Annotated in this window: 54 protein-coding genes and 2 pseudogenes (1 of these 56 running past the window's edge); 24 read left to right on the forward strand and 32 right to left on the reverse strand. The window is 63.7% G+C overall.

Annotated features, from left to right (window positions below):
• Positions 1–27 precede the first annotated feature (27 nt).
• On the reverse strand, positions 28–1,317 hold the full coding sequence (locus LB519_RS27650) for an RsmB/NOP family class I SAM-dependent RNA methyltransferase (RefSeq protein ID WP_063170136.1): 1,290 nt from the start codon (positions 1,315–1,317) through the stop codon (positions 28–30).
• A 181-nt stretch (positions 1,318–1,498) separates the two neighbouring features.
• Here LB519_RS27650 and LB519_RS27655 point away from each other — a divergent pair, with 181 nt between their 5' ends.
• Entirely contained in the window at positions 1,499–2,176 is a 678-nt protein-coding gene (locus tag LB519_RS27655; protein WP_013530368.1) for an MIP family channel protein, read from the forward strand.
• Between the two features lie 86 nt (positions 2,177–2,262).
• On the opposite strand, the gene LB519_RS27660 is transcribed toward LB519_RS27655, so the two are convergent.
• From LB519_RS27660 to LB519_RS27675, 4 genes are all read right to left on the reverse strand, one after another.
• The gene (locus tag LB519_RS27660) at positions 2,263–3,015 is read right to left on the reverse strand and encodes an amino acid ABC transporter ATP-binding protein (protein WP_164745975.1); all 753 of its coding nucleotides are present in this window, start codon (positions 3,013–3,015) and stop codon (positions 2,263–2,265) included.
• Between the two features lie 50 nt (positions 3,016–3,065).
• On the reverse strand, positions 3,066–4,007 hold the full coding sequence (locus LB519_RS27665; RefSeq protein WP_013530366.1) for an amino acid ABC transporter permease: 942 nt from the start codon (positions 4,005–4,007) through the stop codon (positions 3,066–3,068).
• A 143-nt stretch (positions 4,008–4,150) separates the two neighbouring features.
• Complete coding sequence (locus LB519_RS27670) at positions 4,151–5,008, reverse strand: ABC transporter substrate-binding protein (RefSeq protein WP_013530365.1); 858 nt, start codon at positions 5,006–5,008, stop codon at positions 4,151–4,153.
• Between the two features lie 93 nt (positions 5,009–5,101).
• A complete protein-coding gene (locus LB519_RS27675; RefSeq protein ID WP_013530364.1) occupies positions 5,102–6,109 on the reverse strand; it encodes an isopenicillin N synthase family dioxygenase in 1,008 nt (335 codons plus the stop codon).
• 101 nt (positions 6,110–6,210) lie between these two features.
• Between LB519_RS27675 and LB519_RS27680 the strand changes: the two genes are divergently transcribed.
• The 4 genes from LB519_RS27680 (at position 6,211) to LB519_RS27695 (ending at position 8,562) form a co-directional block, all read left to right on the forward strand.
• Positions 6,211–7,155, forward strand: coding sequence for a nucleoside hydrolase (locus tag LB519_RS27680; RefSeq protein ID WP_013530363.1), 945 nt, complete (start codon positions 6,211–6,213; stop codon positions 7,153–7,155).
• Positions 7,156–7,269: 114 nt separating this feature from the next.
• Positions 7,270–7,944 (forward strand): TetR/AcrR family transcriptional regulator, encoded by a 675-nt coding sequence (locus LB519_RS27685; protein ID WP_013530362.1) that lies wholly within the window; start codon positions 7,270–7,272, stop codon positions 7,942–7,944.
• A 180-nt stretch (positions 7,945–8,124) separates the two neighbouring features.
• Positions 8,125–8,292 carry a LysR family transcriptional regulator gene (locus LB519_RS27690; protein WP_224621640.1) on the forward strand — a complete coding sequence of 56 codons (168 nt, stop codon included), beginning with the start codon at positions 8,125–8,127 and terminating at the stop codon, positions 8,290–8,292.
• Between the two features lie 36 nt (positions 8,293–8,328).
• Positions 8,329–8,562: a LysR substrate-binding domain-containing protein gene (locus tag LB519_RS27695; RefSeq protein WP_224621641.1), complete on the forward strand. Its 234-nt coding sequence runs from the start codon at positions 8,329–8,331 to the stop codon at positions 8,560–8,562.
• Positions 8,563–8,805: 243 nt separating this feature from the next.
• Here LB519_RS27695 and LB519_RS27700 read toward each other — a convergent pair whose 3' ends face one another.
• The 5 genes from LB519_RS27700 to hisS all read right to left on the reverse strand — a co-directional run bounded on the left by LB519_RS27700 (position 8,806) and on the right by hisS (position 15,463).
• A complete protein-coding gene (locus LB519_RS27700; RefSeq protein ID WP_064994664.1) occupies positions 8,806–9,909 on the reverse strand; it encodes a calcium:proton antiporter in 1,104 nt (367 codons plus the stop codon).
• A gap of 69 nt (positions 9,910–9,978) precedes the next feature.
• A complete protein-coding gene (locus LB519_RS27705) occupies positions 9,979–11,751 on the reverse strand; it encodes an AMP-binding protein (RefSeq protein ID WP_063172762.1) in 1,773 nt (590 codons plus the stop codon).
• A 332-nt stretch (positions 11,752–12,083) separates the two neighbouring features.
• Entirely contained in the window at positions 12,084–12,782 is a 699-nt protein-coding gene (hisG, locus tag LB519_RS27710) for an ATP phosphoribosyltransferase (RefSeq protein WP_064994662.1), read from the reverse strand.
• The gene (locus LB519_RS27715; RefSeq protein ID WP_224621642.1) at positions 12,779–13,900 is read right to left on the reverse strand and encodes an ATP phosphoribosyltransferase regulatory subunit; all 1,122 of its coding nucleotides are present in this window, start codon (positions 13,898–13,900) and stop codon (positions 12,779–12,781) included. The genes hisG and LB519_RS27715 overlap by 4 nt, the downstream gene beginning before the upstream one ends.
• A 60-nt stretch (positions 13,901–13,960) precedes the next feature.
• Entirely contained in the window at positions 13,961–15,463 is a 1,503-nt protein-coding gene (gene hisS / locus LB519_RS27720; protein ID WP_064994660.1) for a histidine--tRNA ligase, read from the reverse strand.
• A gap of 247 nt (positions 15,464–15,710) precedes the next feature.
• On the opposite strand from hisS, the gene LB519_RS27725 reads away from it, so the two are divergent.
• The gene (locus tag LB519_RS27725) at positions 15,711–15,962 is read left to right on the forward strand and encodes a hypothetical protein (protein WP_224621643.1); all 252 of its coding nucleotides are present in this window, start codon (positions 15,711–15,713) and stop codon (positions 15,960–15,962) included.
• Positions 15,963–15,964: 2 nt separating this feature from the next.
• Here the strand turns inward: LB519_RS27725 and LB519_RS27730 are convergent, their stop codons facing one another.
• Positions 15,965–16,603, reverse strand: coding sequence for a DNA-3-methyladenine glycosylase I (locus LB519_RS27730; protein ID WP_013530355.1), 639 nt, complete (start codon positions 16,601–16,603; stop codon positions 15,965–15,967).
• Positions 16,604–16,817: 214 nt separating this feature from the next.
• Here LB519_RS27730 and LB519_RS27735 point away from each other — a divergent pair, with 214 nt between their 5' ends.
• A complete protein-coding gene (locus tag LB519_RS27735) occupies positions 16,818–17,555 on the forward strand; it encodes a L,D-transpeptidase (RefSeq protein ID WP_032808011.1) in 738 nt (245 codons plus the stop codon).
• A 260-nt stretch (positions 17,556–17,815) separates the two neighbouring features.
• Positions 17,816–18,736, forward strand: a complete 921-nt coding sequence (locus tag LB519_RS27740) for a bifunctional 5,10-methylenetetrahydrofolate dehydrogenase/5,10-methenyltetrahydrofolate cyclohydrolase (protein WP_013530353.1) — start codon at positions 17,816–17,818, stop codon at positions 18,734–18,736.
• Between the two features lie 12 nt (positions 18,737–18,748).
• Here LB519_RS27740 and glcF read toward each other — a convergent pair whose 3' ends face one another.
• From glcF to LB519_RS27760, 4 genes are all read right to left on the reverse strand, one after another.
• Entirely contained in the window at positions 18,749–20,074 is a 1,326-nt protein-coding gene (glcF, locus tag LB519_RS27745) for a glycolate oxidase subunit GlcF (protein ID WP_224621644.1), read from the reverse strand.
• A gap of 10 nt (positions 20,075–20,084) precedes the next feature.
• On the reverse strand, positions 20,085–21,290 hold the full coding sequence (locus LB519_RS27750; protein ID WP_024502329.1) for an FAD-binding protein: 1,206 nt from the start codon (positions 21,288–21,290) through the stop codon (positions 20,085–20,087).
• Between the two features lie 223 nt (positions 21,291–21,513).
• Positions 21,514–23,010 (reverse strand): FAD-linked oxidase C-terminal domain-containing protein, encoded by a 1,497-nt coding sequence (locus LB519_RS27755; protein ID WP_224621645.1) that lies wholly within the window; start codon positions 23,008–23,010, stop codon positions 21,514–21,516.
• 128 nt (positions 23,011–23,138) lie between these two features.
• Positions 23,139–24,461 (reverse strand): DUF3422 family protein, encoded by a 1,323-nt coding sequence (locus tag LB519_RS27760; RefSeq protein ID WP_013530349.1) that lies wholly within the window; start codon positions 24,459–24,461, stop codon positions 23,139–23,141.
• Between the two features lie 206 nt (positions 24,462–24,667).
• On the opposite strand from LB519_RS27760, the gene LB519_RS27765 reads away from it, so the two are divergent.
• The 3 genes from LB519_RS27765 to LB519_RS27775 are packed head-to-tail and all read left to right on the forward strand — an operon-like array spanning position 24,668 to position 27,437.
• Positions 24,668–25,471 (forward strand): FCD domain-containing protein, encoded by an 804-nt coding sequence (locus LB519_RS27765; RefSeq protein WP_032808722.1) that lies wholly within the window; start codon positions 24,668–24,670, stop codon positions 25,469–25,471.
• Positions 25,472–25,490: 19 nt separating this feature from the next.
• Positions 25,491–26,636, forward strand: coding sequence for an alpha-hydroxy acid oxidase (locus tag LB519_RS27770; protein ID WP_064994655.1), 1,146 nt, complete (start codon positions 25,491–25,493; stop codon positions 26,634–26,636).
• Positions 26,637–26,663: 27 nt separating this feature from the next.
• Positions 26,664–27,437, forward strand: coding sequence for a metallophosphoesterase (locus LB519_RS27775; RefSeq protein ID WP_064994654.1), 774 nt, complete (start codon positions 26,664–26,666; stop codon positions 27,435–27,437).
• A 38-nt stretch (positions 27,438–27,475) separates the two neighbouring features.
• Here the strand turns inward: LB519_RS27775 and LB519_RS31275 are convergent, their stop codons facing one another.
• A complete protein-coding gene (locus LB519_RS31275) occupies positions 27,476–27,607 on the reverse strand; it encodes a hypothetical protein (protein ID WP_013893872.1) in 132 nt (43 codons plus the stop codon).
• A 293-nt stretch (positions 27,608–27,900) separates the two neighbouring features.
• Positions 27,901–28,599, reverse strand: coding sequence for a type 1 glutamine amidotransferase (locus LB519_RS27780; RefSeq protein WP_027162214.1), 699 nt, complete (start codon positions 28,597–28,599; stop codon positions 27,901–27,903).
• A gap of 88 nt (positions 28,600–28,687) precedes the next feature.
• Between LB519_RS27780 and LB519_RS27785 the strand changes: the two genes are divergently transcribed.
• From LB519_RS27785 to LB519_RS27800, 4 genes are all read left to right on the forward strand, one after another.
• Positions 28,688–29,335 carry a hypothetical protein gene (locus LB519_RS27785; RefSeq protein ID WP_064994653.1) on the forward strand — a complete coding sequence of 216 codons (648 nt, stop codon included), beginning with the start codon at positions 28,688–28,690 and terminating at the stop codon, positions 29,333–29,335.
• A 31-nt stretch (positions 29,336–29,366) separates the two neighbouring features.
• Positions 29,367–30,101 (forward strand): 16S rRNA (uracil(1498)-N(3))-methyltransferase, encoded by a 735-nt coding sequence (locus LB519_RS27790; RefSeq protein WP_024502322.1) that lies wholly within the window; start codon positions 29,367–29,369, stop codon positions 30,099–30,101.
• A 144-nt stretch (positions 30,102–30,245) separates the two neighbouring features.
• The gene (locus tag LB519_RS27795; RefSeq protein ID WP_013530341.1) at positions 30,246–31,619 is read left to right on the forward strand and encodes a glutamate--cysteine ligase; all 1,374 of its coding nucleotides are present in this window, start codon (positions 30,246–30,248) and stop codon (positions 31,617–31,619) included.
• Between the two features lie 100 nt (positions 31,620–31,719).
• Positions 31,720–32,766 (forward strand): DUF937 domain-containing protein, encoded by a 1,047-nt coding sequence (locus LB519_RS27800; protein WP_064994652.1) that lies wholly within the window; start codon positions 31,720–31,722, stop codon positions 32,764–32,766.
• A 160-nt stretch (positions 32,767–32,926) separates the two neighbouring features.
• On the opposite strand, the gene LB519_RS27805 is transcribed toward LB519_RS27800, so the two are convergent.
• Positions 32,927–33,214 (reverse strand): DUF1127 domain-containing protein, encoded by a 288-nt coding sequence (locus tag LB519_RS27805; RefSeq protein WP_224621646.1) that lies wholly within the window; start codon positions 33,212–33,214, stop codon positions 32,927–32,929.
• Between the two features lie 178 nt (positions 33,215–33,392).
• On the opposite strand from LB519_RS27805, the gene LB519_RS27810 reads away from it, so the two are divergent.
• The 3 genes from LB519_RS27810 (at position 33,393) to LB519_RS27820 (ending at position 37,187) form a co-directional block, all read left to right on the forward strand.
• Positions 33,393–34,349 carry a LysR substrate-binding domain-containing protein gene (locus tag LB519_RS27810; protein WP_013530338.1) on the forward strand — a complete coding sequence of 319 codons (957 nt, stop codon included), beginning with the start codon at positions 33,393–33,395 and terminating at the stop codon, positions 34,347–34,349.
• Between the two features lie 83 nt (positions 34,350–34,432).
• On the forward strand, positions 34,433–36,064 hold the full coding sequence (gene xseA, locus LB519_RS27815; protein WP_224621647.1) for an exodeoxyribonuclease VII large subunit: 1,632 nt from the start codon (positions 34,433–34,435) through the stop codon (positions 36,062–36,064).
• Positions 36,065–36,068: 4 nt separating this feature from the next.
• Positions 36,069–37,187, forward strand: coding sequence for a P1 family peptidase (locus tag LB519_RS27820; RefSeq protein ID WP_224621648.1), 1,119 nt, complete (start codon positions 36,069–36,071; stop codon positions 37,185–37,187).
• 70 nt (positions 37,188–37,257) lie between these two features.
• On the opposite strand, the gene LB519_RS27825 is transcribed toward LB519_RS27820, so the two are convergent.
• The 11 genes from LB519_RS27825 to LB519_RS27875 all read right to left on the reverse strand — a co-directional run bounded on the left by LB519_RS27825 (position 37,258) and on the right by LB519_RS27875 (position 47,818).
• The gene (locus tag LB519_RS27825) at positions 37,258–37,512 is read right to left on the reverse strand and encodes a DUF768 domain-containing protein (protein ID WP_064994650.1); all 255 of its coding nucleotides are present in this window, start codon (positions 37,510–37,512) and stop codon (positions 37,258–37,260) included.
• Between the two features lie 470 nt (positions 37,513–37,982).
• Positions 37,983–38,981 carry a N(2)-acetyl-L-2,4-diaminobutanoate deacetylase DoeB gene (gene doeB, locus LB519_RS27830; protein WP_024502317.1) on the reverse strand — a complete coding sequence of 333 codons (999 nt, stop codon included), beginning with the start codon at positions 38,979–38,981 and terminating at the stop codon, positions 37,983–37,985.
• Positions 38,982–38,986: 5 nt separating this feature from the next.
• Positions 38,987–40,165, reverse strand: coding sequence for an ectoine hydrolase DoeA (gene doeA / locus LB519_RS27835; protein ID WP_224621651.1), 1,179 nt, complete (start codon positions 40,163–40,165; stop codon positions 38,987–38,989).
• Positions 40,166–40,294: 129 nt separating this feature from the next.
• Entirely contained in the window at positions 40,295–41,287 is a 993-nt protein-coding gene (gene eutC, locus LB519_RS27840) for an ectoine utilization protein EutC (protein ID WP_064994649.1), read from the reverse strand.
• Complete coding sequence (gene eutB / locus LB519_RS27845; protein ID WP_198327590.1) at positions 41,284–42,276, reverse strand: hydroxyectoine utilization dehydratase EutB; 993 nt, start codon at positions 42,274–42,276, stop codon at positions 41,284–41,286. Before eutB ends, eutC begins: the two co-directional genes overlap by 4 nt.
• A 9-nt stretch (positions 42,277–42,285) precedes the next feature.
• Positions 42,286–43,062 (reverse strand): ectoine utilization protein EutA, encoded by a 777-nt coding sequence (gene eutA, locus LB519_RS27850; protein ID WP_064994648.1) that lies wholly within the window; start codon positions 43,060–43,062, stop codon positions 42,286–42,288.
• Positions 43,063–43,065: 3 nt separating this feature from the next.
• Positions 43,066–43,725, reverse strand: a complete 660-nt coding sequence (ehuD, locus tag LB519_RS27855) for an ectoine/hydroxyectoine ABC transporter permease subunit EhuD (protein WP_024502312.1) — start codon at positions 43,723–43,725, stop codon at positions 43,066–43,068.
• Positions 43,726–43,759: 34 nt separating this feature from the next.
• On the reverse strand, positions 43,760–44,419 hold the full coding sequence (gene ehuC / locus LB519_RS27860; RefSeq protein WP_013530328.1) for an ectoine/hydroxyectoine ABC transporter permease subunit EhuC: 660 nt from the start codon (positions 44,417–44,419) through the stop codon (positions 43,760–43,762).
• A 157-nt stretch (positions 44,420–44,576) separates the two neighbouring features.
• Positions 44,577–45,428, reverse strand: coding sequence for an ectoine/hydroxyectoine ABC transporter substrate-binding protein EhuB (gene ehuB / locus LB519_RS27865; protein ID WP_013530327.1), 852 nt, complete (start codon positions 45,426–45,428; stop codon positions 44,577–44,579).
• Between the two features lie 87 nt (positions 45,429–45,515).
• Positions 45,516–46,307, reverse strand: a complete 792-nt coding sequence (gene ehuA / locus LB519_RS27870) for an ectoine/hydroxyectoine ABC transporter ATP-binding protein EhuA (protein ID WP_064994647.1) — start codon at positions 46,305–46,307, stop codon at positions 45,516–45,518.
• 125 nt (positions 46,308–46,432) lie between these two features.
• A complete protein-coding gene (locus LB519_RS27875; RefSeq protein WP_224621652.1) occupies positions 46,433–47,818 on the reverse strand; it encodes a PLP-dependent aminotransferase family protein in 1,386 nt (461 codons plus the stop codon).
• 82 nt (positions 47,819–47,900) lie between these two features.
• Here LB519_RS27875 and LB519_RS27880 point away from each other — a divergent pair, with 82 nt between their 5' ends.
• From LB519_RS27880 to LB519_RS27895, 4 genes are all read left to right on the forward strand, one after another.
• The gene (locus LB519_RS27880) at positions 47,901–48,392 is read left to right on the forward strand and encodes an Lrp/AsnC family transcriptional regulator (RefSeq protein ID WP_224621653.1); all 492 of its coding nucleotides are present in this window, start codon (positions 47,901–47,903) and stop codon (positions 48,390–48,392) included.
• A 130-nt stretch (positions 48,393–48,522) separates the two neighbouring features.
• Entirely contained in the window at positions 48,523–50,016 is a 1,494-nt protein-coding gene (locus LB519_RS27885; protein ID WP_064994645.1) for an NAD-dependent succinate-semialdehyde dehydrogenase, read from the forward strand.
• Positions 50,017–50,048: 32 nt separating this feature from the next.
• Positions 50,049–51,428 carry an aspartate aminotransferase family protein gene (locus tag LB519_RS27890; protein ID WP_063170117.1) on the forward strand — a complete coding sequence of 460 codons (1,380 nt, stop codon included), beginning with the start codon at positions 50,049–50,051 and terminating at the stop codon, positions 51,426–51,428.
• A gap of 8 nt (positions 51,429–51,436) precedes the next feature.
• Positions 51,437–52,540, forward strand: coding sequence for an alcohol dehydrogenase family protein (locus tag LB519_RS27895; protein WP_013530321.1), 1,104 nt, complete (start codon positions 51,437–51,439; stop codon positions 52,538–52,540).
• Positions 52,541–52,552: 12 nt separating this feature from the next.
• Here the strand turns inward: LB519_RS27895 and LB519_RS27900 are convergent.
• The 3 genes and pseudogenes from LB519_RS27900 to LB519_RS27910 form a co-directional block, all read right to left on the reverse strand.
• A pseudogene (locus LB519_RS27900) lies at positions 52,553–53,598 on the reverse strand (ornithine cyclodeaminase).
• A 28-nt stretch (positions 53,599–53,626) separates the two neighbouring features.
• A complete protein-coding gene (locus LB519_RS27905; RefSeq protein ID WP_224621654.1) occupies positions 53,627–54,031 on the reverse strand; it encodes an FMN-binding negative transcriptional regulator in 405 nt (134 codons plus the stop codon).
• Between the two features lies 1 nt (position 54,032).
• A pseudogene (locus LB519_RS27910) lies at positions 54,033–54,401 on the reverse strand (FAD-dependent oxidoreductase); the annotation flags it as partial.
• Between the two features lie 145 nt (positions 54,402–54,546).
• On the opposite strand from LB519_RS27910, the gene LB519_RS27915 reads away from it, so the two are divergent.
• Positions 54,547–55,485, forward strand: coding sequence for a MurR/RpiR family transcriptional regulator (locus tag LB519_RS27915; RefSeq protein WP_064994642.1), 939 nt, complete (start codon positions 54,547–54,549; stop codon positions 55,483–55,485).
• Positions 55,482–56,047, forward strand: partial view of a cysteine hydrolase family protein gene (locus LB519_RS27920; protein ID WP_064994641.1) — the 5' portion only. 82 nt of this gene lie beyond the right edge of the window; only the first 566 of its 648 coding nucleotides appear in the window; it begins with the start codon at positions 55,482–55,484; the stop codon falls past the right edge of the window. The genes LB519_RS27915 and LB519_RS27920 overlap by 4 nt, the downstream gene beginning before the upstream one ends.

Below are 56,047 nucleotides of genomic sequence, written 5' to 3' on the forward strand. Positions count from 1 at the left end.
TCAGGAATTGGCGACATCCGATCGGATTCAGGCCGACCTGCGCAACGCACAGAAGTAAAACCCGTCGGTGCCGCTCAGCGCCGGCGACAGCGAGATGTCGCCTTTGGCGCCGATGCGCGCGGCTGCCGGATGGCCGGGAAAACGGCTGTCCCAGAGCTGGCGGTGGTCGACGGGAACAAAGCCGCTGTTACGGTCCCGAAAGGCTGCGATCTGCTCGCCATTCTCCTCATCAAACACCGAGCAGGTGATGTAGACCAGCAGGCCGCCCGGTTTGACATAGGCTTTGGCCGCATCGAGGATCGCCGACTGTTCGCCCTTGCGGGTATCGAGCTGCCTCTGCGTCAGCCGCCACTTGGCGTCGGGGCGGCGCCGCCACGTGCCGCTGCCGGTGCAGGGCGCGTCGACCAGCACGATGTCCATGTGGTTGCCGAGCGGCGCGAGTTCCGTGGGCTTGGTGACCACCTGCACATTGCGGTTTTCCGAACGACGGATGCGGTCGAAGATCGGCGCCAGCCGTGCTTTCTCCGCATCATGGGCAAAGATCTGGCCACGATTTTCCATCGAAGCCGACAGTGCCAGCGTCTTGCCACCGGCGCCGGCGCAGAAATCCAGCACCTGCATGCCGGCTTCGGCCCCGGCAAGGGCGGCCGCGATCTGCGAGCCTTCGTCCTGGACCTCGAACCAGCCCTTCTGGAAGGCCGGTTCGGCCTGCACATTCGGGTGCCGGCCATCGCCGTCGATCGGTGGAATGCGGATGCCGTGCGGGGCGATTGCCGCGGGTTTGGCGCCGGTTCCCGTCAGTTCGGCCAGCACCTTGTCGCGGTTGGCCTGCAAGGTGTTGACCCTGAGGTCGAGCGGCGGGCGCGTTGCCAGCGCGGCGCCCTCGTCGGCCCAGCTCGGGCCGAAGGCTCGCTCGAAAAGCGGCGCGCACCAGTCGGGAACATCCGCCCGCACCGCGTCCGGCGCATCGGCGAGCCGACCGTCGGCGATGGCCTGAAGCTCGGCGGCGGTCAGCAGCGGCGGTGCGAACTTGTCACCATCCAGCGCCTCGTTGAGCGACTGGGCCGTCTGCCCCCATTCGAGCAGCAGGGCGCCGAAGCCAATGGCGCGCGGCGTGTCCTGCCCCAGCAGCCAGCCCGCGGAACGCTTGTGGCGCAAGGCGTCATAGACGATGTTGCCGATGGCCGCACGGTCGCCGCCGCCGGCGAAGCGATGCGACAGGCCCCAATCCTTCAGCGCGTCCGCCACCGGCCGGTGGCGCCGGCCGATGTCTTCCAGCACTTCGATGGCCGCAGCCAGCCTTCCGCCCAGTCGCATTGTCTTGTTCCGTCACGCAGAAAATTATTCCGGCCCTGCTCTAGAGCGCGCAACCGGCGCGCACAAGCAGGTCGGCCGGCACAACCGCTCTGCTTTCCAACTTTTCTGGTTGCGAATACTCTTCCGATTGTGATTCGCGGCGCGAAAAGGTGAACCGGCGGATCGACACGAGGAGAGGGCAATGAAGACTTATCTGGCGGAAGTTCTAGGCACATTTCTATTGGTGTTCATCGGTACGGCTTCTGTGGTGACGGGCGGCTTCGGCGGCGCGCTGCCGCTTGGCCAGGAAGGCATCGGTCTGGCGTTCGGCATCGGCCTCATCGCCGCGGCCTATGCGATCGGCCCCATTTCGGGCGCGCATCTCAACCCGGCGGTGACGCTCGGCGTCTTCCTTGCCGGCCGCCTGCCGGCCAAGGACGTCATCCCCTACTGGATCGCGCAGGTCATCGGCGGCGTCCTTGCTTCACTGGCGTTGTGGATCATCGTCTCCGGCCAGGTTGGCGGACACACCACCGGCTTCGGCGCCAATGGCTGGGATGTGACGAAATGGGGTGTCAGTTCGGCCTTCCTGTGGGAAGTGATCGGCACCTTCACCTTCGTCACCGTGATCCTTGGCGTCACGGCCGAAAAGCACTCGACGGCGTTCGCCGGACTGGTCATCGGCCTGACGCTGGCAGGGCTGCACTTCGCCATCATCCCGGTGACCGGCACGTCGCTCAACCCGGCCCGCTCGATCGGTCCGGCGCTGTTTTCGGGAACTGCGGCGATCGGCCAGCTCTGGCTGTTCATCGTGGCACCGTTGATCGGCGGCGCCATTGCCGGCGTCGTCGCCAAGGCGCGCATCTTCGAGAAGGACTGAGCTCTTTGGAAGGCTGAATATGCGAAGGCGCGGGCCATGGCCCGCGCTTTTTTTGTGGATCTTCTCTTGGGTGGATTCTCTTGCCGTCAAAGCACCCGCGACAGGAACTCGCGGGTTCGGGGCGATACCGGATTGGCAATCATCTCGCGCGGAGCGCCGCGTTCGATGATCACACCGCCATCCATGAAAACCAGCTGATCGCCGATCTCGCGGGCGAAGCCTACCTCGTGGGTGACCACGACCATCGTCATGCCGCTTTCGGCCAGATCGCGCATGACCTGCAGCACCTCGCCAACGAGTTCGGGGTCGAGCGCCGATGTCGGCTCATCGAAGAGCAGGACTTTCGGCTTCATCGCCATCGCGCGCGCGATGGCGACACGCTGCTGCTGGCCGCCGGACAGTTCCCTCGGATACCGGTCGACCTTGTCCAGGAGACCGACGCGCCGAAGCAGAATCTCCGCTTCGGCCTTTGCCTCGTCCGGGGGGATGCGCCGAACCTGCGTCGGCGCCTCAATCAAATTCTCCATCACGGTCATGTGGGAGAACAGGTTGAACGACTGAAACAGCATGCCGGTCTCGGCGCGCCGCCGGCAAAGCAGGTCGTCCTTGACCTCGTAGAGCTTGTCGTCCCTAAGGTCGTAGCCGACGAACTGACTGTCGACGAGCAGGATGCCGGCGCTGAGCTTCTCGAGATGGTTGATGCAGCGCAGGAATGTGCTCTTGCCGGAACCCGAAGGGCCGATGATGCAGGCGACCGATCCGACGGGTACGTCGAGATCGACACCCTTGAGAACCTCGAGCGGACCATAGGATTTGCGCACGCCGCGCGCGAAAACCATGGAGTCGGCTGGGACGCCGAAGCGGGCGCGATTTTCGTCCTTCACGTCACTCATCGGGAAATGCCACGCAGGCTGATGATGTTGCGCAGGAAGCGCATCGTCACGGCATCGCGGCGCGTATCGCTGCGACCGAAATGTCGCTCGAGGAAATGCTGTCCCACCGACATGATGCTGACTACCGCGAGATACCAGAAGGCGACCACGATCAGAAGCGGGATCGTCTCGAAGGTGCGCGCATAGATGCTCTGCGCCGAATAGAACAGGTCGTCGACGGCGATGAATGTCACCAGCGACGTCATCTTCAGGAGGTTAATGGCCTCATTGCCGGTTGGCGGCAGTACGAAGCGCATCGCCTGCGGCAGCGTGATGCGCTTCAGGATCATGCGGTACGGCATGCCAAGCGCGCTCGCCGCCTCAGCCTGGCCCGACGGCACCGACTTGATGCCGGCCCGGATGATCTCGGCCATGTAGCCCGCCTCGCACAGGGAAAGGGCGACGACGGCAGAGAAGAACGGAGTCATGAAATCATTGGTGCGCACGGAAAACAGCGTGCCGACAAAGGGGATGGTCAACGAGACTTCGCGCACCAGCAGCGACAGGTTGAACCAGAAGATCAGCTGTATCAGGGCCGGTACGCCACGGAAAAACCAGACGTACAGACCCGCGAAGGCACGCAGCACCGGGCTTGGCGACACGCGCATGATGGCGATGACCGTGCCGACAACGATCGCCAATATCATGATCACCGCGGTGAGCATCAAGGTGTTGCCAAGGCCGCGCATGACAGAGGGATGCAGGAGGTAACTCACCACCGTAGGCCAGGCAAAGGCAGGGTTGCTGGCGAAGGCCCGGATGATCAGGAATGCCACCAGCAGGGCCAGCGCCGTGCCGACCCAGATGCCGTAGCGGCGCTGCGGCATGACGGTCAGGCGCGAAACCGCCTCGGCGACGCCCGGCTCGATGCGTATCTCGTTTGGGTGGGCCGCGCCCATCGCTGCTTCTCCTGGTCTTGATCCGGAAGCGGCGCCCGGCACGAGACCGGACGCCGACAACCGCTATCGCATCAGCCCCAAATGATTTCGGAAAGCATGATCAAAGTTTTAGAACAAAGTGCGTCCGACTGGACAAAACTTTGTCAGTCGGCGCGCAACGCCTCCATGCTGCCGACGAAATAGGGCTCCTTGATCGCGTAGGCGCCCATGCCGTATTTGTCGAGAATAGCCTTGTAGGTGCCGTTCTTGAACAGCTCGGAGAGTGCGCCCACCATCATATCGGCGGTCTCCTTGTCGTCCTTGGCGATCGCCATGCCGAGCGGCGCGACTTCATAGAGGGTCGGCAGCACCACGAGCTGGCCCTTGCTGGTGACCTCGAAATAGCTCGAGGCGGTCGCATCGTCCATGCGGGCGTCGACGCGGTCGGACAGCACCGCCTGGACGATATCCGTCGACGAGTTGAAGACCGATTTTTCGATGGCTGCCTGGCCCTTGCCGGTGCAATCCGTGCTCAGCTTGTCGACCAGGAAATCCGATGCGCTGCCTGCCGAAACGCCGATCCGCTTGCCGCAGAGCGGGGTGTCGCCGCTGAAACTCGCCTTCTTGTCCGGTGACGTCGAAACAGCCAGGCCGGCCTTCAGGAACATGACGAAATCGACCTGCTTGAGCCGCTCCGGCGTGGCGGAGAAAGTCTCCCAAGCGACCTTGAAACGGCCGGCCGCCAGGCCCGGTATCATCGAGGGGAAAGGTGTGCGCGCCACGTCCAGCTTGGCGCCGACCAGCTTGGCCACCTCACCGGCCAGTTCTATGATAATCCCGGTCTGTTTGCCGTCGGCGTCGAGATACTCGAAAGGCGCATAGTCCAGCGTGTTGGCGACGGTCAGCATGCCGGTCTGCTGAACCTCGGCCGATTTCGTCACCTTGGCGGCGCCTGAAGGTCCGCTCCAGGCTATGGCAAGTGCGGCCAGCGCCAAACCTGCCATCTGTAAATGTGCTCTCATTTTCGTTCCCCTTTTTTGATTACAACGGTTCCTGCAGTCTGCTCTCCAATCAGGGCCTCGCGTCCTCATCGCCGCAGCCAAGCATTGATCCGTCTATGTACCGGCTGCTTCCGCAGCCTTTTTCTTGCGGTAATGGTAGTTCTTGTCGATGCGCTCCATCAGATAGTCGCCGTAGAGCACCGGCTCATATTTCGGCTGGCTACCGGCCGGCACGCAGACCGGCAGCGCCTCGATCGTTTCATCCATGGACGGGTCGAAGAAGAAGGGCTGGGAATAGCGCTCGCGCCCCGACCGGTTGATGACGCGATGCGGCGTCGAGACGAACTGGTCGTTCGACCAGCGCGCCAGGATGTCGCCGACATTCATCACGAAGGAGTCCGGGACCGGAGGCGCGGGAACCCATTCGCCCGCCTTGTTCTTGACTTCCAGGCCGCCGACATTGTCCTGCGCCAGCAGTGTAATGAAGCCGTAATCGGTGTGAGGGGCCGAACCGAATAGCCCCTCCTCATGCGGCTGCGTCGGGTAGTGCAGCAACCGCAGGAAGGTTGTCGGCTGATCGAAATAACGGTCGAGACTGTCGGTCGGAAGTCCAAGCGAAAGAGCGATGGCGCCGACCATTTTGCGGGCCAGTGTGCTCATCTCATCGACATAGCGTTCAATCGTTGGCCTGAAGCCAGCAAGCGTTGCCTCGTCCGGCCACTGGTTGGGACCCTGCAGCGGCTTGTCGGCCAATGTCCTGGGGTCGTCGGCCTCGACCTCGTGCATGAAGAAGATCGATTCGCTCTGGTTCGGCTTGCTTACTGTCGCCACCGACGACGTCACGATCGTCGAGCCGGCAAAGGGCAGGTAGCCGCGGAAATTCCTGTCGATCTTCAGCGCCAGTTTCTGCTCCTCGGGCAGAGCGAAGAAGCGCTTGCTGGCTTCGCGAACCGCTTCGACGTCGGCACGCGGGATCGGATGCCCGACGACATAGAGGAAGCCGATCGTCTCGAGATGGCGGCGCAGTGTCGCCGCCGTCGCGGCGATCGCTTCCTGGTCATCGCCATAGAGCGCCGACACATCGATGATCGGAATTTCGGAAAAGTCGCCGCGTGCGTCCATTCGAACACCTTCTCTTGAACATAAGATACAGTACTGTATTTCTACACATCCAAATCGCCTCAGCAATAGGCTTTCGAGCGCAACGGGAAAAACGCGGCACAATGGCACCACGCAAGATAATCATCGACACCGACCCAGGTCAGGATGACGCGTTCGCGATCCTTTTCGCGCTAGGCTCGCCAGCCGAACTCGAGGTAGTCGGCATCACGACAGTCGGCGGCAACGTGCCGCTTGCCCTAACGTCGAAGAATGCGCTCAAGGTCGTGGAACTTGCCGGACGACCCGATGTGCCGGTCTATGCCGGCTGCCCGGCGCCGATGGTGCGCAAGCTGATCACGGCCGAGTATGTTCACGGCGAAACGGGCCTCGACGGCGCCGATCTGCCCGAACCCGTCACACCGCTGCAGAGCGAGCACGCAGTCAATTACCTGGTGCGCACGATCATGGATGCGCCGGAAGGCGCGTTGACCGTCTGCACGCTCGGGCCGATGACCAACCTGGCCATGGCCATGACCATGGAACCGAAAATCGTCCCTCGGCTGCGCGAAGTCGTGCTGATGGGCGGGGGCTTTTTTCAAGGCGGCAATGCCACGCCTGCCGCGGAGTTCAACATCTTTGTCGATCCGCATGCCGCGCACAAAGTGTTCGACAGCGGCGTCCCGGTGACGATGGCCGGCATCGACTGCACCTACACTGCCCTGATGACGCCTGAATGGCTCGACGCCCTGCGCGCCACCGGCAGTCGCGCGGCGATCGAGGCCGCCAACATGGCCGACTTCTATCGCCAATACGGCACCCACAAATTCGCGACGGCGGCGCGTCCCATCCACGATGCGTGCGTCACCGGTTACCTTCTGGCCCCGGGGATCTACGAGCAGCGCCAGTGCGCCGTGACGGTCGATATCGTCTCGCCCGAAACCATAGGCATGACCGTCGTCGACTGGTGGCACGTCACCGGCCGCCGCAAGAACTGCAATGTCCTGCGCCGGATCGATCCGGCGCCGTTCTTCACGCTGATGCTGGAGCGAATCAGTGCACTGCCCTGAAAATGCGTATCCGGCGATAGACGGTGACACGGAGAATTGCGAAGCAGTCACGGGGCGGTTCGATAGGCGAATCGGCCATGCGCGTTGCGCGCGGCGACGAAGGTCTCGAATTTCATGAACGGGAAAGGCGTGCTGGCGAAAACGAAACGACCGCCTCGACCGGCGGTGCGATCAAAAGCGGCGCGGCAGACGCTCAGCCGTGAGGCCTGGATTGCGGCGGCGCGCAAGGTGCTGGAAAAGCGCGGCATCGGCGAGGTCAAGATCGACCGCCTGGCGCAGCAGTTGAAGGTCACGCGGGGCAGCTTCTATTTCCATTTTGCCAGCCTGGCGGACCTTCGCGGCGGCCTCTTGCAGGAATGGCGAAACAGCAATTGCGCGCCGTTCTGGGCGATGCGCGAGATCCACGACATAGACGGCCTGCAGTTCTTCACCGACATCGTGCATGTCTGGGTGGATGAAGCCCCTTTCAGCCCGCTGCTTGACCTGGCTGTTCGCGATTGGTCACGGACATCGAAAAAGCTCGCTCAGGAAGTCAAGGACATCGACGATCTGCGCATCGCGCTGCTCATCCGGGCGTTCCGCGCCATGGGCTATTCGGAAGACGAGAGCATCGTGCGGGCGCGCATCACCTATTTCCACCAGATCGGCCAGTACGCACTGTCCTTCAAGGAAGACCCGGCCGTGCGCCGCCGCTACCAGCCACTGTTCGGAGAAGTGCTGCTCGGACCGCTCGTTCAAGAACCCGGCACGGCGCCGAAGTCGACGGAGATGCGGGCCGATCGTCGTTAGGACCTCTGGCTGGAAACAGTCGTGCCATCTGGAACGGTCGGGCCGCGTTGTGGCGAGGAGCAGCACCTGTCGCAAAATCGCCATAGGCGGCAGTAAACTTCGAAGCCATTGTCCTTCAATCTCCGGAACCGTGCTAGAGAGCGCTACCGATTGAATAGCGCCTGCTGGTTCGAGGTCCCATTGACAAAACGGCTATCGGATTTCGACGTTGGCTTGCTGCTGACACTCGATGCGCTGTTGAAGCACCAGAACGTCACCCATGCGGCGTCGAGATTGAACATTACCCAATCGGCCTTGTCGGCCCGCCTGACGCGGCTGCGTCAATTGCTGAACGACCCTGGCACTTGAGCCCGAACTCGTCCGGCTGCTCGGTTGAGCGATTTCGTGAATACTGCTCATCTGTTCGACCCCGCCACAAGCAAACGTGTCTATCGCATTGCCGCAACGGACAATCCGGCAGCGATCCTGGCTCCGGACCTCATTCCGCGGTTCAAATCCCAAGCTCCCAACGCAAAGGTCGCCTTTACGGTGCCCGACAAGCCGAGGATCGTCGAGCACCTGGAGCAGGGCGACATCGATCTCTTCATCGGAGCCGCGGAAGACGTTCGAGTGGCCTGATCAGGCAGAAACTGTTCGAAGAGGAATTCGTCACCGCCCAGGGGCACGGCCATCCGCGCGGCAAGGGACCGATCACCCTGGACGAATTCTGTGCCCTCGACCATCTGCTCATTTCGACGATGCAGCGCCATGGCGGCGTGGACGCCCCACCGATGTTGGATGCCAATCGGGGTTTACAGCCGACGTCGGCCATTGCCCAGCCGCAGCGCGAGCCAGCCCTCAAGCGCCAACCTGAGCCAGAGTTCATGGCACAAATATAAGAAATATATATGTAAGAAATACCACGATATGGACAGCGCCCGTCAAGAATGTTGTTCTTTCAGTACTAAAGCTCACATTGCATATGAAGAGCGCTAAAATCAAAAGCACTGTGTCAGTCGCTGGAAGCCCCAGGGTTAACCCTCTGCCCGTCAGCAGGCTGGCGGCTGCGACCGCCGGTATTGTCAAACCGATTGTGGCGCAAGCGGAACCCATCGCGACATTCAAACCGCGTTGCAGCTCATTGTTGAGTGAAGCGCGAACCGCCGAAATGGCCTCCGGCATCAACACCAGCCCGGCGATCATTGCCCCCACAATGCTGTCAGCCTGGGTCACCTGGTAGGCAACGAGCGTATCTTCGACGCTTGCCGCGACCTGCTCGGCGAGCATGACAATGCCGATCAGGCCGGCCATCAGCAACAGAGCGCTGGCAAAGACGCTTTCGTGCGGAGCAGTCCGCAGCGAAACGCCGTGGGCCTGCCCTTCGACAAAGTCTTCCCGGTGGCGGACGGTCTGCGCGAACACGAAGCTTGCATAAAGCAGCACCGAAAGCACGCTCACAAAGCCAAGTTGAGCTGCCGAAAATGTGCCCGGCCCCGTAGCTTGTGTGTAGGTTGGCAGAATAAGCGTCATGATGGTCAGCGCGATCAGAACCGCCAAATATGCGCTGGTCCCTTGTCGAACAATTGCCTGCTTGCGATGGCGCCAGCCGCCAAGCGCAAGACACGTGCCGACGACGCCGGTAGATGCAATCATCACCGTTGAAAAGACGGACTCACGCGCAAGCGTAGGGTTGTTCTCTCCATGCAGCATCATGGAAACGATGATCGACACCTCGATTGCCGTCACGGCAAAAGTCAGCACCAATGTGCCGTAGGGCTCTCCTACACGCCGAGCCACCGCCTCGGCGTGGTCGAGCACCACGAAAATGGTGGTGAACATGATCGCACTCGAAAGCGCTCCGACGAGTATCCTGACGCCCAGCGAACCTTCGTCCGCCGACACCCCGCCGGCCCTGACGGCGACAGCCATGACCAAGGCGGCCAGCGGCATCGCATATGAAGTCACCGAACGTCCGAAACCGCTCATGCAAGCCCCTGCGCGCTGCTGCGAACCGTGGCTGCATTCGCGCACCGACAGATCGAAGCGTTCACCCGTTCACGCCGTCTTCTGCGCCACCAAGCCCAGCTCCTCCACCATCGCCTCGCGCATCAAGAACTTCTGCGGCTTGCCGGTCACCGTCATCGGCAATTCGGTGCGGAAGCGGATGTGGCGGGGGATCTTGTAATGGGCGATCTGGCCGGCGCAGAAGTTTCTGACCTCCTGCTCGGTGGCGATCTGGCCGGGCTTGAGCACGATCCAGGCGCACAGCTCCTCGCCATATTTGGCGTCGGGAATGCCGAACACCTGCACCTCCTTGACCTTTGGATGGCGGTAGAGGAATTCCTCGACCTCCCTGGGATAGACGTTCTCGCCACCGCGGATGACCATGTCCTTGACCCGGCCGACGATGTTGCAATAGCCCTCGGCGTCGATGGTGGCGAGGTCGCCGGTGTGCATCCAGCCGTCGGCGTCGATCGCCTCGCGGGTCTTGTCGTCGTCGTCCCAGTAACCCTTCATCACCGAATAGCCGCGCGTGCAAAGCTCGCCCGGTACGCCGACCGCAACTGTAGCGCCATCGGCATCGACCGCCTTGACCTCGACATGGGGGTGGATGCGCCCGACGGTCGAGACGCGCTTTTCCAGGGGGTCGTCGACGCCGCTCTGGAACGACACCGGGCTGGTCTCGGTCATGCCGTAGGCGATGGTCACCTGTTCCATATGCATCAGCGACACCACCTTTTTCATCACCTCGATCGGGCATGGCGAACCGGCCATGATGCCGGTGCGCAGGCTGGAGAGATCGAAGGCGGAAAAATCCGGATGATCCAGCAGAGCAACGAACATGGTCGGTACGCCATAGAGCCCGGTGCAGCGTTCCTGAGCCACCGCCTTCAGCGTGGCGCCGGCGTCGAACCCTTCTCCCGGGAAAACCATGGTGGCGCCTTTCGAGACGCAACCCATCGTGCCCATCGACATGCCGAAGCAGTGGTAGAGCGGCACTGGTATGCAGAGCCGGTCGTCGGCGGTCAGCTTGATCGCCGAAGTGACGAAATTGCCGTTGTTGACGATGTTGCCGTGGGTCAGCGTCGCGCCCTTGGGGGCTCCCGTGGTGCCTGAGGTGAACTGGATGTTGATGGCTTCGCCCGGCTTCAGCTTCTCAGAGATGCGGTCGAGGCTGTCATGCTCGTCACGCCCGGCCATGGCCAGCACATCACCGAAATTGAACATGCCGGGCGAGTTCTCGTCACCCATGCGGATGACGATCTTCAACGCCGGCAGTTTTTGTGCCTTGAGCTTGCCCGGTGTGGCCTTGGCGATCTCGGGTGCCAGCGTCTCGATCATGCCGAGATAATCTGACGTCTTGAACCTGGCAGCGGTGACCAGCGCCTTGCAGCCGACCTTGTTCAGCGCATAGTCGAGCTCGGTCAACCGATAGGCCGGGTTGATGTTGACCAGGATCAGGCCGATGCGGGCGGTGGCGAACTGCGTCACCAGCCATTCCCAGCGGTTGGGCGACCAGATGCCGACGCGATCGCCCTTTGCCAGGCCCAGTGCCAGGAAGCCGGCGGCCAGCGCATCCACCGTGTCCGAAAGTTCGCTCCAGGTGAAGCGCTTGTTCTGGTCGACGAAGACGGCGGCGTCGAGCGTGCCATATTTGCTGACCGTGTCGGAAAACAGCGCGGGGATGGTCTTGTCGAGCAGCGGCACGCTGCGTTCGCCAGAGACATGCGCCCTACCATCGACGGGTGCGACGAAGACACCGCCCGCTCGCGCTCCGCGTCCGCGCAGATTGCTGGCATTCTTCAGCTCGTCGAGATTGACCGGCATCGCTCTCTCCTCCCGGGATTGGCCGAGCCTATCAGCCTGAGGGGGTGGTGAAAATCCCGCCGATAGTCGTGGCAGGGCAACGATCCGGCCCACGACGCTTCGGGGCCTTCGTTGGTTGATGAACATCAACGCAAAAACCCGCCTGGGCGGCGGGTCACTGGCGCAAATCAGCACCATGGGCAAAAATGTAGCATAGCTGCCCTCACCAGTCAAGGAAATAATTCCTATACAGGAAAACCCCGGCGCAAAGCTACCGACGCCGCGGGACGGCCGCCGTCAGGGTTTTCAAGCCGGGTTCGGAGCCCTGAGGGGCAGCGGGCGAAGGCCCGCCGCTATCCGACCGCAGTCGCCATCTTCGCCGCGATGTCGCGCAGGACCGCTTCATCGGCCGCCGCCCGTGTCTTCCTGGACGCCACGAGACAAGCCTGCGAGCGCAGGACGAGGCCATCGCCCAGCACCTTGAGATGATTGGCGCGTAGCGTCGAGCCGGTGGTTGTGATGTCGACGATGACATCGGCCAGACCCGCCGCCGGCGCACCTTCGGTGGCCCCCAGGCTCTCGACGATGCGGTAGACCTGGATGCCGTGCTTCTGCGAGAAGAATTGCTGGGTCAGCCGCCAGTATTTGGTGGCGATGCGCAGCCGCCGGCCATGGCGCTGGCGAAAATCGGCAGCGACGTCGTCGAGATCGGCCATGGTGTCGACGTCGAGCCAGATGTCCGGCACGGCCACCACGACATCGGCATGGCCAAAACCGAGACGGGCGACGATTTCGGCGCGGCTCTCCCAGTCGGCAAGGTTTTCACGCACCAGGTCCTCGCCGGTGATGCCGAGATCGACGGCACCCTGGCCGATCTCGCCTGATATCTCGGAAGCCGACAGGAACACCACTTCGACATCGTCCAGGCCCTCGACGCGGGCGTGGTATTTGCGCTCGTCGCCGGGCAGGCTGACGGCTAACCCGGCTTTGGCCAGCACGTCCAGCGCCTGCTCTTTCAGGCGGCCTTTCGACGGGATCGCCAGCGTGATCATGGCGCCGTCTCCCGCAATGCCTCGATGCGGTCGAGCCAGACCGAAAAGCCGACGCCGGGGATAGGCGTCTTGGCGCCAAGCAAGGTCAGCAGCCGGTCATAGCGGCCGCCGCCGACCAGCGGCCGGTCGCCATTGTCGGCCGCGATTTCGAAAACCAGGCCGGTGTAGTAGTCGAGCGGGCGGCCGAAGGCGGCGTCGTAGCGGATTTTATCAGCCGGCAAGCCATGCGCTTCGATCGCCTTGGCGCGGGCAGCGAACTTTTCCAGCGCGATATCGAGCGACAGACCGGCGCTGGTGGCGAAGGTCTCCAGCGCCTGGGCCGCGCGATCTAGCGGAACGTCGATCGCCAGAAAATCCTTCAGCGCGGAAAACGCCTCGCTCGACAGCCGAACGCTGCGCAATTCGGCTTTCTCGATCAGCCGCCGGGCAATGTCGGATGGCGAGCGTCCGGCGGACGCCGACAGGCCGGCCTCTTCCATGCCGCTGGCGATATGGGCGGAAAGACCGTCCAGATCACCGTCGAGGACCAGAGCGGCGACCGGACCTGAGAGCTGGCTGTTGCGCGGCGGGTTGGCGAGATCGGCGAGTGCCGCCTCAAGCATCGGCGCCGAGCCGAACGCGCGGGCAAGACGCATGCGCCAGCCGCGCGGCAGGCCAAGGGCGGCCAGCACCGCCTCGAAAATGGTCTGGTCGCCAAGCGTGATCGCCAATGCCTGGCCGGGCAGCACCAGCGATAGCAGCGCATGCGCGTCAGCCACCGAGCGGGCATCCGCTTGCGCGGTATCGCGGTCGCCGAGATCCTCGATGCCGGCCTGGAAGAACTCGTTGCCGCCTTCGCGGCGCTGGCGAAACACCTCGCCCAGATAGGAATAACGGCGCGGCGTGCCGGCCTGCGAGCTGATGTGGTCGAGACAGACCGGGATGGTGAATTCCGGCCGCAGGCACAATGTCTGGCCGGTCTCGCTTTCGGTCAGGAAAATCCGGCGGCGCAGATCCTCGCCGGCCATGTCGAGGAACGGGTCGGCGGGTTGTAGTATGGCGACCTCGACCGCATGCGTGTTGCGCGTGGCGAAAAGGTTGGTGATGTCGGTGGAGATGGCGGGGGTGCGGGAGGTCAACTTGCTGACCTCAGTGCTGCACGACCCTCTGGTCCCAAACCAGAGGCGCCAACGCGGCCTCTACTTGCCACGCGCCCTCTCCTCAGCCTGCGCCGCCAATATCTTCCTCACCTCGACGACCAGCTCGCCCTCCGCCACCGTCACCTGCGCCGGGCGTGCGGCGCGCCATTCGGCGTTGTCTGATATTTCGGCCGACATGCGCGCGCCTTCGATCAGGTCCTTGATCTGCAGCTCGCCCTTGGCGCGCTCATCGCCGCCCTGGATGATGGCGACCGGACAGCCGCGACGGTCGGCATATTTGAGCTGCGCCTTCATGCCGGCGCCGCCGAGATACATTTCGGAACGGATGCCGGCGGCGCGCAGCTCCGCCACCATCTTCTGATAGCGGCCGAGGCTGTCGGTGTCCTTGTCCATCACCAGCACGACGACCGGCGCAATCACGTCCGAGGCATCAAGCTTGCCGAGGTTCTTCAGCGCGGTCATCAGCCTGGAGACGCCGATGGAAAAACCGGTCGCCGGCACCGGCTCGCCGCGAAAGCGCGAAACAAGGCCATCATAGCGCCCGCCGCCACCGACCGAACCGAAGCGAACGATCTGGCCGTCTTCGTTGGGGATTTCGGCCAGAAGCTCGGCTTCGAAGACAGGGCCGGTGTAGTATTCGAGGCCGCGCACGACCGAGCGGTCCATGGCAATCCGGTCTTCGCCATATCCGGCCGCCCTGACCAGCGCTTCAATCGTGGCGAGTTCGCCGACGCCTTCCTGGTAGATCGCGTTCGAACTGACCATGGAATCCTGGCCGGCCTGTATAGTCCTCGCAGTCGCGAGAAGAACCGCCTCGGCTTGCCCGTTGTTCAACCCGGCGCCCTTGGCGAAGTCGCCTTCGCCCTCCTTGCCGCCGTCCCAGCGGCCCGGGCCAAGCAAAAGCTTCACGCCTTCCGGCCCGAGCTTGTCGAGCTTGTCGATCGCACGCAGCACCGTCAGCCGGCGGCCGGCATTCTCCTCGCCGCCAAGGCCGATCGCCTCCAGCACGCCATCCAGCACCTTGCGGTTGTTGACGCGGATGACGTAGTCGCCGCGCTTGATGCCGAGCGCTTCCATGACGTCGGCCATCATCATCGCCATTTCGGCGTCGGCGGCCACACCCGGCGTGCCGATCGTGTCGGCATCGAACTGCATGAACTGGCGGAAGCGGCCGGGGCCGGGCTTCTCGTTGCGGAACACCCAGCCTGAGCGATAGCTGCGGTAAGGTTTTGGCAGCCGCTCGTAATTCTCGGCGACATAACGCGCCGTCGGCGCGGTCAGGTCGTAGCGCAGCGACAGCCACTGATCGTCGTCATCCTGGAAGGAGAACACGCCTTCGTTCGGCCGGTCCTGGTCGGGGAGGAATTTTCCGAGCGCATCGGTGTATTCGATCAGCGGCTGGTCGGCCGGTTCGAAACCGTAAAGCTCATAGACCGAGCGGATCGTCGCCATCATCTTCTCGACGGCGCGGATGTCCTCGGCGCTGCGGTCGGCAAAGCCGCGCGGCAGTCGCGCTTTCGTCTTTTCCGATTTATCGGCCATGGGGTGTTTGCTCGGCGTTTTATGATGCTTGCAGGTCGGCAATGTTGCGATTTTCGCAACGCGGGTGTCCTAACCGAAGAGGTCGGATGCGGCAAGGGTCAGACCTCTGGCGCTGCCGATGAGAGAAGGCGATGCCGCACCTCCTTGAAACCAATCCGGACCGCAAATGAAACAATCCCGCCATGCGTGCGGCATCGTGCCGACACAATCGCCGCCGATAAAGCGCGGGAAATGAGGGTTCGCGGCCATGACCAGCACAGCAAGATTCCATGCCATCGACAGCGACGCCGGATTGTCCGCACGCCTGCGCCCGGCCGACATCAACGTCCCGAAAATGATCAGCCAGGCTGCCGGACCGTTCGAAGTACCCGCCGACACCGGCAAGGGACCATCCATGCGCGACGCCTTGATGACCGGCCTGCTGGTGATCTATCCGACCCTGGCCACGGTGGTGGCGATCGTCGCCGGCCTGGTGCTGGCCAGCGCCAACGGCACCTGAGCCTATTTCGGCCGCCTGAAAGCCTTCCGCTGCTTCTCGACCTCTTGGCGGCAGGCGCAGCCCTCGAGGTGGTCGTTGACCAGGCCCATGGCCTGCATGAAAGCGTAGACCGTGGTCGGGCCGACAAAGCTCCAGCCGCGCTTCTTCAACTCCTTCGAAATCCGCACCGAGACGGCCGTTGTCGGGTTCGCGCGCAGATGGGCGAGGTCGACGATTTGCGGCCGCTCGTCCTTGCCGGGTTCGAACTTCCAGAACCAGGCGGCCAGTGAGCCGAATTCGTCCACCATTTCGCGGGCGCGCCTGGCGTTGTTGATGGTCGAGACGATCTTGCCGCGATGGCGGATGATGCCGGCATTGCCGAGCAGGCGCTCGACATCCTTGTCGGTGAAGCTTGCTACCTTGTCGAATTCGAAATTGGCGAAGGCTTCGCGAAAATTCTCCCGCTTGCGCAGTATGGTCAGCCACGACAGGCCCGACTGGAAGCCTTCCAGGCAGATCTTTTCGAACAGCCTGCGGTCGTCGGCCACAGGCCGGCCCCATTCATGATCGTGGTAGTGCAGATAGTCGGGCAGATTGCCGTGCCAGAAGCAGCGCGCGACACCGTCGGGGCCGGCGAGCAGGCCGGTGTGTTCCTTGTCCATAGGCCAAAATCCGTTCGTTAACGCGCTTTTGCGCGGCATTTACTGCGGCTTTACCAGATTCCTGAACCCGGCGGTAACCACACCGAAAGGTTTACTGACAAAGCCGCATTTTACGCATTCCGATTCATGTTTCGGTTGCTGCTTGCGCGCCAATGATCGCCGAACCGGGAGGACGTTTCCACCCGTTTGTATCAGACGATCAAGGTGCGTTACGATGAAGACAGTGTTGTTTCCCGTGCTCGGCGCCGTGGCTGTGTTTGCCGCCGGCGTCACACCCTCAACCGCCGGCGACCGCTATGCCGACAGGCCGCCGGTGATGGTGAGCCCCGACCTTTCCGCACCCTGGGTGCTGCAGCTTGGCCATGCGCCCGGCATCGTGCGCCAGAACCGGCAGGTGGTGCAGCAGCAGCGACGCCTGCGCCCGGCGCAGCCCGACCGGGTGCAGACGGCGGCGGTGCAGCCGCCGGCCAAGCGCATGGTCGCGCGTCCCCAGATCAACCCGATCTACCTGCCGCAGGAAGTCGACTATGACGGAGGCCAGAAGCCGGGCACGATCGTCATCGACACCACGCAGAATTTCCTCTTCCTGGTCGAGAAGAACGGCAAGGCAAGGCGCTATGGCGTCGGCACCGGCAAGCCGGGCTTCGAATGGTCGGGTACGCACAAGATCACCAACAAGCGCGAGTGGCCGGACTGGCGCCCGCCGGCGCAGATGATCAAGCGCGAAGCCGCCAAGGGCCGCTATTTGCCGACCTATCTTGCCGGCGGCATGGAGAACCCGCTTGGTGCCCGTGCGCTCTACCTCGGCACCACCGAATACCGCATCCATGGCACCAACCAGCCGTGGACGATCGGCGGCGCGGTGTCGTCGGGCTGCATCCGCATGCGCAACGAGGACGTTGTCGATCTCTATGAGCGGGTCAATGTCGGAACCACGGTCGAGGTGATATAATAGTCCTTGCGAATCACCTGGCCGGCAAAGCAGTCCGCGTTTCGAGGCCAGTTTAGGGATACGGGGGACGGGCCGTATGGGGATGCGGCCGGTCAGGAAGGGCAGCACGGGAAACCGCGCTGCCCTTTCCGTTTTGAGCAGAAATCGAGGGCAAAAGGCCACCCACGCGTCGCGCAACGGGCATAGCGGTTCGCTTTCATGCTGCCCTTTGCCGCGTTCTTTTGCTATCTGGGTGGCAAGTTCCACAAAAGAGTTCACCCATGCCTCTGTCCGAAGACAGCCGTTATCTCAAGGGCGGCCCGGTAGCCCAGCGCATCATCGCCGCCGTTCGCGAGGACGCAGCGATCGCCAAAGCCGAGGGTTTTCCGCCCAAGCTGATCTCGATCACCGTCGGCGACACCGATGCGGTGGACGTCTATGTGCGCAACCAGCGCGCCAAGGCTGAGCTCGCCGGCATCGATTTCGAAGAACGGCGCTTTCCCGCCACCATCACAGCAGGCGAGCTGGAAGCTGCGATCCACGGCCTGAATGCCGATCCGCGCGTTACCGGCATCATCATCCAGCGGCCCGTGCCAGCGCATATCCCCATCAAGACGCTGCAAGCGGCGGTGCATCCGCTGAAGGATGTCGAAGGCATGCATCCGGCCTCGATCGGCAACATCGTCTACAACCAGCTCGATCTCGCGCCTTGCACGGCGGCCGCCTCGGTCGAGCTGCTGAAGGAGACCGGCCTCGACCTCAAGGGACTGGAAGTCGTCATCGTCGGCCATTCGGAAATCGTCGGCAAGCCGATCGCCTTCCTGTTGATGAGCGAAGGCGCGACGGTGACGGTCTGCCACCACATGACGCGATCGGTCGCCGCCCATGCAAGGCGCGCCGATGCGCTGTTCGTTGCCGTCGGCAAGCCGCGGCTGATCAAGGCCGACATGGTCAAGCCGGGCGCTGCCGTCATCGACATCGGCATCAATTCCGAAATCGCCCCCGACGGCTCCAGCCGCATCGTCGGCGACGTCGACACTGAAAGCGTGCGCGAGGTCGCCTCCTGGATCACCCCGGTGCCGGGCGGCGTCGGCCCGATCACGGTCGCCATCCTGCTGCGCAACACCATGGTCGCGCTCAGCCGCCAGCGCGCGCTTTATGAGGCGACCTACGGTACGGCCGACAGGCTTGCGGCGGAGTAAGGACAGGGCGACCTATTCCGCAGCGATCAGGCTTTCTTCCAGAACACCTTCCGGCTTCGGCCCACCATAGGCCCAGTCGAGCAGCTTTATCGTGTGCACCACCGGCATCTTCGCGGCGGAAGCGATTTGCGTGATGCAGCCTATGTTGCCGGTGGCGACGATCGAGGCCCCCGTCGCCTCGATGTTTTTCACCTTGCGGTCGCGCAGTTTGGCCGAGATCTCGGGCTGCAGGATGTTGTAGGTGCCGGCAGAGCCGCAGCAGAGATGCCCTTCGCGCGGCTCGCGCACGATGAAGCCGGCCTTGGCCAGCAGTTCTTTCGGCTGGCGGGTGATCTTCTGGCCGTGCTGCATCGAGCAGGCCGAGTGATAGGCGACGACAGTGCCCGGCTTGCGAACCGGTTCGGGCAGGTCGAGGGTCGAGAGATATTCGGTAACGTCCTTGGCCAGTGCCGAGACGCGTGCGGCCTTGTCGGCATAGGCCGGGTCGAGCCGCAGCATGAAACCGTAGTCCTTGATCGTCGTGCCGCAGCCCGAGGCGGTGATGACGATGGCATCGAGCCCGCCCTGGTCGAGGGCGCGTGTCCAGGCGTCGACATTCTGCCTCGCCGAGGCAAGCGCGGCCTGTTCGCGCCCCATATGATGGACCAGCGCACCACAACAGCCTTCGCCCGGCGGCACCAAGACCTCGACGCCGAGCCGTGTCAGCAGCGAAATCGTCGCCTCATTGATGGCGGGATCGAGCACCGATTGCGCGCAGCCGGTGAGGATGGTGACGCGACCTCTTTTGGTCCCCTGCCCCGCATGGATGCCAGGTGAAGCGCTTGGCGATGCTGCCGGGATCGAGGCCGGCGCGAGCTTGAGCATCGCACTGAGCGGCTTCAGCGCCGGAACCTTGTCGAACAGGCCGATGAACGGTTTGCCCAGCTTCGCCAGCTTGAGCGCGGCGCGAAACCGCTGGGGATAGGGCAGCACGAAGGCCAGCACGGCGCGGGTCAGGCGGTCGAGCAGTGGCCGCTTGTAGGTCTCCTGGATATGGGCGCGGGCATGGTCGACCAGATGCATGTAGTTGACGCCCGACGGGCAGGTGGTCATGCAGGCAAGGCACGACAGGCAGCGATCGATATGAGTGACGATCTGCTTGTCGGCCGGACGGCCGTTTTCCAGCATGTCCTTGATCAGATAGATGCGCCCGCGCGGTGAATCGAGCTCGTTGCCGAGTGTCACATAGGTCGGGCACGTCGCGGTGCAGAAGCCGCAATGCACGCATTTGCGCAGGATCTTTTCCGATTCCGCGACATGCGGATCGGCAAGCTGGGCAAACGAAAAATTGGTCTGCATCGCTAATGTCCTAGGCCATGCGGCCGGGATTGAAGATATTCTTGGGGTCGAATTCCTGTTTCAGGCGGACCGATAGTGCAGCAAGAGCGGGCGGCTGCGGCTCGAACACCGGTAGAGCGGCGCGATGCGAGGGTGCGGCGCGCACCAGCGTCGCATGGCCGCCGCCATGTTTCCTCAACAGCCCGCGCAGCAGAGCGGCTTCCGGATCGCCCTGTTCCATGCGCAGCCAAACCAGTCCGCCCTGCCAGTCATAAAAGGCGCTGACGGCGGCCTGCATGCGCAGCGTCAGGACCATCTGGTGGCTCTGAGAAGGCGTCATCGAGATGCGCCAGACCGGCTTCTCGCTGCCGTCGGCGAAAGGCCTGCAATCGCGAACGTCGCGCCAGATCAGCCGTGAAACCTCGCCGCCAATCTCCTCCAGCGGGCCGGCATTGCCGAGCAGCGTTTTCAGCGCGGCGATGCGGTAGGCGACCGACGGGCCGAAACCCTCGACGCGCAGCAGCGTGGCGGCCTCGCTGCCGAGACTGCCGCTGGCGACGCGCGCGGCGATCCGCTCCGGCAGGTGGGCGGCACTCGATACTTCAGCACTCGAGCCAAGCGCCAGGGCCATGGCGGCGGCCGCGGCATCGTCGAGCAGGCTACGGATGGCGAGCGTGACTTCGGTCTCGGCTGCCGGCAGCACCTTGAAGGTGACGTCGGTGAAGACGGCCAGCGTGCCCCAGCTGTTGGCCATCAGCTTCGACATGTCATAGCCGGTGACGTTCTTGACCACGCGACCGCCCGACTTGAAGGCCTCGCCACGACCGGACACCACATTGATGCCCAGGACATGGTCGCGCGCGGCCCCCGCCTTGAGCCGGCGCGGACCGGAGAGGTTAGCGCCGAGCACACCGCCGATCGTACCTTTGCCCGGTTCGCCACCAAGCAGCGGGCCGTAATCCATCGGCTCGAAAGCGAGCTGCTGGCCGTTTTCCGCCAGCAGTTTTTCGATCTCGGCCAACGGTGTGCCTGCCTTGGCCGACAGCACCAGTTCAGCCGGTTCATAGAGCGTGACGTCAGATAATTTCGACAGGTCGAGCGTGTGTTCGGTTTGCAGCGGCCGGCCGATGCCACGCTTGGAGCCATGGCCGAGGAGTTCGAGCGGCGCCTCTTCCGCCACGGCCCAGGCTATGGTGGAGAGGACTTCGGATGGGGTGGTCGGGGTGAAGGTGGTCATGAAGAGACCGCGCCAGATGCGAGTTCGGATATGCCGAGTTCCCTGGCGCCCCCCTCTGTCCTGCCGGACATCTCCCCCTCAAGGGGGGAGATCGGATGTCGCATATGGCTTCGCCAATCTTCAATGATGACGGAAGGGCGAGGCGCGCAAGCTGCCAATCTCCCCCCTTGAGGGGGAGATGTCCGGCAGGACAGAGGGGGGTGTTCACGCGCCGTCATCACCCTCAAAACCTCGGAATGTCCGGAAACGCCACGTGCCCGCGGTGCACATGCATCCGCCCAAGCTCGGCGCATCGCCGCAGCTGCGGGAACACCTTTCCCGGGTTGAGCAGATGGTTGGGATCGAAGGCGCATTTGACCCGCATCTGCTGGTCGAGATCGATCTGGGTGAACATCTCCGGCATCAGGTCGCGCTTCTCCACGCCCACACCGTGTTCGCCGGTCAAGACGCCGCCGACCTTGACGCAGAGCCGCAATATATCGGCGCCGAAACTTTCGGCCTTGTCGAGTTCGCCCGGTACGTTGGCGTCGTAGAGGATCAGCGGATGCAGATTGCCGTCACCGGCATGAAAGACATTGGCGACGCCGAGACCGTATTTTTCCGACAGCTCGCGCATGCCGGCGAGCACGCGCGGCAACTCCTTGCGCGGGATGGTGCCGTCCATGCAGTAGTAGTCGGGCGAGATGCGGCCGACGGCCGGAAACGCCGCCTTGCGGCCGGCCCAGAAGCTCAGCCGTTCCTGTTCGGACTGCGAAATGCGGCAGGTGGTCGAGCCGTTCTTGTAGGCGATCGCCTCGACAAGGCCGATCAGATGATCGACCTCGACGCCCGGCCCGTCGAGCTCGACGATCAGCAGCGCCTCGACATCGAGGGGATAGCCGGCATGAACGAAATCTTCCGCCGCATGGATCGCCGGCCGGTCCATCATCTCCATGCCGCCCGGGATGATGCCGGCGCCGATGATGTCGGCAACGCACTGGCCGCCCTGCTCGCTGGTCGGGAAGCCGATCAGCAGTGCACGTGCCGTCTCCGGCTTCTTCAGGATGCGCACGGTGACCTCGGTGACGACGCCGAGCAGCCCTTCGGACCCGGTCATGACGCCGAGCAGGTCGTAGCCTTCCGCATCGAGGTGACTGCCGCCCAGCCGCACCACCTCGCCATTCATCAGCACCATCTCGATGCCGAGCACATTGTTGGCTGTGAGGCCGTATTTCAGGCAGTGCACGCCGCCGGAATTCTCCGCGACATTGCCGCCGATCGAGCAGGCGATCTGGGAGGATGGATCGGGGGCGTAGTAAAAGCCCTCCTGCTCGACGGCGGTGGTGATGCCGAGATTGGTGACGCCCGGCTGGGCAACGACGACGCGATTGGGAAAATCGATCCCGAGGATACGGTTGAAACGGCTCATGACCAGCAGCACCGCGTCCTCGAGCGGCAGCGCCCCGCCCGACAGCGAGGTGCCGGAGCCGCGCGGCACGACGCGGATGTTGCGGTCGTTGCAGTATCTCAACACGCGCGAAACCTGCGCCACCGTTTGCGGCAGCACGACAACCAGCGGCAGCTGCCGATAGGCGGTCAGGCCGTCGCTCTCGAAAGCGCGCATGGAATTGGCGGCGTCGACAACGCCCTCACCCGGCACGATGATGCGCATGTCGGCGACGATCTCGTCGCGCCGGCGCATCGTGGCATCGTCTGGTTTCGGCATGGCCAGGCCGGACATCAGCAGCCTCATTTCGCTTGACTGGTCAAAATCTTTTACCAGTGAAGCGCGTTGGGTGCAAATCCTGTAATGGCGGCGAATCCAACTTCAAGGCGGAGACAGGCTTACGCAGCGGCAATCTGCCGCTGCTATTCGCCGGGCGGCTTGCCGGGTTCGGAGTGCATCCGACGCACGCGGCGCACGCCCCACCAGACCAGCAGGATGGCGACAGGCACCGAAGCAGCGGTAATGATCTCCGGCGCGAAGGCATGGCCGAAGATCGAGGCGCCCTTGGCGACATAGCCGACAAGGCCGACCACATAATAGGAGACGGCGGCGACCGAGAGCCCCTCGACGGTCTGCTGCAGGCGCAATTGCAGGCGGGCGCGGTTGTTCATCGAGGCAAGCAGGTCGCGGTTCTGCTTCTCGACCTCGACATCGACCCAGGTGCGCAGCAGCGTCGTGGCGCGGGTCAGTTTTCGCGATAGATTTTCCTGCCGCTCCTCGACCGAGCGGCAGGTGCGCATTGCGGGCGCCACACGGCGCTGCAGGAACCCGCGCCATGTGTCATAGCCGGGCACAGCCTCTTCCTCGAGTGCGTCCAGCCGTTCGCCGACGATGCCGTCATAGGCGCGGCTGGCGCCGAAACGGTAAAGGCTCGACGCCGCGTCCGCCTCCAGCTCCGCCGCAAGTTCGGTCAGATCGGCCAGCAAGGTCTGGCTGTCCCGTGTCCCGGCGACCTTCATCTCCAGCGTGGTCTGCGCCAGCCGGTCTTCGATGCGGCGGGCGCGGCCGGACAAGGTCAACGCCAGCGGCAGGCCGAGCATGGCCAGCGTCCGATAGGTTTCGATGTCGATAAGCCGCTGCGACAACGCGCCGGTGCGCGCCGGGGTCAAGCCGCGATCGAGCAGCAGCATGCGCGTCAAGCCATCGCCATCCTGGCGAAAATCGGTAACGATGGCGGCGTTTCCGCGCTCGACCAGCGAGTAGCACAGGCTGGTCGGATCGAAACCGGCTATCAGTTGCTCGCTTGCTTGCGTCCATTTGCGGATTTCGAGCCTGATGCCGGAGATGCAGGTTCCCGGCGGGGAAAACCCGTTGCCGAAGGGTGAGTCCTCCTGCGTCCTGCCGCTTTCGGAAAGCGGCCCTTCCCACAAATAGGTCGAGAATTCGGTGTGCCGCTCCCAGCGCAGCGAGCCCTTGCCCCATTTCATGGCATGGTGGCGGGCCTGGCGATCGGGCGCGGCGATGCCGAGGCGCCGCGACAGTTCGGAAAGCACCGCGTGGTCGACGCCGGAGCCGCCCTCCGTCATGAAGGCGAGTTGCATCAGGACGCGTGGCTTTTCGATCAGCGGATGCGGCCGGGCATGAACCTCGCCGAGTGCGCCGGGCCGGCCCTCATGCGCGGGAAAGCCCATGACGCTGCCCTTGGCGCGCGGCTGGAATTCGAGATCGGACGGGTCGTCTGACACGGCTTGTTCCCCGGGGGTTTCCTTGAACCCGCTTGCACTCGCGTCCCTCTAGTGCCAATGGCCTGACGACGCAAACGGCAAAGTTAGCCGAAGATCACGGGATCGGGCGGGAAATCGGCCTGCTTTTTGTCAATTGGATAAATAATTTGACCAGTTGGCGAGGCAGGCTCTATTCTGCGGCATCGGTTCACCTTCCAGGCATTCTGTTGAGCGACATTTTTTCCAGGATCGAGCATTCGCGCACCGCCGACGAGGTGGTGCAGCAGATCGAGAGCCTCATCCTCGAAGGCGTGCTGCGCACCGGCGACCGGCTGCCGGGCGAGCGCGAGCTTGCACGCCAGTTCGACGTATCCCGGCCGATCCTGCGTGACGCCCTGAAGGCACTGGAAGGACGCGGCCTTTTGACGACAAGGCCCGGCGGCGGCACGCATGTCGCCGATGTCATCGGCCAGCTCTTCACCAAACCGGTGACGGACCTGATCTCGATGCACCGCAAGGCAGTGACCGACTATCTGGAATACCGCCGCGAGATCGAAGGGGTTGCGGCTGAATATGCGGCACGGCGCGCCACCCCAGACGACATGGCGCTGCTCGATAAGATCATGGCACGCATGGACGATGCGCACCGGACCGGCGACTTCGACGACGAGGCCGAGATCGACGTCGAGTTCCACCACGCGATCTGCGAATGCGCGCACAACATCATCCTTTTGCACACGCTGCGCTCCTGTTATCGGCTGCTGTCGGAGGGCGTGTTCCAGAACCGGCTGCTGGTGTTCACCGTGCCCGGCGCGCGCGACGCCCTGCTCGCGCAGCACCGGGCGATCCATGCGGCGGTGAAGGCCGGCGACCCGGCCACCGCCCGCCAGGCGGCGATGGACCACATCACCTATGTCGAACGGTCGATGGCGGAGGCCGAGCGCAGCGGCGACTGGCAGCGCGTCTCGCGGCTGAGGTTGAAACAGCGCGTTGACGCCACCGATACAGAACCAGCACGCAAACGCTCCTAGCTATCGAAACGGGAAGCCCATGAGCCAGATCCTGACCATCGCCGACCTCAAGGACCTCGCACGCCGGCGTGTGCCGAAGATGTTCTTCGACTATGCCGATTCCGGTTCGTGGACCGAAAGCACGTACCGGGCCAACGAAGAGGATTTCCAGAAGATCAAGTTCCGCCAGCGCGTCCTCGTCGACATGGACAACCGTTCGCTGGCATCGACGATGATCGGCGAGAAAGTGTCTATGCCGGTGGCATTGGCGCCAACCGGCATGACCGGCATGCAGCACGCCAATGGCGAGATGCTGGCGGCGCAGGCGGCGGAGGAATTCGGCGTGCCGTTTACCTTGTCGACGATGAGCATCTGCTCGATCGAGGATGTCGCCTCGGTTACCACGAAGCCGTTCTGGTTTCAGCTCTATGTGCTGCGTGACAAGGATTTCGTGCTCAACCTGATCGACAGGGCAAAGGCGGCGAAATGCTCGGCGCTCGTGCTGACGCTCGACCTGCAGATTCTCGGTCAGCGCCACAAGGACATCCGTAACGGGCTTTCGGCGCCACCCAAGCTGACGCTGACGAACATCTTCGACATGGCCATCCGCCCGCGCTGGTGCGCCGCCATGGCCGGCACCAAGCGGCGGACCTTCCGCAACATTGTCGGCCACGCCAAGGGCGTCGGCAACATGGCCTCGCTGGCATCGTGGACGACGGAGCAGTTCGACCTGCATCTGTCGTGGAAGGACGTCGCCTGGATCAAGGAGCGCTGGGGCGGCAAGCTGATCCTCAAGGGCATTCTCGACAAGGAGGACGCGCTGATGGCGGCCAAGACCGGCGCCGACGCGATCATCGTTTCCAACCATGGCGGGCGCCAGCTCGATGGTGCGTCGTCGTCGATCGGCGTGCTGGAAGAGATTGCCGACGCGGTCGGCGACACGATCGAAGTGCATATGGATGGCGGCATCCGCTCCGGCCAGGATGTCCTGAAGGCGCTTTGCCTCGGTGCCAAGGGAACCTATATAGGCCGGCCGTTTCTTTACGGCCTGGGGGCGCTTGGCAAGGAAGGGGTTACCAAGGCGTTGGAAATCATCCGCAAGGAGATGGACATCACGCTGGCGCTGTGCGGAAAGCGTCTTGTCACCGACATGGGCAAGGACCAGCTCCGGCGCCAGGTCCCGTGACCGCCTGACCACGGAGACACCGAAAAGTTGGCAGAACCCGGCATCCATTTTCTCGACGCGCATGGGCCGGACGGCATGCGTCTCTATGCGATCGGCGACGTCCACGGCCGGCTCGACCTGCTGGCCGCCATGCATCTGCGCATCAGGGCCGAGATCGAGCAGGAGGCGCCTGCCGACTGGCGCGTCATCCATCTTGGCGACTATGTCGACCGCGGGCCGGACTCGAAGGGCGTCATCGACTTCCTGATCGAAGCGCAAGAGCGAGACCCTCGTCACCTGATGCTGGCTGGCAACCACGACATCGGCTTTCTCGATTTTCTCAAGACCCCTGACCCGGAAGGACTTTTCATCCGGTTCGGCGGCATCCAGACGGCACAGTCTTACGGCGTAACGATCAGTGAAGGCACAAGCGTGTGGTTCGGCAAGGCCGAATCGGCCGTGCGCAGAGGACATCAGGCACTGGTCGAGGCCGTGCCGCAAAGCCACATCGGTTTCCTGCGATCGCTGCCGTTTTCCGTGACTTTCGGGGACTTCTTCTTCTGCCATGCCGGCATCAGGCCGGGCATTCCTCTGGAGAAGCAAAACCCGCAGGATCTGATCTGGATCCGCGACGTCTTCCACAACCACCCCGACCTCTATCCGAAGATCGTGGTGCACGGCCACACGCCGGTGCCGGAGGCGGAAGTGATGGCAAACCGCGTCAATGTCGACACGCTTGCCTGGCAATCAGGCATGCTGAGCGCGCTCGTCGTCGACGGCGCGGACAAACGCATCCTGACAATGACGATCAAGGAAGCTTGAGCGCCGCGCGTCGGAGGACGCGAAAGACGCTTCCCGCTTTAGCGCAGCGAGGCGGTGACGCCGTAACCGTCGACGGCGTTGTGGTTGTTGGCTGCGTCGGCGGCATAGATGCCGAGACCGCACAGCACGATGGCGGACAACATGGCAAAGGACAGAAGCGCTGCTTTCACGGAGGTCATCTCTTGTTGAGCTTTCTGCATCTGTGCACCAGGCGGTTACCAATGCGTTGAAACGGAGAATTCGCTTCAAAGTTTCGACGATTTTGCGCTTCTAGGCATGTTCTGTATCAACGGTGTGTCGCGCGGGTCACACAAAAGGTTCATAGCCGTTGCACAGAAGATGCAGAGCGCGCGCCTTCTAGGATGGCGGGCGGACACAAGCCAAGAATGAAACCGTTTTCCCCAGGCGGTTTCACCGCCGCGTGCCAATTATGTCACGCTGGAGGGTACGGAGAGACCAACGCTCAGATGGTCGCTACCCAGGCCCGGGCAATGGCGAGGCCAGCGGCATCCGCATCGGGCCCGTTGCGGGCCATTTCGCCATCGAGCTTGCCGGCCCAGTCGGGATGGCGCGCAGCGATGGTCGGGGCAAAGGACGCGCTCCAGTCCTTGACCATCGGCCGGTCGGCCTCGAAGTGAAACTGGAAACCGTACACGGCGCGGCCGACGCGAAATGCCTGGTTCTCGGCGACATCGTTGCCGGCAAGCCGCACGGCGTTTTCGGGCAACACGAAGGTGTCGTCGTGCCATTGGAAGATCGGGAACTTTGCCGGCAGAGCGCCCAGCACCGGATCGGCCTTGGCGTCAGGCGTCAGCGACACGCCGTGCCAACCGAACTCATTGGCGCCGCCGATACGGTTCTCGCCACCAAAGGCACGAGCGACGAGCTGGCTGCCCAGGCAGATGCCGAGCACGGCGCGATCCTTGTCGGCAAAGTCGCGGGTCAGTTCGAGCAGTGCCGGGAAATAGGGGTACTCATCGTCGGCCAGCGCATTCTGGCCCCCGCCGAGCACCACCATGGCATCATGCCCGGCCGCGTCATCCGGCAGGGGATCGCCCCTGTAAGGGAGACGCAGGTCGAGATCGGCGCCCGCTTCCGCAAGTGCTGCGCCGACCTGGCCGAGGCCGGTATTGTCGTAGTTCTGGACCACCAGCACCCGCATCGCAAAACCCTGCTGACATGAAAAAGCTGCGACGAGCGATATCATGCCGCTCGCATTGCAGCCAAGATGCGTGTCCGGAGAGAAAACTATGCCACTGCAGAACCGGGTCGATCCGTTCGGTATCATCCACGCGGTGCCCGATCGCGGCATGTTCACCGGCAATCGCGGCATCATCCACGACCCAGAGACGAAGACGCTCAAGAAAAAGCGCTGGGCGCTTCAAGCCTGGATCGTCTGCGTCTGCCAATTCCGAAATGTGCGGCGCGAACCGATGGGCCGCAACAGGAAGGGCGGTAAAGCGGGCTGGACCGAGCTGTTCTTCCTCGACGAGGTGACCGCACTGGCGGCCGGGCATCGCCCCTGCTTCTTTTGCCAGCGCGAACGGGCCAGGGATTTCGTCGGCCGCTTCGGCGAAGCCTTCGGCATCGCCGAACCGCGCGCGCCGATGGTCGACAAGCGGCTGCACAAGGAGCGGCTGGCGTCAGGCGGCAAGCCGCCAGTGATTGCGGTTGAAGACCTTGCCGGCCTGCCGGACGGCGTCGTGGTTGCGGATGGCGGCACTGTTTATGCCTTGCGTGGCGGCAAGGCACTGCGCTGGTCCTTTGCGGGATATGAGCACCCCAACGATTTCGACATGCTCAAAAGCAAGACACTCTCGCTACTGACGCCGGCCACGACGCTCTGCGTGCTGCGGCACGGCTTTCGGCCGGTGTGGCATCCGACCGCCGAGGCTTGACGCCGGCGGCCGGCTCGCTCATTCCTCGGCGATGCGCGCCAATTACAAAATGCAACGTCTGTTCGTGACCGACGATCTCGCGCCGGACATCGAATTCGAGGCCGGCCAACAGCAGAGCCACTATCTCCTGCATGTGCTGCGGCTTGGCGAAGGCGCCGAAATCCTGGTGTTCAATGGCCGCGACGGCGAGTGGTCGGCGGCCATATCGGCGAAGACGAAAAGGGCGGTGCGGCTGAAGGTGTCGGCGCTGCAGCGGCCGCAGCCGCCTCTGCCCGATCTCGTCTACTGCTTTGCGCCGCTGAAGCAGGGCCGGCTCGATTATCTCGTGCAGAAGGCGGTCGAGATGGGCGCCGGTATCCTGCAGCCGGTCATTACCCAGCACACGCAAGTGGCCAAGCCGTCGATCGATCGCCTGCGCGCCAATGTCGTCGAAGCTGCCGAGCAATGCGGCATCCTGGCGGTGCCTCAGGTGCGCGAAGCCGAAAAATTCGACCGCCTGTTGACCGGCTGGGACACAGAGCGACGGCTGATCTTCTGCGACGAGGATGCTTCGACCAACAATCCGCTGGCCGCGCTGCAGGCGGTCAAGGACAAGAAGCTTGGGCTGCTGGTCGGGCCGGAGGGTGGCTTTTCCGACGATGAGCGTAAGATGCTGCGCGCCCTGCCCTTCGTCACCGCCATTCCGCTCGGCCCGCGTATCCTGCGCGCCGATACGGCGGCGGTGGCCGCGCTCGCGGTGATGCAGGCAACGGTCGGAGACTGGTGAGACGTCATCCCTTGCAAGGGACGCAGAGTTCCAGCAACGTTCAATTCCTGTTGACCTGTGGCTCAGGATTTTTCGCTTGATCGTCTGCTGACATTTCGTCCATTTACCGCCGGCGGTCATCCGGCCGCCTCTGAGGGTACCATCATGGCGCGCGATACGACCGATTTCCGCCCGATCGAAGGTGTCGACGAACTCGTCGAGCACCTGGCCGAAGGCAACAAGCCGCGCGACAAATGGCGCATCGGCACCGAGCACGAGAAATTCCCCTTCTATGTCGACGGCAATGCACCGGTCCCCTATGGCGGCGAGCGCGGCATCCGCGCCATCCTCGAAGGCATGCAGGAAAAGCTCGGCTGGGATCCGATCGTCGATGATGGCCGCATCATCGGCCTGGTCGAACCGACCGGCCAGGGTGCGATTTCGCTGGAACCCGGCGGCCAGTTCGAGCTTTCCGGCGCACCGCTGGAGACGATCCACCAGACCTGTCGCGAGGGCAATGCCCATCTGGCGCAGGTGCGCGAGATCGCCGAACCGATGGGCATCCGCTTCCTCGGCCTCGGCGGCAGCCCGAAATGGTCGCTTGCCGAGACGCCGAAAATGCCGAAATCGCGCTACGAGATCATGACGCGCTACATGCCCAAGGTCGGCACCAAGGGCCTCGACATGATGTACCGCACCTGCACGATCCAGGTGAATCTCGACTTCGAGAGCGAGGCCGACATGCGCCGCAAGATGCAGGTGTCGTTGAAGCTGCAGCCGCTTTCGACGGCCTTGTTCGCCAATTCGCCTTTCACCGAAAGCCATCCGAACGGCTTGCAGAGCTGGCGCGGCGACATATGGCGTGACACCGACAACCAGCGCTCGGGCCTGCTCGAATTCTGCTTCTCGCCCGATTTCGGTTTCGCCGACTATGTCGAATGGGCGCTCGACGTACCGATGTATTTCGTCATCCGCGACGACCGCTATCACGACATGACCCACATCACCTTCCGCCAGTTCATGGCCGGGGCCGCGCGCAATGAAGTGCCGGACGGGCTGCCGACAATGGGCGACTGGGCGAACCATCTGTCAACGCTGTTCCCGGATGTGCGGCTGAAGCGCTTCCTCGAGATGCGCGGCGCCGATGGCGGGCCATGGCGGCGCATCTGCGCGCTGCCGGCCTTCTGGGTCGGATTGCTTTATGATGAGGCCGCACTCGATGCCGCCGAGGCGCTGACCTCGAGCTGGACGTATGAAGAAACGCTGGCGATGCGCAATGCCGTGCCGGAACAAGGCATCTCCGCACCGTTCCGCAACACCACGCTGCGCGAGATCGCGCGTGACGTGATGGTCATTTCCCGCATGGGACTGAAGAACCGTGGCAAGAAGAACCGCGACGGCTACGACGAGACCTCCTTCCTCAACACGTTGGACGAAGTGGTGGCGCGGGGCACCACCAGCGCCGAGGAGATGCTGTCGGCCTACCACACGCGCTGGGGCGGCTCGATCGAGCCGGTTTTCATGGAATACGCCTATTAACCCTCGGATTTGGCAAAGCTGACCGGCCGGCAAAAGTCGCTTCAATCGGAAGTGGAAACAAACTAGGCTTCTTCGGCGAGGATTTCCGGAGGAGACGCCGATGCCCACCTTGTTCGACATGCTGACGCAGGCCCAGAACGGCAATGGCATGCAGGCCCTTGCCCAGCAATACGGGCTTTCAATGCAGCAGACGCAAGCGGCGGTTGCCGCATTGCTGCCGGCCTTTTCGCAGGGGCTGCAACGCAACACCGCCGACCCCTATGGGCTCGGCGCCTTCATGACGGCGATGGCCAGCGGCCAGCACGCCAAGTATTTCGAGGACGCAACCCGGGCCTTCTCGCCGCAAGGCGTCGATGAGGGCAACGGCATTCTCGGGCACCTGTTCGGTTCGAAGGATCTGTCTCGCGCCGTGGCCAGCCAGGCGGCGCAAGCCAGCGGCGTCAATCAGCAGATCCTGCAGCAGATGCTGCCGGCGATCGCCTCGATGGTCATGGGCGGGCTGTTCAAGCAGACGGCAAACCAGATGCAGGCCGCCGGTGGTTTTGGCGGCGGCGGCAACAATCCGCTCGGCGAGATCATCGAGCAGATGATGCGGCAAGGCGGCGGCATGCAGGCCCCGGCGCCGCAGCCGCGCCAGGCGCCGCCGCCCCAGAACCCGATGGACAACCCGCTCGGCAAGGTGTTGCAGGACATGTTCGGCGGCGGCGCGGCTCAGCCACAGCCGCAAAGCCAGACGCAGCCGGCACCCAATCCCTACGGCGACAATCCGCTCGGCAAGGTGCTGCAGGACATGTTCGGCGGTGGCGCGCCTCAGCCGCAGCCGCAGGGGCGGGCGCAGCCGCAGCCCCAGCAGACGCACAGCCCCTACGGAGACAATCCGCTGGGGAAAATCTTCGAGGAGATGCTGCGGCAAGGTGGCGGTGGCTTAGGCGGCATCCCCGGCGGACAGCCGGCGCCGCAACAGCCTCAAGCGCCCCCGCAACGTCAGGCACCGCAGCCACAGGCCAATCCGAGCGGCCGTCCGAAAAACCCGTTCGACGACCTGTTCGGCAAGATGTTCGAAACCGGCGCCCAGCAGCGTGATGACTACCAGAAGGGCGTGGAGACAATCTTCGACCAGTTTAAGCGGGACATGGACCGGCGGTAGGCGGTCTTCGCTGAGGTAGAAAGAGAAAAGCCCGGTCCTGGGAGGACCGGGCAGAGTGCAGGCGGGCCGGGGGGATCCGGCAGGGAGTGGGAGCCTGCATACTCGTCAGTCGCGTCGAACCCTGAAAAGGTTCACGGCAACCTAAACAACAAGCAACCGATCAGGCCACCTTGCGAGCGAAATCCTCGATCGTTTCGATGCGATCACTGGCGATCTCGCGCAGCATCGCCGTCGGGTCGCGGCCAAACGGCACGTCGATGGCGACATGCAGGTCGGCGCGCGTCAGGCCGATATCGGCGAGTTCGGCGTCCGACATCTCGCCAAGGCGATAGAAGGCGCGGCGGTTTTTCCAGGCGCGGTAGATGTTGGAGACGGTGTTGGCCACGCGCGTCGCAACGGCCGGACGCGAGGTGCGCGAGGTCTCGGTGGCGAAATCAAACGTGGTCATTGTCGGTCTCCTTCAGACTCGAACGGGCGAGACCAAGCAATCGGCGCTGGCGTCAGCGGCCGTTCCGGTCCCAATTCACATGCCTTCATGTGGACAATGCCAATTTGCCATCGGCCGATTGATTAATCCAACGAATGTTTCTAATCTTTACCATCAACACCAGTGATGGATCATGTCGATGAAATCGCCGCTCGATCTCGATCAATTGCAGACCTTCATCTCGATCGCCGATACCGGCAGCTTCACGCGGGCAGCCGAGGAGGTGCACCGGACCCAGTCGGCGGTGTCGATGCAGATGCGCCGGCTGGAGGAGCGGATCGGCAAACCGCTGTTCGAAAAGGACGGGCGCACCAACAGGCTGACCGAGGAAGGCGACAAGCTGCTCTCCTATGCGCGGCGGCTGCTCTATCTCAACCGCGAGACCCTGGCGGCCTTCGACGACCGGCGGCTCGAAGGCACGATCCGCATCGGCACGCCCGACGACTACGCCGATCGTTTCCTGCCCGAGATCATGGCACGGTTCACCCGCTCCAATCCGCGCGTCGAACTCACCGTCATCTGCGAGCCGACGCCGGGGCTGGTCGAGCATATCAAGCGCGGCAATCTCGACCTCGCGCTGGTGACGCACAACGACGTACGCGGCCAGTCGGAGGTGGTGCGGCGCGAACCGCTGCTGTGGGTCACCTCGGCCAATCATGCCACGCATGAGCAGGAAACGCTGCCGATGGCCTTCGGCCGGCCGAACTGCATCTGGCGGCGCGCCGCGGTCGATGTGCTCGACCAGCAGAACCGCGACTATCGCATCCTGTTCACCAGTTTCTCGGCCACCGTCATCACCGCAGCGGTGCTTTCCGGGCTGGCAATCTCGGTGCTGCCGGAATGCGCGCTCAGGCCCGGCATGCGGGTGCTGGGCGAAGCCGACGGCTTCGGCGCCCTGCCCGATTGCCGCATCGGCATCATGCGCGGCCAGACGTCGCGGCCGGAGATCGTCGATGCGCTCGCCCGCCATATTTCGGAAAGCCTGGACAATATCTCCGTGCCGGTCGGCGAAGACCCCGGAACGTTCGATTTCGCAGCGCTCGCCTTCACCAAGCTGCGGCGAACCAAGCCGAACCAGATCCTGCCCGGCTGGTAGGCAGGGCCAGGTGTGCGGGTTATGAACGGCTGGCCCGACGCAACCGCCTTGACGCGGGCGCCCAACCGTTCCCCAATCGGCCGATGAGCGAAGCAGCATCCGAATCACGCACCAACGCCGCCGAATATACGGTGAGCGAGATTTCCGGCGCGCTGAAGCGCACGGTCGAGGACGTTTTCGGCAATGTGCGGGTGCGTGGCGAGATATCAGGCTATCGCGGGCCGCATTCCTCAGGTCATGCCTATTTCGCGCTGAAGGACGACCGCGCGCGGCTCGACGCCGTGGTGTGGAAAGGCACGATGAGCCGGCTGAAGTTCCGTCCCGAAGAGGGCATGGAGGTGATCGCCACCGGCAAGCTCACCACCTATCCCGGCAAATCCAACTACCAGATCGTCATCGACAATCTGGAGCCTGCCGGCGCCGGCGCCCTGATGGCGCTGCTGGAAGAGCGCAAGCGGCGGCTACAGGCCGAGGGTCTGTTCGACACCGGCCGCAAGCGATTGCTGCCGTTCATGCCGCGCGTCATCGGCGTCGTCACCTCGCCGACAGGGTCCGTCATCCGCGACATCATCCACCGCATCAAGGACCGCTTTCCGCTGCACATCCTGGTCTGGCCGGTGCGTGTTCAGGGCGAGACGTCAGGCGCGGAAGTGACTGCCGCGGTCAACGGCTTCAACGCGCTGGCATGGGATGGCGCCATCCAGCGGCCCGATCTGCTGATCGTGGCGCGTGGCGGCGGCAGCCTCGAAGACCTCTGGGGGTTCAACGACGAGGCGCTCGCCCGCGCGGTTGCCGCTTCCGGCATTCCGGTGATCTCGGCTGTCGGCCACGAGACCGACTGGACGCTGATCGACCTCGTCGCCGACGTGCGGGCGCCGACACCGACAGGCGCGGCCGAAATCGCCGTGCCGGTGAAGGCCGACCTCGAAGCAACGCTTGCCAGCCTCGGTGCGCGGCTGAAAGCGGCGGTGCTGCGCAATTTCGAGCGCAAGCGGCAGGCCGCCCGTGCCGCCGCCCGGGCTCTGCCCTCGCCCGATCAATTGCTGGCGCTGCCGCGCCGGCGCCTCGATGAGGCGACATCCAGGCTCGGCCGGGGCCTGTTGGTCTCCACCGAACGCAAGCGTGCAAGGTTTTTTGCCGTGAAACTGACACCGGCAATGCTGTCGCGGGGCATTGCAGAGACCCGGCGCACCAACGAACGCAATCTTTTGCGAGCACAAGGCGCGCTGCGTGCGATGGCAAGAGCCCGGCGTGCGGAGCTTAACCGGGCGGCGGATCAATTGCCAAAATGTGCCAGGGCATTGCTGCAGCGGCACAAGCAGCAATTGGCCATGCTGCAAGGCCGCATCACGATCGAGCCGACGGCACGGCGGCAACGCGTGCAGAGGGATTTGCTGACAGCTTTGACAAGACGCGGCACGCAAGCAGTGGTGCTCAGGCTGGAGCGCCTGCGCGGCCGCGTCGTCCAGGCCGACAGGTTGATGGCGTCGCTGTCGCACAAGGCCGTCCTGGCCCGCGGCTTTGCGCTGGTGAGAGATGCGGACGGCGCCGTCGTCAAGCAGGCTGCCGACGTGGCGTCGGGAATGGCGCTTTCGCTCGAGTTCGCCGACGGGACCGCTGATGCGGTGGCAATCAGCGGCACGGCAAAACCGAAAGCCGTAGCCAAGCCGGCGGCCAAGGCCAAAGAGCCTGGCAATCAGGGATCCCTATTCTGACACCATGACCGACAATCCGCATCATCTGGCAACGCCCTCAGGCAAACCGCGCGCGCGAAATTTCGGCATCGGCTTCGACGGACGGCCTGGACCGTTCAACGCGATCACCGATGTGCCCGGCGTCGCGGTCGGCTATGCGACGCTGATCTCGGGCGATGGCACACTTGTCGTCGGCGAGGGACCGGTTCGCACCGGCGTGACCGCGATCCTGCCCAGGCCGCTTGCCGACCTCGCCAACCCGGTCTTCGCCGGGATCTTCAGCCAGAACGGAAACGGCGAACTGACCGGCTCGCACATCGTCGAGGAAACCGGCGCTTTCAACTTCCCGATCACCATCACCAACACGCATTCCTGCGGTGTTTCCCGCGACGGCACGCTGCGCTGGATGCAAAGCGTGCTGCCGGCGGCGCTTGACAGCGGCTGGGGACTGCCGGTGGCGGCGGAGACCTATGACGGCTTCCTCAACGACATCAACGGCCACCATTTGACCTCGGAGCATGTTGCGCAGGCCCTCGACGGTGCCGCCGGCGGACCGATCGAGGAAGGCAGCGTCGGCGGCGGCACCGGCATGATCACGTTCGGCTTCAAGGCCGGCTCCGGCACGGCATCGCGCATCGTCGAATGGCACGGCCGTGCCTATACGGTCGGCGCCTTCGTGCAGTCCAATTTTGGCAAACGGCGCAACATAACCATTCGCGGCCTGCGCGCCGGGCCGCAACTCGTCGAACCGGCTGTCCGCGAAGGCACACCGCGCGCCGAAAAGGGTTCGATCATCGCCGTCATCGCCACCGACGCACCGTTCCTGCCGCATCAGATGAAGCGGCTGGCCCGACGGGTGCCGCTTGGCGCCGCCATGACCGGAGGCTTCGGGTATCACAGTTCAGGCGACATTTTCATCGCCTTCTCGACCGCCAATGCGAGCGCCGCGCGGGCGCCATCCGGCCGCATCGCCAGTGCCGATTTTATTCCCGATACCGACATCGATCCGTTTTTCGATGCGGTGATCCAGACCGTAGAGGAAGCAATCCTCAACGCGCTGGTTGCCAATGACGATATGACCGGACGCGACGGGAATTTCGTGCCGGCGCTGCCGAAGACGTGGCTGAAGGAGACGTTTGGCTGAAGACAAAAACGCGGGCCAGAAGCCCGCGCTGCAACAACGTCGCCGCTATGCGATCATTCGGCGGCTTTGATCATTCCGCGGCTTTTCTGGGGGCCTGCTGGTTTTCCTCGGCCTCGGCCGCTTCCTCAAGCCGGGATGCGATAAGTTCCTGGATATCGCCGACTTCTTCCTGGATATCCTCCAGCGGAATGCCGACCTCGGCCGCCTCGGCGGCGCACTCCTTGGCCAAGGTTTCGGCCTGCTTGTCGATCCTTGCCTGGGAGGACTGGCAATGGACCTTTTCGCCGATCCATCCCCGCAAGAATTCGATGGCGTGTTCGCTCATACTGCTGTTCCCTGGCGGCAAAGCCGGTTGGTAATCATAAACGTCGACATCCCGCAAAGGATGCATGTCCCCATTCCAGCCGAGTCGCGGTCAGCCGGCAAGCCAATGCCGTCCAAGGTCCACAGAGCCATAGGAAATCGAGGGGTCAAGGGCATTTTCTGATTCTGGAGGGGTCGGTACCGTTGGCTGGGTCATACCCAGCGCTGCGCCACTGTTTCTATTTGCTTTTTTCCGGTTTCCGAGCCGATTTCCGTCACAATAGATGGCGCAAAACACTACACATTCACAGTTGCTTCGAGGTGCTGCCCTCGGGCGCGCGGGTCGAAGCCGCCGCTATATAGTGACATCCTCCTGCAATGTCGACTCCGCCCGCTATCCTGCTTCTTTCCGCCGCGCCGAAGGGCTCCGCGACGGACGCAGAACAAGTGACGATGAACCCGAACCGGGTGGAGCAGGCCCGGCGGAGCCGCTCAGACGTGCACAGCCACCACCGCCGCGCAGTCGCCGGCCTTAACCAGCCCGGGGAAATGCCGCGCCGCAAGCATGCCCGACATTTTTGCCCGGATCTCCTGCGGAGCGACGCCGGTGCGGCCGGTGGAATGAATGCGCGCCAGCACCGAGCCTTCTTTGACGGGCTCACCGAGATCGACCATGGTTTCGATCATGCCGTCGTCTTCGGCGAACGAGAAACAATCGCCCGACGGCATGTCGAGCCACTGGGTTCGAGTCTTCTCGACCGCACCATCTACAATGCCGGCATGACGCAGCACGTTGAGAATGCCGCGCCTCGCGATCCGCACGGTTTGCGCGCGCGACGTGCCGCCGCCGCCAAGTTCGGTGCTGACGAAGACCTTGCCCATCTCCTCGGCTGCCGTGTCGTACATGCCAACGGCGTCGATCTCGATCATGCGCATCGAGAACGGAGCGGCAAAGGCCGCGACCGCGTCAAAGGCTTTCTGTTCCAGCGCCTTGTCGGGCAAAGTGTGCGCCGCGCAGAACGGCACGAAGTCCAGCGTCTTGCCGCCGGAGTGGAAGTCGAACACGATGTCGGCGCGAGGCAGCAGTTCACGTTGAAAGTAATCGGCGATCTTTTCGGTCACCGTTCCGTCCGGCCGGCCGGGAAAGCTGCGGTTCATGTTGCCCTTGTCGATCGGCGAGGTGCGCGTGCCGGCGCGGAAGGCCGGATAGTTCATTGCCGGCACGATGATCACCGTGCCGCTGACTTGCCTGGGATCGAGGGTCCTGGCGAGATCGTAGAGGGCCAGCGGCCCCTCATATTCGTCGCCATGGTTGGCGCCGGACAGCAGAGCTGCCGGTCCGTTGCCGTTGCGGATGACGCAGATCGGTATCATCACCGAGCCCCACGCGGAATCGTCGCGGCTGTAGGGCAAGCGCAGGAAGCCGTGCTGGACGCCGTCGCGGTCGAAATCGACGGTCGGCGCGACCGGTGATGAGCGTAGATTCGACATCGGGCTCAATCCTTCACCACCAGCTTACGCGGCACATTGGCCAGGCACTCCACACCGGTTTCGGTGATCAGGATGGACTCGGTGATCTCCAGTCCCATCGTTTCCAGCCACAGGCCGGTCATGAAATGGAACGTCATGCCGGGCTTGAGTTCGGTGCGGTCGCCGGGACGCAAGCTCATCGTGCGCTCGCCCCAGTCCGGCGGATAGGACAGTCCGATCGAATAGCCGGTGCGGTTGTCCTTGACGATGCCATACTTCTTCAGCACGGCGAAGAAGGCGTTGGCGATGTCCTCACAGGCGTTGCCGGGTTTGGCCGCGGCCAGCCCCGCTTCCATACCTTCCAGCGTCGCCTTCTCGGCATCGAGGAATTCCTGCGTCGGCTTGCCGAGGAAGACGGTGCGCGACAGCGGGCAGTGATAGCGGTTGTAGCAGCCGGCGATCTCGAAGAAGGTGCCCTCGTCCCGCTTCATCGGTCTGTCGTCCCAAGTCAGATGCGGCGCCGAGGCATCGGCACCCGACGGCAGCAGCGGCACGATCGCCGGATAATCGCCGCCGATGCCGTCGACGCCGCGCGTGCCGGCATCATAGATTCCGGCAACGAGATCGCATTTGCGCATGCCGACCTCGATCTTGTCGAAGATGCGCTGGTGCATCGCCTCGACGATGCGAGCCGCCTTGCGCATATAGTCGATCTCGGTCGAGCTCTTCACCGCGCGCTGCCAGTTGACCAGCGCGGTGGCATCGACAAAGCGGGCATTGGGCAAATGCTTCTGCAGCGATGCGAAGGCGGCGGCCGAGAACCAGTAATTGTCCATCTCAACGCCGACTGTCAGCTTGCCCCAGCCGCGATCCGCAAGCACGCTGGCCAAAAAATCCATCGGGTGGCGCTCGGTCGACTGCACATAGTGATCGGCATAGCCGACGATGTTATCATGCGCGAGATAGGCAGTGCGCTTGGCACCGTTGGCGTCCTGGCCGCGGCCGTACCAGACCGGCTCGCCCGATGGCGGCACGATAACCGCCTGATGCACGTAGAACGACCAGCCGTCATAGCCGGTCAGCCAGGCCATGTTGGACGGGTCGCTGATAACAAGAAGATCGACGCCCTTCACCTCCATGGCTTTGCGTGTCTTGGCGAGGCGATCCGCATATTCGCCGCGCGAGAATCTCAGGTTCGGTTGCATTGTTCTTGGTCCTCGTTTGTTGGGCCTTGAGCCTGTTTCAACTTCGTTGAAACCGGCCCGTCGTTCTTGTTTGGGCGTGATCTTTCGGAAAACCGGTTCCCATTTTTCCGGATCACGCCTTGGCCAGCATCAGCTTTCGAAAATGGCCCCGGAACCGGCCACCCGCGCCCGATCGCGGGCGAACGTAGCTATCGCCGTATCCTGAACGCCGGTGCCGGTCAGATCGGCGATGGTGATGTCGCTGGCCGAGCGCCGACCATGCCGTTTACCGGCGATGATCTGGCCAAGTTCGGTCACCTCTTCCTCAGCGGCCATCACGCCCGCCGCGATGGCGTGATGCAGCTCACCCAGCCGCCGCGTCTGACGGGCGCTGTCGGCGACATAGAGGTCGGCCATGCGCAGGATTGCCGGCGCGATCTCGTTCTTGTGCTCGGCGTCGGAGCCCATCGCCGTGATGTGCTGGCCGGCGGAAACGAAACCCGCCTTGATCAGCGGCTCGGTCGAAGGCGTGGTGGTGACGATGATGTCGGCGCCGACAACTGCGTTTGCCGCGTCGGGCTCGGCATGCACGAGAATGCCGAGCTTTTCGCGCAGGGCTCCGGCGGTTGCCTCGGCCTTTGCCACATCGCGCGCCCAGATGCGCGCCTCGGAAATCGGCCGCACCAGCATCAGGGCTTCCAATTGCAACCCGGCCTGGACGCCGGCGCCGAAGATCGCGGCAACTGACGAGTCCTGCCGCGACAGATGTTTGGCGGCGACGGCGCCGGCAGCAGCGGTTCGGATATCCGTGAGATAGCCGTTGTCGAGCAGCAGTGCTTCGACCAGCCCGGTTTTGGACGACAGCAGCACCATCATGCCGTTGACGCTGGGCAGGCCGAGCTTCGGATTGTCGAAGAAGCCGGGGCTGATCTTGATGGCGAAACCGTCGATATCAGGCACGTAGGCGGTCTTCACGTCGACCTCGCCGCGATGCTCGGGAATGTCGAGCCGCAGGATCGGCGGCATCGCCACCGGCAGGGTGGCAAGCGCACGGAAGGCGTTTTCGACGCAGGCGACTGCATCGAGATCGAGTGTCACGATCGCGCGCAATTCTTGCTCGGTGAGGATCGTCATCCGGCTCATGCGGCGTGCTCCTTGAGCGATGGCGCCTCGCCGCAGACGATCCTGCGGTGCGCGTCCATATCGATGTTGCGGCCGGAGAGAAGCACGACCACCGGCCCGTCCGACCTGACCTTGCCGGCGAGCAGCGCGGCGATGCCGACCGCGCCGGCGCCCTCGACGATTTCGCGTTCGCGCGCATAGGCGTGACGGATGCCGGCGGCGATCTCGTCCTCGCTAAGCAGGACGATACCATCGAGCAGGTCGCGGCACATGGCGAAGGTCAGCCGGTTGTCGAGGCCGATGCCGCCGCCGAGCGAATCCGCCAGCGTCGGCAATTCTTCCACCAGCACCGGGCGGCCGGCATCGAGGCTGGCCTTCATCGCCGCGCCACGAGCCATCGAGACACCGATGATCTTTGTGCCGGGGCTGACGCCTTTGATGGCCGCGGCAACGCCTGAGGCGAGCCCGCCACCCGACAACTGCACCAGGACGAGGGCAGCATCCGGAGCCTGTTCGATCATCTCAAGCCCGAGCGTGCCTTGCCCGGCGACAATGTCGGGATGGTCGAAGGGCGGCAGCATAACCAGCCCCTCTTGCGCCACCAGCCGATCGACCTCCTGCTGGGCATCGTCCTGACTGTTGCCGATAATGCGAACCTCCGCGCCCAGCCGGCGGATCTCGTCGAGCTTGTTTTCAGGCACCAGCCGCGACATGCAGATCACCGCGCGCATGCCCTCAAGCTTCGCCGCATGCGCCAGCGCGCGGCCGTGGTTGCCGGTCGAGGCCGCGACCACGCCACGCGTCTTCTCCGCGGTGCTGAGCGAAGCGACGGCATTCGAGGCGCCGCGCAGCTTGAAGCTGCCGGTGGTCTGCCGGTGTTCGAGCTTGAGGTGGACGGGGACGCCCAGCTCTTCGGAAAGACTTTGGGACAGCACGGTCGGCGTGCGCTCGACCTTGCCGGCAATGCGCTCACGCGCGGCGCGAATGTGCTCAAGAGTGACCTGTGTCATGATCATCAATCAGGCGGCAAATGGCTGCGTCATCAGACGGCCGAATTCGGGATGCGGCGTGTCATCTCCGCACAGCCGCAGACAATTCCAGGCGGTCGCCTGGTTGCTGGTCACCACGGGACGTCCAATAGTTTTTTCCATGCCGGTGACGGCGAGGGCGCTACGCAGCGCCGTGCAGGAGACGAACAGCGCATCGGCGCTGGCGTCGGTCGCCTCACGCGCCAGTTCGACGAGGGCCGCCGGTGCGATGCGCGCCATCTCGCGGTCGTCCTCGAAACCGAGGCAGGTGAAGCTGGCGATCTCGAAGCCGTGCGCCGCGAAATAGGCGGCCATCGGCCTGGATGTCTCGACCGTGTAGGGAGTGAGGATGCTGATCTTGCTTGCGCCCAGCGCACGCAGCCCGCGCACGCCCGCCATCGGCGGGGTGATTACCGGCACGCCGGGCTTTGCGACCTGGATCGCCGCCTCGATCTCGGCATCGCCGATCACCACCGAGGCCGAAGTGCAGGAATAGCAGACGGCATCGAGTGGCTCATCCGGCAGGATCAGGGCCGCGCCCGCCGTCAGCGCCGGCTGCATCTTGCGCAGGTTTTCGGGCGTCGTCGGGTTGGCATAGGGAATGCGCGCGACATAGACGCCGACGCGTTCGCTCGCCACCATGCGGCGGAAATCCGGTTCGCTGGTGTGGTCGGTGGCCAGGATGATCAGGCCGACGCGCCGCTCCAGAGGACGCGCATCCAGTGCCGGCCGTTTCGGATACACCTTGATCTCGGGCAAGGGTTTCATCGGCTACCTCTCGATCTTGCCGTAGCGGCGTTCCAGCCAGCGCAGCAACACGACCGAAAACAGACTGATGACCAGGAAGAAAGCACCGACCAGGGTGATCGGCTCGATATAGCGATAGTAGGTGTTGGCGACGCTTTTGGCCTGGTTCATCAGTTCCAGCACGGTGATTGCCGACAGCAGCGGCGTTTCCTTGAACATGGCGATGAAGTAATTGGCGAGCGCCGGAATCATCGGTGGGATGGCCTGCGGAACGATGATGTGGGTCCAGGTCTGACTGGCGCTCAGATTGCACGCCTTGGCGGCCTCCCATTGGCCGCGCGGCACATTGTCGATGCCGGCACGATACACCTCAGCCGTGTAGGTGCCGTAGTGCAGCCCGAGCCCGATGACACCGGCGACCAGCGGCGGCAGCAGGATGCCGATGTCGGGCAGCACGTAGAAGATGAAATAGAGCTGCACCAGCAGCGGCGTGCCGCGGATGAATTCAGCCGCCCAGCCGACCGTGCGCGACAACGCCTTGTTGGGCGAGCGGCGCGCCAGCGCAATGCCCAGCCCGACGATCGCCGCCAGCACCGAGCCGAGCAGCGTCGCCAGGATGGTGATCTTCACGCCCTGGATCAGCGTTGGCATGATTTCCCAGACGAAATTCCAATCCCATTCCATCAGTAGGCCCAATTTATCAGAAGGGAGTTGGCCATCAGGCACGCACCCCGTCGAGGCCGCGCGCCATGCGTCGTTCCAGCGAGCGCACGCCCCACGAGATGAGCAGGGCGAGGATGAAATAGATGATCAGGATGGTGGTGAACGGCACCAGGGTGTTGCCGGTCTGGGCGCGCACCACCTGCGCCTGGAAGGTCAGGTCGGTGAGCGAGATCAGCGACACCACGGCGGTCGCCTTGAGCAATTCGATGGCATTGTTGCCAAAGGTCGGCAGCATCACCAGCAGCGCCTGTGGCAGGATGATGTGGCGCATGCCTTGCCAGCGGCCGAGATTGAGCGCTGTGCAGGCCTCATACTGTTCGCGGCCGATCGACTGGATGGCACCGCGCACCACTTCGGCGGCGTAGGCGCCGACATTGAGGCCGAGCGCCAGCACGCCGGCCTGCAACGGGGTCAGCGAAATGCCGATGAAGGGCAGCACGAAATAGGCCCAGAACAACTGCACGAAGATCGAGGTGCCGCGGAAGAACTCGATGTAGGCGGTGGCCAACCAACGCAGCGCAAAGAAGCGCGACACGCGCCCCATGCCGGCGAGGAAGGCCATGATCAGCGCCAGCACCGACCCCATCAGCGTCAGCTCGATGGTGACAAGCGCTCCCTGCAATATCAGGCCGAAATAGCCGGACCACTGGGTCATTCGGTTTCCAACGTTGGGTTTAGCATCTTCTCCCCGTTTACGGGGAGAAGATGCCGGCAGGCAGATGAGGGGCGGCGCGAACTTGCGAAGGTTTGGCGCCGCCCCTCATCCGTCACTTCGTGACACCTTCTCCGCGTTGAACGGGGAGAAGGAAGGATCACTTCGCCGCGCAGAGCTTGTCGCGGCTGGTCGACATCGCGGCTGCCGCCGAGAAGCCGTAGGGCTCGATGATCTTGGCGAACTCGCCCGATTTCTTCATCTTGGCCAGTTCCACATCGAAGGCGTCGCGCAGTGCCTCGTCGCCCTTCTTGAAAGCGGCGCCGTCGCAATAGACCGGTGCGCCCTGCACCGGAGCGATGACTTCGAGGTTCGGATCGTTGGCCTTCTTGACCAGATCATTGATCGACAGGACGGGTAGCGAATAAGCGTCGATGCGGCCATCCTGGAGCATCTTCACGCCACTCTGGCCATCCGGCACGACGATGACGCGATCGCGTGGCACGCCGGCATTGAGCGCGAGCTTCTCCTCGGTGCCGCCGCCCGGCGCGCCGATGGTCGCAGTCGTATCCTTGGCGACATCCTCATAGCTCTTGAAGCCCTTTGGATTGCCTTTCTTCACCAGCATCGCCTCGGCGTCGCACAGCACGGGTTCCGAATAGGCGACCGCAGCACAGCGCTCCGGCTTCATGAACAGGCCGGCGGTGACGACATCGAAGCGACCGGCCTGCAGGCCGGGGATCATGGCGCCATATTCGGAGATCGAAGCGGCAACGTCGGCGACGCCGAGCCGCTTGAATATCTCGCGGGCCACATCAGGCGCGGCACCCGAAACCTTGCCGTCGGCGGCGACCGCCGTATAGGGCGGCTCGTTGGCGATAGCGAGGCGGGCGAAACCTTGCGCCTTGAGCTGCTCGAGCTTGCTGTCATCGGCCGAACCGGGGATCGAGGCGGCCAGCACCGCCGTCAGTGCAAGACCGGCAACGCCGGCCAGAATGCCAAGTTTGTTCATTGTTCCCAACTCCTTGTTTCTTGTCTTGCTTTGTTGCATGGCGGCCCTCGCCGCCTCGGGACGACTTCGTCGCCCTGGGCATTGCGGTCAGACCCGATGTCCGGCCGCGATGATCTTCTTCAGGAAACCTTGCGTGCGCTCCTGCTTGGGATTGCGGAAAATCTCGTCCGGTTTGCCTTCTTCGACGATCCTGCCGCGATCGAAGAACAGCACCCGGTCGGCGAAATCATGGGCAAAGCCCATCTCGTGGGTGACCAGCAGCATGGTCATGTCGGTCTCGGCGGCGAGCTTGCGCATGACGTTCATCACCTCCTCGACCAGCTCTGGATCGAGCGCCGACGTCACCTCGTCGAACAGCATGATCTTCGGCGACAGCGCCAGCGCCCGAGCGATCGCCACGCGTTGCTTCTGTCCACCGGACAGCTGCGCCGGCATGTTCTTGGCCTTGTCGGCCATGCCGACCATTTCGAGCAGTTCCATCGCCCGCTTTTCGGCGGCGGCACGCGGCGTGCCCTTGGTCAGCATCGGCGCCAGCGTGACATTGTCCATGACGCACTTGTGCGGAAACAGGTTGAACAGCTGGAACACCATGCCGATCTTCTGGCGCATCCTTGTCAGATGCCGCTCATCGGCGGACAACAGCTGGCCATTGCGCTCCATGTGATAGAGCTGCTCGCCGTCGATCTGGATATGACCGCCATCGATGCGCTCCAGCGTCATCAGGATGCGCAGGATCGTCGTCTTGCCCGAACCCGACGGGCCAATCAGTGCCAGCTTCTCGCCGGGCATGACTTGCATCGACAGGCCGTCCAGCACCTTGAAGCTGCCGAAGCTTTTCGAGATGCTGTCGATCTTGATGATGGGCGCTGATGCGGACAAATGTATTTCCCCGTGCTGGAGAAGCCTGTGCCCCTTAACGATGCGGAACGCGCCAAATCATGTCAATTGGGAAAATAATATCATGACAATTATTCTGATTCCGCACAATTTCCGGGCAAACCGGGCTAGATTGCGAGCAGCAGATGCTCCGGATCGCCAAGCAGCAGCTTGGTGACAACGCCGAGGCCGGCGCGCAGTTCCCCCTCGGTGGTCGAACCCAGCGAGATACGCACCGCCGGATGCCAGGGCGCACCCGAAATACGGAAGGATGTTCCGGGCGCGATAGCCACGCCTTGCAGGCGGGCCTGGGCGACAAAGCTTTCCTCGGCACGGTCCGCGGGCAGTTGAAGCCAGACATGCAGCCCGTCTCGCCGGGCGCGATAGTCGACCCCCGCCAGCACCTGCGCTGCAATATCCTGCCGGCGCCGCAAAGCCGCGCGCTGCCAGTGGACAAGCTCCATCGCCGTGCCGTCGGTCACCCATTTGGTGGCGATCTCGGCCACCAGCGGCGTCGCCATCCAGTTCGAAACCAGATGCCGGTTGGCGACGGCGGCGACGTAGCGGTCGGGTGCGGCCAGATAGCCGATGCGCAGGCCGGGCACGGTGATCTTGGTGAAGGAGGTGACGTAGAGCGTGCGCTCCGGCGCGAACGCGGCAACCGGCGGCGGCCGGTCTTCGACCAGCGGACCCAGCACATCGTTCTCGATGATGGCGATATCGTGCTTGCGCGCGACCGCCGCGATCTCTTCTCGCCGCCGCGCATCCATCAGCGTCGCCGTCGGATTGATGACCGAGGGCTGAACGAAGACCGCGCGGATGTCGGAAAGCCGGCAGGCCTCGTCCAGCGCTTCCGGAATCAGGCCGTTGTCGTCGATCGGCAGGCCTTCCAGGTTGAAGCCGAGATAGCGTGCCAACGGCACCAGCGTATGGTGGCCGATCGCCTCCGTGGCGACCGTAGAGCCCGGCGGCGCGACGCTCATCAGCGCCACTGTCATGCCGGCGGTGGCGCCGTTAGTCAGGCTGACGTTCTGCGGCGAAGCATCGAGGCCGCACAGTCTCAACCATTCGACCGCCCCCGCGCGGTGGCGGGGAAACACCATGTTGGGCCGGAACGAAAGTGCAGAACTCGACGGCAGGTTCTCAGCCAGCCATCCCAGTGCCTGCTTCAGCCGCTCAAGATGCATCGGCTCGCAGACCGGTTTCAGGATCGAAAGGTCGATGACTTCACCGAGCCGCTCCGGCAGATAGGGCGGCTCGGGCTCGCGGCGCTGCGTCTGGACGAAGCTGCCGCGGCCGATCTCGCCCGAAATCAGGCCGCGGCGGATCAGTTCCTCATAGGCGCGGCTAACCGTCTGCACCGAAAGCTTGAGGTCGTCGGCCAGCCTGCGATGGGTCGGCAACCGCGCGCCATTGGCAAGGCGTCCGTCATGGATGGCGCGCGCGAACTGGTCGGCCAGCGACTGATAGGCCGGCCGTCGGATAAGCGCGGGATCGGGTTGCCACAATGTCATGACTTATTAGAGATCGAAATCAGTGCAATTGACAATCGAAATAATGCGCCGTCATGGTATTCGGACGAAAAAGTGAGCCCTGATGACATCAGCGAAACTCGACCCGATCGACCTGAAAATCCTCGACGCCATCCAGCGCGACGGACGCATCACCAAGCTGGCGCTGGCCGAGCAGGTCGGCCTGTCTCCGACGCCGTGCTGGATGCGGTTGCGCAAGCTGGAAAAGGCCGGCATCGTCTCGGGCTATCACGCCAGGATCGCCATGCGCGTCGTGGCACCCGTTGCCACCGTGCTGATGGAGGTGACGCTGGCAAACCACCGCCAGGCCGATTTCGACCGCTTCGAGCGCGTTATACGCGATGTTCCCGAGATCGTCGCCTGCTGGTCTGTCGGCGGCGGCGTCGACTATCTGTTGAAGGTAATGGCGCGCGACATCGACGCCTATCAGCGGCTGGTCGATGGCTTGCTGGACCGCGAGATCGGCATCGATCGTTACTTCACCTACATCGTCATCAAGACCGTGAAGGACCAGGTGGCGCTGCCCATCGCAGAGCTTTTGCCGGCGTCGTCGTAGGAGCGGAGAGATTCTCTCGCCGGGCAACCCGATAGAGAGAGTCTCTCTACGTCAGGACTTCCAAACAGCCTCTCTATCTGCATCGGGCGGATAGTCTTCCCTTATCAGTCCGAACCGGGAGGCTTTGACCATGTCCGCGCATTTCGCCCGCTCGCATCGCCATGAAGCGCTCGACGGCCTCGCCGACCGCCGGCTGCTGCGCGAACTCGCCTATGTCGATGGCCACTGGACCGCAAGCGAGGCTGCCGAAAGCTTCGAGGTCACCGATCCGGCCACCGGCACGACCGTCGCTTTCGTCGCCGCGCTCGATGGCCGGCAGACGACAAAGGCGATCGATGCCGCGGCGCGCGCCTTCCCGGCCTGGCGGGCGCTGTTGCCGCAGGAGCGCTCGACAATTTTACGAAAATGGTTCGAGCTGATCGTCGGCGCCAAGGATGATCTGGCTCTGCTGATGACGCTTGAACAGGGCAAGCCACTGCAGGAATCGCTGGGCGAGATCGACTACGCCGCCTCCTTCGTCGAATGGTATGCCGAAGAAGCAAAACGCCTGAACGCCGAGAGCGTCACCAGCCATCTGCCGAACGCCGAGATGATGGTGCGGCGCGAGCCGCTCGGCGTCGTCGGCGTCGTCACGCCGTGGAATTTTCCGGCGGCCATGCTGACCCGTAAGGCGGCCGCCGCCCTTGCCGCCGGCTGCACCATCGTCGCGCATCCGTCCTCGGAAACGCCGCTGTCGGCGCTGGCGCTGGCCGAACTCGGCGAACGCGCCGGCCTGCCCGTGGGCGTCTTCAACATCGTCACCGGCAAGGCTTCGACGATCGTCGGCCGGATGTGCGAAGATCCGCGCGTGCGTGCCATGAGCTTCACCGGCTCGACCGAGATCGGCCGGCTGATCGCCGCCCAGAGCGCGCCGACCATGAAGCGGCTGGTGATGGAGCTTGGCGGTCATGCCCCGCTGATCGTCTTTGCCGATGCAGATCTGGACAAAGCGGTTGATATCGCCATCGACGCCAAATTCGCCACGTCGGGCCAGGACTGCCTCGCCGCCAACCGCATCTACGTCCAGCGTCCGATCTACGATCGGTTCTGCGCCGCCTTCGCCAAGCGCATCGAGACGCTGCGGACCGGCAATGGCCTAGCCGAGAAGATCGACATCGGGCCGCTGATGCATGAGCGCGCCATCAAGAAGGTGGAGGAACAGGTCGCCGATGCCATCGCTCACGGCGCGCGCTGCCTCACCGGCGGCAAGCGGCACCAGGCCGGCCCGCTGTTCTACCAGCCGACGCTGCTGGCCGATGTCAGTGACGAAGCGCTGATCATGCGCGAGGAGACGTTTGGCCCGGTTGCCGCCGTGACGCCGTTCGACAGCGAGGATGACGTGATTGCCCGCGCCAACGCCACCGAGTATGGCCTCGTCGCCTATGTCGTGACCGAGAATGGTGGCCGGCAGCAGCGCATGGGCCGCGCGCTCGACTACGGCATGGTCGCCATCAACCGCGTCAAGATCACCGGCGCGCCGATCCCGTTCGGCGGCGTCAAGCAATCGGGCATCGGGCGCGAAGGCTCGCGCCACGGGCTCGAAGCCTTCACCGATCTGAAGTATCTCTGTCTGGACGTCGCCTAGGTTCGTCCTGCCATCCCTCAAGGAGTTAAAAAATGCTCGACCAGTCCAACGAACTCGCCGCCTGGGATCGCGACCACTTCTTCCATCCCTCGACCCATATGGGCACGCATGCGCGGGGCGAAAGCCCGACACGCATCATGGCCGGCGGTGAAGGCGTCACCGTGTGGGACAACAATGGCAGGAAGAGCCTCGATGCCTTCGCCGGGCTCTATTGCGTCAATGTCGGCTACGGCCGCCAGAAGATCGCTGACGCCATCGCCGCCCAGGCGAAGAACCTCGCCTATTACCACGCCTATGTCGGCCACGGTACCGAGGCCTCGATCACGCTGGCCAAGATGATCATCGATCGCGCGCCGCAGGGCATGTCGCGGGTCTATTTCGGCCTCTCCGGTTCGGATGCCAACGAAACCAACATCAAGCTGATCTGGTACTACAACAACGTGCTCGGCCGGCCGGAGAAGAAGAAGATCATTTCGCGCTGGCGCGGCTATCACGGCTCGGGCGTGATGACGGGATCGCTGACCGGGCTCGACCTGTTCCACAACGCCTTCGACCTGCCGCGCGCGCCGATCCTGCACACCGAGGCACCCTACTACTTCCGCCGCGCCGACCGCTCGATGAGCGAGGAGCAGTTTTCGCAGCATTGTGCCGACAAGCTCGAGGAGATGATCCTGGCCGAAGGCCCGGAAACCGTCGCTGCCTTCATCGGCGAGCCGATCCTCGGCACCGGCGGCATCGTGCCGCCGCCGGCCGGCTATTGGGAAAAGATCCAGGCGGTGTTGAAGAAGTACGACGTGCTTCTGGTCGCCGACGAAGTGGTGACGGGCTTCGGCCGACTGGGCACCATGTTCGGCTCCGACCATTACGGCATCAAGCCGGACCTGATCACCATCGCCAAAGGCCTGACCTCGGCCTATGCGCCGCTGTCGGGCGTCATCGTCGCCGACAAGATGTGGCAGGTGCTGGTTGAGGGCTCCGACAAGCTCGGTTCGCTCGGCCATGGCTGGACCTATTCGGCACATCCGATCTGCGTTGCCGCCGGCGTCGCCAATCTCGAGCTGATCGACGAGATGGATCTTGTGACAAATGCCAAGGAGACCGGCGCCTATTTCCGCGCCGAGCTGGCCAAGGCGGTCGGCGGCCACAAGAATGTCGGTGACGTCCGCGGCGACGGCATGCTGGCAGCGGTGGAATTCGTTGCCGACAAGGACGACCGGGTGTTCTTCGACGCTTCGCAGAAGATCGGACCGCAGGTGGCGACAGCGCTTGCCGCAAGCGGCGTCATCGGCCGCGCCATGCCGCAGGGCGACATTCTTGGCTTCGCGCCGCCGCTCTGCCTGACCCGCGAGGAAGCCGACATCGTCGTGTCGAAGACCGCCGATGCGGTCAAGAGCGTGTTTGCCAATCTCTGAGATCGACTATGAATGCCATGACCAGAACCCTCCCCGCCACCATGGCCGCCGTGCTGCTTGTCGGGCACGGCGGGCCGGAAAAACTCGTCTACCGCAGCGATGTGAAAGTGCCCGCGCCTGCGCCAGGTGAAGTGCTGGTCAAGGTCAGCGCTTGCGGCATGAACAACACCGATGTCTGGGTGCGCCAGGGCGCCTATGGCACGGAGGAGGACGCTGCCGCCGTGTCGACATGGCGGCGCCAGGGCAACACGCTTGTTTTCCCGCGCATCCAGGGCACCGACACCGTCGGTACCATCGCCGCCGTCGGCGAAGGCGTGTCGCCGGAGCGTATCGGCGAACGGGTGATGGTCGATTTCTCCATCTACAATCGCGACGACGATTCGCTCGCCGACATCGACTATATGGGCCATGGCCGCGACGGCGGCTACGCCGAATACCAGGCCGTGCCGGCCGAGAATGCGCATGTCGTCGATACCGACATGAGCGACGTCGAACTCGCCACCTTCTGCTGCGCTTACCTGACCGGCGAACAGATGCTGGAGCGCGCCGGCTTGAAGGCCGGCGAGCGCGTGCTGGTCACCGGCGCCTCGGGCGGCGTCGGTTCCGGCATCGTGCAACTGGCACGGGCGCGCGGCGCCATTCCCTATGCCGTCGTCGGCAAGGGCAAGGAACAGGCGGTGCTGGACATCGGCGCCGAGGCGGTCATCACCCGTGGCGTCGCAGACCTGCCGCAAGCCGTGATTGAAGCGACCGGCGGCCAACCGATCGACGTGGTGGCCGACCTGGTCGGCGGCGCGATCTTCAACGACCTCTTGCGTATTCTCAGGCCCGAAGGCCGCTACACGACCGCGGGCGCGATTGCCGGTCCGGTCGTGCAACTCGATCTCAGGACCATGTATCTCAAGCAGTTGCAGTTGCATGGTTCGAGCCAGGGCACGCGCGCGGATTTCCGTCGCATCGTTGGTTACATCGAGGCGAAGAAAATCCGGCCGCTGGTCGGTGGCGTCTACAAGCTCTCCGATTTCCACCATGCGCAGGCGGATTTCATTGCCAAGGATTTCGTCGGCAAGCTGGTGGTGGTGCCGGATGCCATGTGGGGTTCGGCTGGCTGAACACTCTATGCCTCAACCCTGCTGGGCCGCCCTCAACAGCATGCCGAACAGGTCGCGCGGTCGTCGGGGTCGGCCAGCATGTCGAGTTCCTGGTAGAGGCCGGTCGAGCGCAGCTGATCCCTGACATAGCGCAGCGCCGAAAAATCCTCGATGGCGAAGCCGACCGAATCGAACAGCGTGATCTGGCCGGAATCGCGCCGGCCTTGCACGGCGCCTGACATCACCTGCCACAGCTCGATCACCTCATGATCCGGCGCAAGCTGCTGGATCTCGCCCTCGATGCGGGTCTGCGGCGGATATTCGACGAAGATGTCGGAGCGCAGCAGGATATCACGGTGCAATTCGGTCTTGCCGGGACAGTCGCCGCCGACCGCGTTGATGTGCACGCCGGAGCCGACCATGTTGTCGGTGAGGATGGTGGCGTACTGCTTGTCGGCGGTGACGGTGGTGATGATGTCAGCCCCCTCGACCGCCTCCTGCGCGGTGCCGCAGGCGACCATGTCGAAGCCGAGACCGGCGAGATTGCGGATGCATTTTTCGGTGGCCGTGCGGTCGATATCGTAAAGCCTCAGCCTGTCGACGCCGAGCAGCGCCTTGAAGGCCACCGCCTGGAATTCGGCCTGGGCGCCGTTGCCGATCAGCGCCATGCAGCTGGAGCCGGCCGGCGCCAGATACTTGGCGGCCAGAGCCGACATCGCCGCCGTGCGCAGCGCCGTCAGGATGGTCATTTCGGACAGCAATACCGGGTAGCCATTGTGGACGTCGGCGAGCATGCCGAAGGCGGTCACGGTCTGGCGTCCCTCGCGCATGTTCTTGGGATGGCCGTTGACATATTTGAAGCCGTAGACCTCGCCGTCGCTGGTCGGCATCAGTTCGATGACACCCTCGGCGCTGTGCGAGGCGACGCGCGGCGTCTTGTCGAACAGCTCCCAGCGGCGGAAATCATCCTCGATGTAGCCGGCGAGTTCGACGAGGAAGCGTTCGACGCCGATCTTCAGCACCAGCTTCATCATATGGTCGACGCTGACGAAGGGCACGATGTTGAGATTGGGGATCATTTTTCTTTTCCTTGCCGCATGCAGGCGGTCAGTCCTGGCGATGCGCGTTGTGTGCCTTCATCATCGTTGCCAGCGCCGGATCGTTTTGCTCCAGCACCCTGATGGCTCCGCCTGTGTCGTGGTGGCACTCATCCTGGCCCATCTTGAACTTGGCTTCGAGCCGCCCGATCGGCAGGTCAAACCCTATGATACCAGGTATGCGCCGCTCCATGCCGCCTGGTCCGAGCTCACGCATGCGCCAGCGATCGTCGCGATCCTTCTCCAGCACATCGACAAGCTGCAGGAGATGCCGGGTGGTGCCGTGATCGTCGAGCGGCACCGGATGTCCATGACAATGCACGACGGCAAAGTTCCAGGTCGGCGCGCTGTCGCGCACCGGATTGCGCGGATACCAGGACGGCGAGATTGTCCAGGGCAAAGCCCGGTGCGGCATCGGCAAAGGCCTGCGGCGACAATGTCTCGATGCGCGCGCCCTCGCCGCGGATGCGTTCGGCTGCCGACGTCCAGCTCGCCTTGTTGTCGTTGCCGCAGACCCACATCATGCCGATTTCGGTGACAAAGGATCCTTCGCCCGCGATTTCGGGCAGCGACACCAGGATCTCTCGGCCACGGATGGATACCTGCGACAGTTCCGGCATCAGGTAGAAGGCGTGCAGCAGCGCCGACGATCTGCCCGACGGGCCGCCGGCGGGATGGGTCTGCTCGACCAGCGTGACCTTCACACCGGCTTTGGCCAGATCATAGGCCGCGCTCGATCCGACAATACCGGCACCGACGACGATGACGTCGCTTCCATTTCGCATGGCTGTTCCCCACAGTCTCTTGGCTGCTTTTCGACAAGGTAGGGCCAGCGATCGCGCAATGTCAACATCTCTTCATTATTGACCGAGATTTAAATCTCTGTAATAAACTCGACAAAACAAGAGAACACGGATTCCGGGGAGGCCCATGGCGATACGCGATGTTCTGATGCGCGGGGATCTTGCGCTGACGCCGTCGGAGGAGAAGATCGTCCGACTGCTGTTGACGGACTATCCGACCTCCGGCCTCGGCACCGCCTCATCGCTCGCCCGGCGCGCTGGCGTCAGCGATCCAACCGTGGTGCGGCTGGTGATGAAGCTCGGCTATGAAGGGTTTCCGGATTTCCAGGCGAGGCTTCTGGCCGAAGTCGAGGCAAGACTGCACTCGCCGCTGCTGATGATGGAGGCCAAGCGGCAGAGCGGTTCCAACGACAGCGCCGTGCTAGCCTATCTCGATAGCGTCACCACGGCCTTGCAGAAAGCCACCGCCGCGACACCCGTCCAGACTTACGAGCGGGCGGCCCGCTTGCTGATGGAGGCCAAGGGCGAGATCGTGATGGTTGGCGGCCGGTTCAGCCGCCACATCGCCGGCATGCTGGCCGGCTATCTCGTGCAGTTCCGCTCCGGGGTTCGCGATCTCGGCGTGCTCTCTCCGCAGATCTTCGACACGCTGGCCGACCTCGGCCGGCGCGACGTGCTCGTCGTCTTCGACTACCGCCGCTACCAACTCGATGTGATGGCCTATGCAAAACAGGCGGCGGCGCTCGATGTGCGCATCCTCCTGTTCACCGACCAATGGCTGTCGCCGATATCAGATCTCGCCGAAGTCACCATCGTCAGCCCGCTCGAAGTCGCCTCACCTTACGACACGCTGGCGCCGGCGATCGCACAGATGGAAGCGTTGGTCGCCCATATCGTTTCGACGCTGGGCGACGAGGCCCGCGCCCGCATCGAGCGACTCGAAAAGGTGCGGCATGCCAATGCCGTGACGCTCGACAGCGAACCGCAAGAGAACGGCGCGCGCAAGACACCCGGCCCCCGCAAGATACCGGGACCCAAATCAGCAAAGCAGGACGACAAAGCATGACCCAGGCCCTACCCAAACGAGACGAAGCCTTCCGTGCCGGCGAAACGGCACTGCTGCTCGTCGACATGCAGCGCATCTGGCTGGAGCCGGGCGCCGATCCGTCGCATCCGGAACGTGGCCCCGATCATTATTTTTACCGGCAGACATCCTCGCAGACGATCCCCAACCAGGAGCGCCTGCTGGCGGCGGCGCGGGCCAATGGCGTCGAGGTGCTGCACACCATCATTCAGAGCCTGACCGAAGACGGCCGTGAGCGCTCGCTCGACCACAAGCTGACACCGATCCATGTTGCGCCCAGTCTCCCCGAAGGACTGCCGGTGGGATCGCTGGCGCCGGTTGGCGACGAGATCATGCTGCCGAAGACGTCGTCGGGCATCTTCAATTCGACCAATGTCGACTATCTCCTCAAGAACCTCGGCATCCGCTATCTCGTCGTGGTCGGCGTGCTGACCGATCAATGCGTCGACATGGCGGTGCGCGACGGCGCCGACCGCGGCTATCTTGTCACCTGCGTATCGGATGCCTGCGCCACCATCACCCAGGAACGCCACGACATCGCGCT

The sequence above is a fragment of the Mesorhizobium sp. AD1-1 genome (genome assembly GCF_020164655.1).
Classification (GTDB): Bacteria; Pseudomonadota; Alphaproteobacteria; order Rhizobiales; family Rhizobiaceae; genus Mesorhizobium; species Mesorhizobium ciceri.

Bases quoted from the DNA above. Each gene is read 5' to 3' on its own strand.
- LB519_RS27650 (WP_063170136.1), bottom strand. From the start codon at position 1,317: ATGCGACTGGGCGGAAGGCTGGCTGCGGCCATCGAAGTGCTGGAAGAC.
- LB519_RS27655 (WP_013530368.1), top strand. From the start codon at position 1,499: ATGAAGACTTATCTGGCGGAAGTTCTAGGCACATTTCTATTGGTGTTC.
- LB519_RS27660 (WP_164745975.1), bottom strand. From the start codon at position 3,015: ATGGTTTTCGCGCGCGGCGTGCGCAAATCCTATGGTCCGCTCGAGGTT.
- LB519_RS27665 (WP_013530366.1), bottom strand. From the start codon at position 4,007: ATGGGCGCGGCCCACCCAAACGAGATACGCATCGAGCCGGGCGTCGCC.
- LB519_RS27670 (WP_013530365.1), bottom strand. From the start codon at position 5,008: ATGAGAGCACATTTACAGATGGCAGGTTTGGCGCTGGCCGCACTTGCC.
- LB519_RS27675 (WP_013530364.1), bottom strand. From the start codon at position 6,109: ATGGACGCACGCGGCGACTTTTCCGAAATTCCGATCATCGATGTGTCG.
- LB519_RS27680 (WP_013530363.1), top strand. From the start codon at position 6,211: ATGGCACCACGCAAGATAATCATCGACACCGACCCAGGTCAGGATGAC.
- LB519_RS27685 (WP_013530362.1), top strand. From the start codon at position 7,270: ATGAACGGGAAAGGCGTGCTGGCGAAAACGAAACGACCGCCTCGACCG.
- LB519_RS27700 (WP_064994664.1), bottom strand. From the start codon at position 9,909: ATGAGCGGTTTCGGACGTTCGGTGACTTCATATGCGATGCCGCTGGCC.
- LB519_RS27705 (WP_063172762.1), bottom strand. From the start codon at position 11,751: ATGCCGGTCAATCTCGACGAGCTGAAGAATGCCAGCAATCTGCGCGGA.
- hisG (WP_064994662.1), bottom strand. From the start codon at position 12,782: ATGATCACGCTGGCGATCCCGTCGAAAGGCCGCCTGAAAGAGCAGGCG.
- hisS (WP_064994660.1), bottom strand. From the start codon at position 15,463: ATGGCCGATAAATCGGAAAAGACGAAAGCGCGACTGCCGCGCGGCTTT.
- LB519_RS27725 (WP_224621643.1), top strand. From the start codon at position 15,711: ATGACCAGCACAGCAAGATTCCATGCCATCGACAGCGACGCCGGATTG.
- LB519_RS27730 (WP_013530355.1), bottom strand. From the start codon at position 16,603: ATGGACAAGGAACACACCGGCCTGCTCGCCGGCCCCGACGGTGTCGCG.
- LB519_RS27735 (WP_032808011.1), top strand. From the start codon at position 16,818: ATGAAGACAGTGTTGTTTCCCGTGCTCGGCGCCGTGGCTGTGTTTGCC.
- LB519_RS27740 (WP_013530353.1), top strand. From the start codon at position 17,816: ATGCCTCTGTCCGAAGACAGCCGTTATCTCAAGGGCGGCCCGGTAGCC.
- glcF (WP_224621644.1), bottom strand. From the start codon at position 20,074: ATGCAGACCAATTTTTCGTTTGCCCAGCTTGCCGATCCGCATGTCGCG.
- LB519_RS27750 (WP_024502329.1), bottom strand. From the start codon at position 21,290: ATGACCACCTTCACCCCGACCACCCCATCCGAAGTCCTCTCCACCATA.
- LB519_RS27755 (WP_224621645.1), bottom strand. From the start codon at position 23,010: ATGTCCGGCCTGGCCATGCCGAAACCAGACGATGCCACGATGCGCCGG.
- LB519_RS27770 (WP_064994655.1), top strand. From the start codon at position 25,491: ATGAGCCAGATCCTGACCATCGCCGACCTCAAGGACCTCGCACGCCGG.
- LB519_RS27780 (WP_027162214.1), bottom strand. From the start codon at position 28,599: ATGCGGGTGCTGGTGGTCCAGAACTACGACAATACCGGCCTCGGCCAG.
- LB519_RS27785 (WP_064994653.1), top strand. From the start codon at position 28,688: ATGCCACTGCAGAACCGGGTCGATCCGTTCGGTATCATCCACGCGGTG.
- LB519_RS27790 (WP_024502322.1), top strand. From the start codon at position 29,367: ATGCGCGCCAATTACAAAATGCAACGTCTGTTCGTGACCGACGATCTC.
- LB519_RS27795 (WP_013530341.1), top strand. From the start codon at position 30,246: ATGGCGCGCGATACGACCGATTTCCGCCCGATCGAAGGTGTCGACGAA.
- LB519_RS27800 (WP_064994652.1), top strand. From the start codon at position 31,720: ATGCCCACCTTGTTCGACATGCTGACGCAGGCCCAGAACGGCAATGGC.
- LB519_RS27805 (WP_224621646.1), bottom strand. From the start codon at position 33,214: ATGACCACGTTTGATTTCGCCACCGAGACCTCGCGCACCTCGCGTCCG.
- LB519_RS27810 (WP_013530338.1), top strand. From the start codon at position 33,393: ATGAAATCGCCGCTCGATCTCGATCAATTGCAGACCTTCATCTCGATC.
- xseA (WP_224621647.1), top strand. From the start codon at position 34,433: ATGAGCGAAGCAGCATCCGAATCACGCACCAACGCCGCCGAATATACG.
- LB519_RS27820 (WP_224621648.1), top strand. From the start codon at position 36,069: ATGACCGACAATCCGCATCATCTGGCAACGCCCTCAGGCAAACCGCGC.
- LB519_RS27825 (WP_064994650.1), bottom strand. From the start codon at position 37,512: ATGAGCGAACACGCCATCGAATTCTTGCGGGGATGGATCGGCGAAAAG.
- doeB (WP_024502317.1), bottom strand. From the start codon at position 38,981: ATGTCGAATCTACGCTCATCACCGGTCGCGCCGACCGTCGATTTCGAC.
- doeA (WP_224621651.1), bottom strand. From the start codon at position 40,165: ATGCAACCGAACCTGAGATTCTCGCGCGGCGAATATGCGGATCGCCTC.
- eutC (WP_064994649.1), bottom strand. From the start codon at position 41,287: ATGAGCCGGATGACGATCCTCACCGAGCAAGAATTGCGCGCGATCGTG.
- eutB (WP_198327590.1), bottom strand. From the start codon at position 42,276: ATGACACAGGTCACTCTTGAGCACATTCGCGCCGCGCGTGAGCGCATT.
- eutA (WP_064994648.1), bottom strand. From the start codon at position 43,062: ATGAAACCCTTGCCCGAGATCAAGGTGTATCCGAAACGGCCGGCACTG.
- ehuD (WP_024502312.1), bottom strand. From the start codon at position 43,725: ATGGAATGGGATTGGAATTTCGTCTGGGAAATCATGCCAACGCTGATC.
- ehuC (WP_013530328.1), bottom strand. From the start codon at position 44,419: ATGACCCAGTGGTCCGGCTATTTCGGCCTGATATTGCAGGGAGCGCTT.
- ehuB (WP_013530327.1), bottom strand. From the start codon at position 45,428: ATGAACAAACTTGGCATTCTGGCCGGCGTTGCCGGTCTTGCACTGACG.
- LB519_RS27875 (WP_224621652.1), bottom strand. From the start codon at position 47,818: ATGACATTGTGGCAACCCGATCCCGCGCTTATCCGACGGCCGGCCTAT.
- LB519_RS27880 (WP_224621653.1), top strand. From the start codon at position 47,901: ATGACATCAGCGAAACTCGACCCGATCGACCTGAAAATCCTCGACGCC.
- LB519_RS27885 (WP_064994645.1), top strand. From the start codon at position 48,523: ATGTCCGCGCATTTCGCCCGCTCGCATCGCCATGAAGCGCTCGACGGC.
- LB519_RS27890 (WP_063170117.1), top strand. From the start codon at position 50,049: ATGCTCGACCAGTCCAACGAACTCGCCGCCTGGGATCGCGACCACTTC.
- LB519_RS27895 (WP_013530321.1), top strand. From the start codon at position 51,437: ATGAATGCCATGACCAGAACCCTCCCCGCCACCATGGCCGCCGTGCTG.
- LB519_RS27905 (WP_224621654.1), bottom strand. From the start codon at position 54,031: ATGCCGCACCGGGCTTTGCCCTGGACAATCTCGCCGTCCTGGTATCCG.
- LB519_RS27915 (WP_064994642.1), top strand. From the start codon at position 54,547: ATGGCGATACGCGATGTTCTGATGCGCGGGGATCTTGCGCTGACGCCG.